Below are 50,235 nucleotides of genomic sequence, written 5' to 3'. Positions count from 1 at the left end.
TTTCTCCAGCGGATCGCCTAATTCTGTTAATTTCTTGTATCGGTTCTCCTCATCAAAGAACCCTATCTGTCTTATTTTCATATCTCTATTTTACCACTTTTTTTCTTTTTTGTACAGGGGTTTTTAGATGTTACCTTATGTGAATTTCGGATATACCGTTCTTTCCTTCGGCGGCAGCGGAGATATGTTCGACCGTGTTTTCGGCAAGTGGATGAGATACGTTACCTGCGGTCTGGAAAAGCAGCGCAGACACACGATATACTGCGATGATACATTGAACGCTCAGATACGTGACCCTCTTACGGGTCTGCTCAATATGCGTGGCTTCAAGCGTATGATGACCGAGGAATTCAGCAGGAACAAGGGCGGTATTCTCAGGATAATTTCCGCAGACGTGGATAACCTCAACGGAATAAACAAAGCATACGGTTACAAAGAGGGCGACAGAGTCCTTCAGAAGGTGGGCGTTATACTTAATAACTGTGCCGGTGAAGGCGATATCTGTGTAAGGGTGAGCGGCGACGAATTTATTATCGCAGGCATACTTGACCCCCATGACCCTGCGGACGAGGTGCCTCTCAAGCTTGAAAGGAACCTGGAGTCCTACAACAGCTCCTGCTCGAACGAATACGGCATACATATTTTCACATCAAGGGTAACGGCTGTGTTCGACTCTCTGGAGCTTCTGGATAAGCTGCCATATGACGCCGCATATCAGCGCAATATGACAAAGGATAACCAGAACAAAAAGAGACTTCTCCACGCTCCCGTTTCGGAAGAAGAAAAATTTGACCCCGAGGAGCGCAGCTATGTTGGCAGAATGCTCAACGATAATCTGCTCAGATATCAGTTCCAGCCGATCGTTGACGCTCACACAGGCGAGATATTTGCCTACGAGGCTTTAATGCGCTCGGGCGGAGAGATGAAAATATCTCCCGTGGCAATATTGAACCACGCTTCGGCTCTTGGCAGGCTTGCAGATGTGGAGCGGCTCACACTTTCAAACACTTTTGATTTTCTCTACAATAATCCCGATAAGTTTGAAAACAAAATGCTCTTTGTTAACTGTATCCCGTCTTGTATGCTGTCCGATGAGGATTTTGACGAGCTTTATTCCAAGTATGGCAGCGTTATGAATAAGATCGTCATTGAATTTACCGAACAGACCGAAGCAAGCTCGGAGCAGCTCAAGGTGATAGTTGAACGAAGCCGCAGAATGGATTTTAAGATCGCCATTGACGATTACGGCACGGGATATTCAAACATAAGCAATCTGCTCACATTTATGCCCCATTGCGTGAAGGTAGACAGAAGCCTGATAATGAATATACAGGCGGACAAGCGCAAGCAGCATTTTACACGAAACATAATCGAGTATGCTCACGACAATAATTTCAAGGTGCTTGCCGAGGGTGTTGAGACATCAGAGGAGCTGGCGACGGTCATTTCTATGGGCGTGGATCTCATTCAGGGCTATTATACCGCAAAGCCCTCCTTTGAGCTGATAGACGCCATTGTTCCCGAGGTGTCCGAGGAGATCGTAAGGATATACAGCCGCAGCAGAAATGTGATGTGCCAGAAAACCTATTTTACAAGCGATGAAAAGGAAAGCGAGCTTAAATCTCTGGAACTTGAGGGCTACACGGATATTTTCATAAGCAGCGGCGAATACACTCTCCACGGCAGCAGCGATTATACATCGGAGCTTGCCGTTACCATCAAGGACGGCATTGAATGTACTTTAAATCTTGATAACGTCAGTCTCAGGAATGAGCGTGGGGAGCCTTGCATAAAGCTGGGAAGAGGCTGCCGGCTGACCCTTAATGTTTTAGGCGAGGTCAATATTTTAGGGTCCATACTTGTGCCCGAGACCGCCGATCTGAAGATCGTGGGCAGCGGAACTCTTTCAGTCGTTCAGAAATCAGACCGCAAATTCGCTATCGGAAACGACCTGAGCCATTCCTACGGCAATATCGGCATATATCTTGAAAACCGTCTTGACATCAAAGCGGGAGCGGAGCAATGCGTTGCCATCGGCGGCGGAGTTAACAACAGCGGTTCGGTCATTGATATACGGGTCAAGGAATTATCAATTGACGTAAGCGGCAAGCAGGTCCTCGGAATTGGCTGCTTCTTTGCTGACAGCAACGTGAATATAAACAGCTCGGTGGTTTCAGTTCGTCTCCAATGTGCTGCAGGAATTGCCATTGGCGGATACGGCAGGGGAATTAACGCTCTGATATCCGAGACCGACCTTGATATCAAGGCGGAAGGACAGAATATCTCGGGTATTTATTCCGCTTATGCCGAGGACGGAAGTATTCTGCTCTCAGGCTGTGCTATGAATATGAAATACAACGGCGAGCTGATACACGCTGTGGGATTTGAAAACGGCTTCGGAAAAATAACCGCAGAAAACAGCTCATGCGATATCAGGATAGAGGGCTGCAGCTGTTTTGCCATAGGAAGCTGTGACAAAAATGCAGAGATAGTTCTGGACAGATGCAAAGGCTCTGTTTACATTGCTTCTGAGGATCCCCATATGCTTTCTGCAGAAAAGGATAAGGTAACGATCACCGAATGTAATTTTTCCCGTTATGAGGGAGCATAATAGTTTTCAAAAAATGGCTGCCGCAGAAATTTGCGGCAGCCATTTATATATGGAAATATGAACATAAAAAGAGCCTCCGCATATGCGGAAGCTCTTTTTATGTATTAGTAAAGTGTGGAAATAAGCTTCTTCTTTTCGGCAGCGTATTCCTCGGGGGAGAGCTCGCCGCTGTCACGCCTTTCTTTAAGCTTAATAACGGCAGTCTCAAACTCTGAAAGCTCAGCTGCTTTTCCATTTGGATTTATTTTGAGCGGAGCGGGTGCAGGCTTAGGTGCAGGTGCAGGCTCCGGAACAGGAACGGGTTCTGCTTCTGTAACTGTTTCCGCAGCTATTGGCGCAGGCTGAGGAGCAGGTTCGGGAATTATCTCAGGCTCCGGTGCAGGAGCAGGTTCTTCTTTGATAACGGGAGCAGGCTTTTCAGCTTTTTTCTCGGGCTTGGGCAGGGGAACAACAGCGTCGGCAATCTCATCGAGGTCAAGAACAGGCTTCTTAGGCTTAGGCTCCGGAGCAGGCTTTACGGGAGCGGCATCGGGAATGCTGCCAAGGTCGAGCTCGGGCTTTTTGGGAGCATCTGCCTTAGGCTTGGGCTTCTGAGGATACATAGGCTTTGCATTAAATGCTTCTTCCAGATTATCCAGATCGAAAACAGGCTTTTTGGGGAGAGGCTTAATGTCTGTTTTTGCAGAATCGAAGGACTCAAGAGCCTTAAATGAATCCTCAAGCTCGTTTGTGAGCGCTTTAACGGATCTGATATCAGACACAGGCGCTGCCTTGGGCTTTGCTTCGTGTACAGGAGCAGCTTCAGCCTTAATGGGCGCAGGCGCTTCGGGAACTGGGTCGGGAAGCTTTTCAACGGTGGGCAGGGGAGGAAGAGTGCTTTTGGCTTCCTTTTCAATCTGCTCCTTCATACGGGCATTTTCAAGCTCCGCACGCTTTTTCTGATTTTCACGCTCCAAAGCAGCTTCAAACTTCTGCATATGTATCGCCTTGACTTCGTTTATCTGTTCGGCAATGGCGGTAGGGTCGTTAAGGCAGGGGATAACTATCCTCTTGCGGTGGATAACGCCCTTGACGTTTGTGTCGCACTGGATAAAAAGAGGCCAGGGTTTCTTTATTTTGTCGTTTACATAGACCTTTGTTATTTCTTCAAGCGGGCAAACAAAACGTGAATAAACAGGATCGCCTTCCTTTGTGCCTTCCTGCTCGAGGATATACGCCTGTCCGAATACGTGAGCCACCGTTATAGTAAGATATACCTCCTGCGGCTTTGCAAAGTTTGATTCCTTGAACAAAGACTCGTATGCTGCAATCTTCTTTTCGCTGTAAACACTTGACTGGCTGCTCATATTCATTACTCCATTCTGAAAAAATTGTAGGAACTGCAAATTTTTTTGGCTGAAAATGCCTTGACTTTATGAATGCAGTATTATCAATATAAATTATAACATATTTTGCCTATGCTGTCAAATGGTTTTTAAAAATTAAATTACAAAATGGTTACAGCTTTTTGTGAGGTTTGCACAAAACTAAACAGCTTATATATTGCTTTAGAGTTATAATCGACAATCAGACCAGCTTTCCGTCCTTAATGGTAACAATTCTGTCGGCTTCTGCTGCCACGGAGCTGTCGTGGGTGATAAGGATAAGGGTCTGGTTATATTTCTTTATGGTGCTCTTGAGAAGAGAAAGAATTTCCTTTCCCGAAGCGGAGTCCAGATTTCCCGTAGGCTCGTCCGCAAGAATGACCGAGGGCTTGGTTATCATTGCTCTTGCAATTGCCACACGCTGCTGCTGACCGCCCGAAAGCTGATGGGGATAATGACCCAGTCTGTCGGAAATGCCCATAGTTTCTGCCAGCTCGTTCAGATAATCATTGTCGGGCTTTTTTCCGTCAAGAGACAGAGGGATTATTATATTTTCCTTTGCCGTCATAACAGGCAGGAGATTGAAAAACTGGAAAACAAAGCCCACCTTTCTGCGGCGGTACTCTGCAAGAGCTTCGCCTTTAAGAGAGAAAACGTCTTCGCCGTCCACAGTCAGCTTTCCCGAAGTGGGGGAGTCCATTGCACCTAAGAGATGAAGCAGGGTGGATTTTCCGCTTCCGCTCTGTCCCACTACAGCAACAAATTCGCCTTTTTTCACCTCAAGGCTAACATCGTTCAGCGCATTTACCGCTGTTTCTCCGCTGCCGTAGGTCTTTACAAGATTTTCTGCTTTGAGTATGATATCATCTGCCATAAAAATGCTCCTCCCGGGTAATTTAACTTTATTATAACATAGTATCAAATAAAATGCAATAGTACGGCAACAAAAAAGAACGCAGGAAATTACTCCTGCGTTCAATAAAAATTTACTTTTCGTTCTTGTCGCAGTAGGCAATTCCGAGACCTACGGTGGCTATGTAGCATCTGCCGTAAACATTCATATCGCCCGAAACAAATTCTCCGTTGCCTATTCCGCCGAACTGATGAAGGTCGTCATTTATTCTTACCCAGCTCTCGCCGTTGTCCTCGCTCATATAAAATCCCTTGACTGCGCCTTCCTCCTTAGGGATTCCGCTTACATAGATAACGTATGGGCCGCCGTCATTTTTAGGCTTTCCGAGGCCTACAGCGTCGCAGAATTTAAGTCCCGGAACAAGTGAGAAATTCTCGCCGTGGTCGGTGGAAACCAGAAGTCCGCTGCCGCCGCCGGGAACGTAGAAAGTTCCCTCGATACCGGGTGCTATGGCAAGGCGCTTGTATTTTGATGATGTGTCGTATTTTTTCTTAAAGCTCTTGCCGCTGTCAGAGCTTACATAAACCGTACCATTGCTGCTGCCGTAAACATAGTCCTTGTTTACGGGGTCACCGATAAGATAAACGCCCTGGTTTCCTGCAATACCTTCAACCTTTTCCCAGGTGCTTCCCCAGTCCTCGGTGCGGTATGCAAAGAGTGAGTTGGAGGGACTCCAGATAAGTGCGGAGCCGTCGGCTGTAAGTGCGACCTTGCCCTTATAAAGCACCTTTCCGGGGTCGGGAGAATTGGTGATATCGCTCCAGGTCTTGCCGCCGTCGGTGGTGTATGTGAGCAGCATATTGGACTCGTCTCCGCCGACCTTTGCCCATATATCATTATTGAGTGCGGCAACTGCAATGCTTGTGCAGGAGCCTATCTGCTTTGAATGGCGTTCTGCAGATGTGAAGATATCCTCGTGGATAAAGCCGTCAAAGTCGCCGATGGCGGTGATAAGGGGATAATCTGCATAGGAAACTATATCCTCGGGAACAACTTCCTCAATGCCGTTTGCTTCAAAATAGAACTCGGGAGCATCGTCCCAGATATTGTCACAGGCGAATATGCCGTTGCCCGAGTTTACAAGTATCCTGTCGGAATTTCCGCTGTCCATTGCAAGGGAACTGCACCAATGGATAGCCGCATTGGATATCCAGTCCATTCCGTTTGTGGACATTGTGTATTTGCCGTCCAGGTCTTCCCAGGTCTTGCCGCCGTCGGTGGTGCGGAAGAATTTGTCTCCAAATGCACCGTTGGGCTGCTCTTTCCATACTTCCGAGGTTACGAGGACCATATTGTCATCGTTTTTGGGGTCGATAACTATATCACCCACCGTCCAGCTTACGACCTGTATCTCCTCGGCGGTGCCATTGTCGGGGCTGTACTTGTAAAGTGTGCCCTGAACGGAATTCCAGGGGCCTTCCTTGTTGCCGTAGGAAACGAAAAGCTCACCTTTGGAGTTAAGGTCAAAACGCTGGGGCATATATCTCTGAGAAGCTTCTTCCGAACCGGGGAGAACGCTCCAGCTTTCGCCCGAGTCATCTGAATAGTAGATATTTTCAGCCTTTGACTGGGAAACACCCACATATATCCTTGATCTTTCCTTGTCAAAGAGAATGATGTTTATGCCGTTTTCGTTGGCGGTGGCGTTTACGGGGAAGGACTCCACCTTCTGCCAGGTCTCGCCTGCGTCAAGGCTGCGTATCATTCCGCCTGTTCTGCCGCCGCAGTAGATAATGTCGCTGTTATTCGGGTCAACTGCGATCCTTTCGCCGTTTCCTCTGCCCATACCGTTTCCGTGTACCTTGATAAGGTCGGAAACATCTACTTGTTTGAAATGCTCGCCGTAATCGTGGGACACCAGGATACAGGTCTTGGCATTGCTGAAATATGATGTGCCGGCGGCAAGATATACATTAGCCGCATTATTCGGGTCTACCGCAATTCCGTCAATGCCCAGAAGTCCTTTGTCGTCCTCGGAAATGTCGTAGTTCAGGGCTATCCACTTCTGCGCCTCGTTATCCCATCTGTAGGCTCCGCCTACGTCCGTTCTTGCATAGAAAAGACCCGCTTCGCAGGTGCTTACTATTCCCGTCACAAATCCGCCGCCGCCGATAGCTACCTGACCGTATGACCAGTCGGGATTTTCATAGACTTCTGCAAGCTGTTCTGTCTGTGCCTGCTCGGTCGGAGCTGTTTCAGAGCCGTCTGTCGGAGCATCGGTCTTGCCGCAGCCGGCGAGTATTGAAAAACTCATTGCCGCAGCGGTGAGAAGTCCTGCGGCTTTCATATAAGAACGCATTTGATTCATCCTTTCGTTTAAGCTGAAATGAAGTTTTACGCTTTTGCATATTATACCATAATGTTTCACAAATGTCAATCGTTTACACATACTAAAAAATATCTGTTTTTTATAAACCTCGACTGTAATAAAATCTTTTGGCACAGAATATATTGTGGGGAGGACAAATCGTAATATGCCGAGGAAGTTCGGCTGAGAAAGGATGGTTCATATGAATTTAAAAGTCAACAAAGAGTCTGTGAGAGCCTGCGAAAAAATATGCAGCAGTACGCAGGAGCAGTCTATAGAGCTTGACTATGTTCTTCCCGATTATTACCCCGAGATCTTCAGAATAATCAAGTGCTGCGCCGAGCCTGAGATAACCGCCTGTGCCGTTAACGGCGACAGGGTAAATTACGAGCTTACCGTGTGTCTCAGAGTGGTCTACTGCTCCGAGGGCAGCACGTCCCCCGAGGCGGTGGAGCAGAAGCTTGTCTACAGCCGTACCGTAAATCTTGACCGTCCTGCCGAACAGGCTTCGGTTTATATCACAGCCTTTCCCGACCATATAAACTGTCGGGCGGTGAACAGGCGGAGGATAGACGTGAGAGGCGCTGTTACGGTGAATATATGCGTGATGGGGGAGACAGTCACCGAGGCGGTGTGCGAGGCTTTCGGGGAAAATATCCAGCTGCGTAAGAAATGCTGTATGTGTCCCGCACAGGTGATAAAGGCGCAGAAAAGGACTGTGGTATCGGACGATTTTACCCTGTCGGAAACCGCTCCTCCCATTGGCACCATACTCAGAGCCTCGGCAGAGATAGTTTCTGCCGACAAGAAAATAATTGCAGGAAAGGCGGCGGCAAAAGGCGAGCTGAAAATTTCCGCAGTCTACACCTCTCACGGGGAGGACAGCGAAGACCCCGTAACGTCAATGCAGTTTTCCCTGCCTTTTTCACAGCTTGTGGAGCTTGAGGGACTTGACGACGATTTCCTGTGCTTTATAAATTCATCTGTTATCTCCTGCACATTAACGCCCCGTTCCGAGGGAGACGGAAATTCGAGACAGCTTGAATGTGAGGTGCTGCTCCTCATTGACTGCTACGCTGTGAAAATGGCGGAGTATGAGCTTGCCTGCGATGAATATTCCACTTCCTATGCTTCATCACATACCGCTGTGCAGGTGAGATGCGAAAAGGCTCCCGCTCCTCTTGACAGCAGCTTTTCGGTAAGGGGAATTTGCGAAAACAAGGACAGCCCCATTTCTTCGGTTTATGATGTTTGGTGCAGTTCCTCGGGACTGAGACTTTCCGTAAGCGAGGGAAAGCTTATCGCCGCAGGAAATGTTACATTAACGGTAATGGGTCAGACGGAAAGCGGAGATTTTGTTATCTGCGAGACAGATGTCCCCGTTGAAGAGGAAATATCCCCTGATATGCGTGACATAAGCCCCGATGCGGATATACGTGTGACCTTCCCCGTTACCTCCTGCACATATACTTTGACCGCCGACAATACCGCCGAGGTCAAGGCGGAGATAGCCGTAAGAGGCTGGCTCACCGACCATATCCTTACCGAGGCCATAACCGACATATCCGTTGACGAGACCGTTCCGAGAGAGCAGAGCGGAGACTATGCCCTGCGGCTGTATTTTGCCGAAAGCGGCGAGGAGCTTTGGAACGTTGCCAAGCGGTACGGCGCTTCAATGCTTCGTATAATCGAGGAAAACGAGCTTGACGGGGACGTTGTTAAGGAAGCGAAAATGCTCCTTATTCCCGTAGCATAATACAGAAAGGAACTTGCCGTTATGGTTAAAAATGACATTTACACCGATATCGCCAAGCGCACGGACGGCGATATCTACATAGGAATAGTAGGCCCTGTCCGCACAGGAAAATCCACCTTTATCAAGCGTTTTATGGAACAGCTTGTTATCCCAAATATCGAAAGCGATTTCAGGCGGGAGCGGGCTGTTGACGAATTGCCCCAGTCTGCGGCAGGCAAGACCATTATGACCACCGAGCCGAAATTTATCCCCGAGGAGGCTGTGGAGATAGTCGTGGGGGAAAATGCACGGTTTAACGTCCGCCTTATCGACTGTGTTGGATATATCGTTCCCAGCTCGATCGGATACATTGAGAATGAAGCGCCCAGAATGGTGATGACCCCCTGGTTTTCCGAGGAAGTGCCTTTCAATATGGCAGCTGAGGTGGGCACACGAAAGGTAATTACCGAGCACAGCACCATCGGTCTTGTGATTACCACCGACGGCAGCATTTCGGATATCCCCCGAAGCGAATATGAGGAGTCCGAGCAGAGGGTAATAGGGGAGCTTAAAGCCATAAACAAGCCATTTGTGGTGCTCCTTAACTGCACCGACCCCAAAAGCGGCAAGGCTGTTCAGATGAGTGCAGAGCTGGAAGAGAAATACGGCACTCCCGTTATCCCCGTAAACTGCCTGGAGCTGAGCGGCGATGATATCGACAACATTTTAAGGCAGGTGCTTTTCAGCTTCCCCGTCAAGGAGATAAACATCTCGATGCCCAGGTGGATAACAGGTCTGGGCAAGGGACACTGGCTGAGAACGGAGATATTCGACTCGGTGCGTGAGGCTGCAAAGGACGTAAAGACCGTAAGAGACGCTCAGAATGTGGTAAAACGCCTGCGTGACTGCGAGGACATAACCTATTCGGATATCCGTACCATTGACCTTGGAAAGGGCAGCGCAGATATCTCCGTTACCCTTAAAAGCGAGCTTTTCTACCGTATCCTCGGTGAAACAACGGGCATTGAGATAAACAGCGAAAGCGATCTTCTTCCTCTGCTCAAAAATCTTACGGATATCAGAAAGAAGTACGAGAAGATAGAGAATGCTCTCAAGGAAGTGGAGGCAACGGGCTATGGCATTGTTATGCCTACCATTGACGAGCTTACCCTTGAAGAGCCCGAGATAGTCCGTCAGGGCGGAAAATACGGCGTTAAGCTCAAGGCTTCCGCTCCCTCTATCCATATGATGAAAGCGGACATCATCACAGAGGTAAGCCCCATAGTGGGCAGCGAAAAGCAGTCCGAGGAGCTTGTAATGTATCTTCTCCGTGATTTTGAGGAAAATCCCGGAAAGATATGGGAGTCCAACATCTTCGGCAAATCCCTTCACGAGCTGGTTAATGAGGGGCTTCACAACAAGCTTTACCGTATGCCTGTGGACGCACGTCTCAAGCTTCAGGAGACCCTTGAACGGATAATTAACGAGGGCTGCGGAGGGCTTATCTGCTTTATTCTGTGATTATTTTTGGAGACCGTTTTGTATGAGCGGTCTCCTTTTTGTATGTCAAAATGGATTTTTTTGCGAAAAATCTTGCAATTTTGCCTCGGGTGTGGTAAAATAATTCTATAATGTAATTCATTGTAATTCGGAGGAGTTCAACGTGGCTGATAAAAATGAAAATATGTATAAAAAGAAAAATGCCGTAAGCAGGGACAACCGTCCCGAATTTCCCAAAAGAGCCGTTATCACAGGCGGTATGCCCTACGGCAACAAAACGCTTCACTTCGGACACGTGGGCGGAGTGTTCGTTTTTGCTGACGTGTACGCTCGTTTTTTAAGAGACAGGATAGGCAAGGATAACGTTATATTCGTTTCGGGCACCGACTGCTACGGCTCTCCCATTGCAGAGGGCTACAGAAAGGCAAGCGAGCAGGGCTTTGAGGGTACTATACGTGACTACGTTCAGCGAAATCACGACGCTCAGAAAAAAACTCTCGAGGATTATGACATCAGCCTTGACCTTTTCGGCGCTTCGGGACTGGGTGAGACCGCAGAGTGGCACAACAAGGTCTCCGACGCATTTATAAGAAAGCTTTACGAGATGGGTCATCTCAAGAAGATATCCACCGCTCAGTTTTACGATGAAAAGGCAGAGATGTTTTTGAACGGCAGACAGGTAGTGGGCAAATGTCCCGTTCAGGGCTGCCAGTCGGAAAAGGGCTATGCGGACGAGTGCGACCTGGGTCATCAGTACAATCCCGTTAATCTTATCGACCCCAAGAGCACCATTACCGGGGAAACTCCCGTTATGAGAGACGTTGTGAACTGGTATTTCAAACTGCCCGACTACAACTCCCTCCTCAAGGAAATGGTTGCGGATATGGAAAAGCAGGACAATGTCCGTCCCGTTGTTACAAAGACAATCAAGGAATTCCTTGAGACTCCCGTTATCTATATAATGAACGACTTTATGGACGTTTACAAGGAGCTTGCTCCCCAAATGGCTGAGCATCAGCTTATCGAGGAGCCGAAAAAGACCTCCTTCACCATTGCCTTCAAGGAGCTTTCCGAGCGTGACGAGGCTTGCAGACTTTTAAACGAGCGTCACGTCCGTTTCAGAGAGGGAAAGACTCTTGTTCCTTTCAGACTTACGGGTAATATCGAGTGGGGCGTTCCCGCACCCGAGCTTGAGGACGAAAAGGGACTTACCGTATGGGTATGGCCCGAGTCATTGTGGGCGCCTATCTCATTCACTATAGCTTACCTTGCTTCAAAGGGCAGGGACACCGAGGAATGGAGAAAATTCTGGTGCGACCCCGAAGCAAAGGTATATCAGTTCATCGGACAGGATAACATCTATTTCTACGGCATTGCCGAGCCTGCAATGTGGATGGCTTTCCAGAATGAGGAGCTTGACAAAATGTCTCCTTCCGAAACGGGCGAGCATCTTACAATGCCCGTTCTTGTGGCAAATCACCACATTCTTTTCCTTGACAAAAAGGCTTCCTCAAGCGGCTCCGTAAAGCCTCCTATGGCGGCAGAGCTTCTTGACTACTACACCGCCGAGCAGCTGAGAATGCATTGGCTGGGTCTTGGTCTTGGAATGAGAAGTGTAAGCTTCCAGCCTAAGCCATTAAATCCCGCTGCAAAGGAAGAGGACAGCGATCCCGTTACAAAGGAAGGCTTCCTGCTTTCAAACGTGTTCAACCGTGTTATCCGCACCTGCTTCTACGATGTGCAGAAGTATTATGACAGCGTAATGCCCCTTGGCAGCGTTTCCGAGGACATTATGGCAGAGTCTGAGAAGGCTGTTCTCGAGTATGAGAGATTTATGTACAAGACCGAGTTCCACCAGGTGACATACGTGCTTGACTCCTACATCAGAAAGGCAAGCAAGTATATGGCAAAGGCAAAGAATGAGGCTGACAAGTCCGATGATGACAGCGCACGCAGACAGTACCTTATCGACACCTTCCATATGATAAAGACTGCCGCTGTGCTGCTCCACCCCCTTGCTCCCCGTGGCACGGAGATGATAAGGGATTATATGAACCTTGACGAAAGTCTCTGGAGCTGGGACAACATTTTCAGCACACTTTCGGAGATACTCGGCACGGACGGTCACAAGCTCAAATTCTTAGAGCCAAAGGTGGATTTCTTTAAGAGACACCCTTCACAGTTCAAGTCCGAATAAAGTTTTCAGTACGGCGGAACATTGCTTCGCTCACAGCGAATCATTGTTCCGCCGTATTTTGTTAGCTTTTGCCAAAAATTGATGAGTATGGCTTCATTAAATATACATTAAAAAATGGTAAAGCCATTGCAATTCTTTCATAAATGTGATAAAATAAAAATTGATATGTAAAGCTCAGGGGCTTTTTCATAAATTTTTATGTCTTGAAAGGACGGGGTATATTTTATGTGGAGCATTTCAATGCTTAAAGAAAACGCTAAAAGAATGCTCAGCGGCTATTATTGGGTCGCTCTGGGTGCTTCTCTTATCGTTATGATACTTACGGGGGGGCTGCTTTCCCAGTACAAATCCGAAAGCGTAGATATGAACGAGGTCATGGAGGATTATATGAAAAGCTCGGGCAGCAGCTTCAGCTCTGATTATGACTTCGGAACAGATGATGATATTGAAGATTTTATCAACGAGTACGGCAGCGCAGAAGCAGATGCGGAAGATGAAATGACCGAGGAATTCGAGAAGATTTTCGGTGATGCCTTTGGTGATATCAGCAGCGCTGATGTCGATACTGTGGTCTCAACTATTATGGGAACGGTAATTGTTATCGTTCTGCTGTCCATACTGTTTTCATTCCTTTACAGCCTGCTTTTTGCAAATCCTCTTACTGTAGGTCACAACCGCTTTTATCTTGACGCAAGAATGGGCAATGCTCAGGTCGGCAACATTTTCAGCCAGTTCGGCAGCGGAAAATACGGCAACACGATCAAAACAATGTTTCTCTACGACCTGAAGATCTGGCTCTGGGGACTGCTGGGAATTATTCCCTTTATCTTCTTTGGTGTTTCAATGGTAAATACTTTTTCAAATTCGGGCGATCTGGATCCAGCCTCGTTTGATGATATGATGTCTGTAAGTATGCAGATACTGGGCAGCTTCCTGCTTGCAATGCTGGGCTACTGCGTGTTTATGATACCTCAGCTTATCAAGAGACTGTCTTACGCCCTTGTTCCCTACATCTTAGCCGAAAATCCTCAGATGCCTCAGAAGAGAGCTTTTGAGATAAGCGTTCAGACTATGAAGGGCGAAAAGGCTCATTATTTCGGACTGCAGCTGTCCTTTATCGGCTGGTATTTCCTTGCAGCTCTCGCAGGCTCTACTATCGGCGGCTTTGTTGGTGTTTCCCTCGGAAGCATTATTACAATGGCAGGACTTGTATTCCTCTATCCTTATGTTTACGCTACATATGCAGAGTTCTACTGCTGCATGAGAGAAAAGGCTATGGCTACGGGCATTGCTACCTCCGACGAGCTTTGCGGCGTATTCGGCAGGGCTGCGCAGGGCGTTCCCTTCCCCGAGCAGGATTCGGCAAACTCTATGCCCTATCAGCGTGTGGATAACAGCGCAGGTACAAGCGGCAGCTATCCCGCATATCCTCAGAACAATGGTCAGAACAATTCTCAGCCTACCGTTCCTCCTTATGGCGGAACGGAGGAGATAAGCACCATTCCTACCGAAGAGCAGAGCACTTCGGACAGCAGGATCTCTCTTGAGAAAAAAGACTCGTCAGACGATGATTACACGGGTCCCGAAATAAAGTAAATTGCTTCCGCCCCGATGAGATGTTCTCGTCGGGGCGGGTATTTTTGTGTTGTGATTAAATTTATTCCCCGAGTATCCTCAAAAAGTGGTCAGCCTCTCTGAGAACGTGGTCGGCAAGCAGCGGAAGGATAAGGGAGCGGATCTGACAGCTTTCAATGCCCTTTGTGCCTGCGGTCTTGAAGTCTCTGAATTTAAGCGTCTCGGCTCTCGACTGTGCGGCAAGAGCCATATCCTGCGCATTATTACAGCTTTGCAGGAGAGCGGCATAGTCCTTTGCAAAGCCGTCGGCAGACTTTATAAGCTCTGTTTCGGAGGGGTCAAGCAGTCCTCGGATAAACATTGCGTGCTCCATCATAATTTGGTTCCAGAAACATTCCACTTCCTTCATTGACTGCACGCCAACCGTTCCGCTTTCCTCTAAATTACGGAGGTATTGCCTGTAAAGCTTTGCCTCCCTGATGATATGCTCAATAAGCAGGGGATAGTTCATCGTGAACATCCGACAGCTTTTTACCTGTTCAAGGGTTTCCTCTTTCAGCGAGATAAGCCCGTTAAGAAGCCGCAGGGCTATTATGTTAAGGCTCTTGACACGTATGTAGAGATCGGGTCTGATAATCGGGCTGCAGCAGGTGAGCATTAGCTCTCTGTCGGTTATGCTGCTGTCAATGGGGATACCCGTAAGCTTTTCCGTCTGACGCTCGGCGGCTTTGGTAAACTCGGTCACTATCTCCCCCGAAGCAAGGACATTTTCCCCGATGATACCGTCGGCAAGGGACACCGCTTTGTGTAACAGACGTTCAAATTCGTTTTTGTAATGCTCCGCCCTTGCCCCGAAGTCTGAATTAACGGGTGTGTAGCCTGCTTCAAGGAACAGGGAATGCTCCTTCATTATGCGCCCGAAAAACAGGTGCAGCTCTAAGGATTTGGTAATGTAATCGCTTGTATGCATAGCTTCCTCCTATAAAAAAAGTCATACTGATATTATATTCGGAGAAACGCTGATTGTTGTCGGGAAAGCCTGATTTTTTAAAATAAAGGGTATTGACAAAGCTTCATTCGGGTGATATAATAAGAAATGCCGACAGTTCATTAGTACCTTCCTGTCGTTAAACAAAACCGGGACATCTGAATTTAAACAGATATGCGGACAGGTACATTTCCTGCCCGCTTTTTATTTTGAAAGGAAATCTAAGATGTATATTCTTAAAACCGAAGCCGCCTTTGACTCTGCTCATTTTCTCTACGGATATGAGGGCAAGTGCCGCAATATCCACGGTCACCGCTGGAAAATAGAAGCGGAAATTTGCGCCGAGGAGCTTATAAGCGAGGGTCAGACCCGTGGAATGATAGTGGATTTCGGGGACTTCAAAAGGGATTTAAAGGAAATTGCCGACAGCTTCGACCACCGTCTTATCTATGAGAGCGGAACGCTGAAAGCCGCCACCGAGCAGGCGCTTGCCGACGAGGGTTTTGCGGTCATAAAGGTGGATTTTCGTCCTACGGCTGAAAATTTTTCTAAGCACATTTTCGGGCTTCTTAAAGATAAGGGCTACTCCGTAAAAAGGGTGACGGTTTATGAAACTCCGTCAAACTGTGCGGTTTACGAGGAGGGGTGAGCTGTGGTTTTTAAGGTTGCCGAGAAATTTGTGAGCATAAACGGCGAGGGAACAAAGGCAGGACAGCCTGCGGTGTTCATTCGTCTTGCAGGCTGCAACCTCCGCTGCTCCTACTGCGATACGATGTGGGCAAACAGCTTTGACGCTCCTCACGAGAAAATGACAGAGGAGGAAATTGCCGGATATGTCCGCAGTACGGGCATAAAAAACGTTACTCTTACAGGGGGTGAGCCGCTTCTGGCGGATAATGTTCAGACTTTGCTTGACGCTCTTTCGGAAACGGGAGCGGAGGTGGAGATAGAGACTAACGGCAGTACGGATATTTCCGTCTGCGACAGTATTTCTCCCCGTCCCACCGTCACAATGGACTATAAGCTCCCTTCAAGCGGAATGGAAAGTCATATGCTCCTGTCAAATTTTTCTCTGCTTCAAAGCACAGATACGGTGAAATTCGTTGCAGGCAGCGATGATGACCTTGAGCGTGCATTGGAGATAATAAAACACTACGATATTACAAACAGGTGCAGGGTATTTTTCAGCCCCGTTTTCGGGAAGATAGAGCCTGCAAAGATAGTTGACTTTATTCTGAAAAATAAGCTGAACGGTGTGAATTTCCAGCTGCAGCTTCACAAATTCATATGGGACCCCGACAAAAGGGGAGTATAATGAGGACTGATAAATATGAAAAAAATTGACACACAGGCTATAGAAGAGCATATCAGAGGTATTCTTACCGCTCTGGGCGATGACCCCGACAGAGAGGGGCTTAAAGAGACACCTCACAGGGTGGCGATGATGTATGCCGAGGTTTTCGATGGAATGAACTACTCCAACGAGGAAATTGCGGAGATGTTCAACAAGTCCTTTGAGGAGGAGAGCGGCTCCGAGGACTTCGTGCTTGTAAAGGATATCGAGACCTTTTCCTACTGCGAGCATCATATTGCCCTTATGTACGATATGAAAATTTCCGTTGCGTACATACCGAGAGGACGTGTTCTCGGGCTTTCAAAAATCGCCCGCATTGCGGATATGGCTTGCCGCCGCCTGCAGCTCCAGGAGCGTATCGGAGCGGACATTGCGGAGATAATGGAAATGGCAAGCGGCAGCCCCGATGTGGCTGTTATGATAGAAGCGTGCCACAGCTGTATGACTGCAAGGGGAATAAAAAAGCCCTCCGCAAAGACCTCCACAATGACCCTGAGAGGGCGTTTCAAGGACGATGTGGCTTTGCAGAACAGGCTTATGTTACAGATGAATATGGGATAGAATTTTTGAATATACCAATACAAAAAACGCTTTTGACAATTCAGCCAAAAGCGTTTTTTTATATGTGGTATGATTTAAGTTACTGAGCAGCCTCAACAGTAGTGATATCGCTGCCGAACCACTTTGTGGATATCTCGCCAAGCTTGCCGTCAGCCTTCATCTCGCAGAGAATTTTCTGTACCTCGTCACGGAGAGCCTGATCCTCCTTGCGGAAGCCGATAGCGTATTCCTCTTCCTCAAGACCGTCGGGGAGTACTTTGTAATCCTTGCCTGCGGAGGTTATCTGATAATTTGCAACGACGCTGTCAAGGAAAACTGCGTCAACAAGACCCAGCTCAAGCTGCTGGAGAGCTTCAACATTTGTTGCCATAGCGGTCACGGTAACGGGAGTTTCCGATGTGCAAAGCTCGGAAGCCTCAAGTATCTCCTGAGCGGAGGAGCCGTTCTGAACGGCAATGTTCTTGCCTGTCAGATCGCTCATAGAAGCTACCTCGGAGGAAGCGGGAACAACGAATACCATTGCATTCTTCATATAGGGGTCGGAAAGATTCATCTGCTCGGCTCTGGAGGGGTTTATGCTCATACCGTTCCAGATACAGTCAATTCTGCCAACAGCCAGATCCTGTTCCTTTGTGTCCCAGTCGATAGGCTCCTTAACAAGCTCAACGCCCATTCTTGCACATACTTCTTCAGCAACGTCAATATCAAAGCCTACGATCTCGTCGTTTTCGTTTGTGTAGCCCATAGGTTCAAATGTAGCGTCAAGACCGAGGATAAGCTTGCCGCTGTCCTTGACCTTCTGCAGGGAGTCATCGGTACCTTCGGCAGCGCTTTCACCGACTGTCTCGGCGCCTTCTGCGGGAGCCGCAGTATCCTCGGGAGCAGTCTGCTCGGAAGCTCCGCCGCAAGCTGCAAATGTCATAGCCATAGCGGCAGCTGCTGCAGCCGCCATAAATCTTATTTTTTTCATACTCTCTTCTCCTTAAATATCATTCGGGCATTGCCCCACGCTTTAATATACCACAGTCGGAAGATTTTGTAAAGCGAATGTAATGCTTTTCGGAAATTTGTCTATATTTCACGATTTGAAAGGGGATAATATGGTGTTTTCAACAAAAAGGAACCGACTGCCGGTTCTGACGGTCGGTTCCTTTTGTATTAGTTCTGAGTTGTTTTCGCTTTATTCGATTTGACAATTGAGTTGTTCATCAATAGAATTGTAAGATATTCTTACCTCTATTCCGTCAGCATTTGTTGCTCTTAGCTGTGTGCTTCTTTCAAAAGAAATGTCGGTAAATCCTTTTTCCTTTACTGCTTCGGCATAAGCTGCATAATCTTCGTTCGAAACACCGTAAGCGGAGAAAGAAAAATAATCCTCCCTATCACTGCGTACAGTTACAGCAGGGGCTTCGAGCTTCGGAAGAAGGCGGCATAACTCGTTGTCTGACCACTGGTGCAGATCACTGCCGCCTTGTGATGCTTCACTATAGGTTTGTGAGCTGAAATCATAATACAATGTGTAACCCTTGCCGTTCTTGCCCACAAAGGCAATGGACACCATATCAGGCTCCATAATTTCATATTGTGCAATATTTTCGACATAAGTATACGTACCGTTGATGCAGCAGGGGGAATCGGAAACGGTTTCCCCCGGGTCGGCGCATTTTCTGTTGTATCCGAGAATGTAAATATCCGCTATTTCTTCATCTGTCCAATCACGCTTTTCTTTCAGTTCATCAAAAACCGACAGCTGTTCGGGGGTAATATCAGCTTTCTGTCGGAATTTCATTTCAACATCGAGAATGGTATATTTGCTGTTATTTGTGTAATTAAATGAAACGATCCGATCTCCGTCGAGAATGCTTTCGGTAACGTTCCAGTCAATATCCTCTATTTTTATAGCGTCTTTGGCGGAAAATGTACTGTCAAACACAGAGCCTTCATTGCCGCTGCAGCCTGTCAGACCGAACAGCATTGTTATGGATAAGCATAATGCTGTAACTGTTTTTTTCATATTGATTTCCTCCCATTATTCATTACTAAAGCTCTCGCAGAATATCCGTATAGCTTCCGAAATAAAACGAACAAGCTCTCTTTCAGCATCATCAAGCTGTTCGCCAAACCCGCTGCGTTCAAATGCGTCAGCCAGATCATTAAGCAGTTTAAGCCGGGTATCGGGCGTGATAGCAGCGATATTCTCATAAAATTGGTAAAGCTTTCGCACCTCATTTCGGACCTCTTCGGAACCGGGGGCATAGTTTTTCCGTTCGAGATCTTCAATGCTTTTCAAAGCGTTTTTTATCAGCCTGTCGGCAGGATTATCGGCACATACGATACAATAATTTCTTACAGCGGAAAATAAATATTCCGAAAAGCCCTTTCCGAACAGCCCGTCAAATTCCTCCGAAAGCTCGGTTTCGGGAGACAGAAAGAGATTACATATTGAAAAAAATATTATGGACTCGGATAACGCTTTTGAAGCAATATGGTGTAACCCTTCCACGTTATCCTGAACCGTTTTATCCACGTAAGGGATCCCCTGACCGAAGCTTTCGGAAATTTTTTCTATGCATCCGAATAATGCGTCATAGTCCTCCTCGGCAAGTATCTCTGTAAAGCTGTCGAACCCATTGTCAGCGGAAACTGCGCATATTGTGCCAAGCATTGAAAATAACATATCATAGGACATAGCTTTTGTAAACGGCAGACTTGACCTAACATTTAATGGTGTCAGTCCCAGCTTATCCGATACTTTGGCAACTGCAATAGCTGCTTCTATTTTTTCTTTTTTTCTTTCCAGTACATCTATCTGTGATGTAACGGCATTACGGCTGTCATTGTCGGTAAGGATGGCTTTTATCTGTTCTTTATTGTATCCCAGGTCACGATAAAAACGTATCTTACATAACCGTTCAATTGTTTTGTCATCATAAAGAAGATGACCGTATTTATTTTTCGTGTTGGGTTTTGGTGATATCTCGTCTTTCTCGTATTCCTGAATGATACGTCTTGACATACCAACGATCTCCACGACCTCGCTGAGTGGTTTCCCGGTCATAATTCTGCACCTCCTGTGATTTAAGCTTAAAGCTGCACGGACCGTGCTGTCAATAGGTATATATAAATTTTATGTTTTGTACAATTTTGCTTGCTTCTAATTGGGCGAGTTGTCGGTTTGCAGTAAATCAAACTGTGCTCAAAAAATTCCGGCCCAAAAAATGATGTTTTGACAGTCATAACGTTTAATAATTCCTTAATATTCTCAAACGTTTAAGGTGCAATATCTCATAACATTTCGCCAAATGTTTTGTATACGTTTACATACTAAACGTTTGAAAAATCCTGAAGTGTCATCATTTTACCGATTTATCATAAACTAATTATTAAATTTTCTAAACCCCTTGCCAAAACTATATAAAAATGCTATAATGTTACTTGAAATGTATATGCATTATACATAAAATAAAGTCAAAAAAATAAAAGGAGTGTTTATCCTATGAATTACGGACATTTTGACCTTGAGAACAAGGAATACGTGATCACCCGTCCCGATACCCCTATGCCTTGGGCAAACTATCTGGGCGACCCCGAGTACGGCGCTATCATCTCCAACAACGCAGGCGGCTACAGCTTCGTTAAGTCAGGCGCAAACGGAAGAATTATCCGTTACCGCTTCAATTCTGTTGCTATGGATCAGCCCGGCCGTTACATTTATCTGAAGGACGGCGAAACAGGGGACTACTGGTCTGCTTCCTGGTCTCCCGTCTGCAAGCCCCTTGACGAGTATAAGAGCGAGTGCCGCCACGGTACAGCTTACACCGTTATCACTTCCGAGTACAAGAAGATCAAGACAGAGACTACATATTACGTTCCCAGAAACGCTCTTTATGAGGTATGGGCTGCTAAGATCACCAACACCGACTCCAAGCCCAGAAAGCTTTCCGTAACAGGCTACTGCGAATTTGTTAACGATAACAATTACGAGCAGGATCAGGTAAACCTCCAGTATACACTGTTCATCACACGCACCTATTTCAAGGGCAATTTCATTCTCCAGAAGCAGAATGAGGTGTTCAAGAACCCCGATAACGAGCGCTTCCTCGGCGTTGCAAAGGCTGACGTTACCGCATACTGCGGCGACAGAGACGCATTTGTCGGCTCATACAGAAGCTATGCTAATCCCAAGGGCATTGAAGAAGGCCTTAACGGTCAGCTCAACTACAACACCAACTCCTGCGGCGCACTCCAGAGCGATATCGTTCTCCAGCCCGGCGAGACTAAGGAGATCATCTACATTCTCGGTCAGAGACCCGAGGCTGTTGCTGCCGAGATAATTGAGAAGTATCAGAAGGACGGCGTTGTTGAGGCTGAAATCGCCGAGCTGAAGGAATTCTGGCACTCCAAGCTGGGCAACTTCCAGGTAGATACTCCCGATGCTGACTTCAACAATATGATAAACGTTTGGAACGCATATAACTGCTTCATCACCTTTATCTGGTCCAGAGCGGCTTCCTTCCAGTACTGCGGTCTTAGAAACGGCTACGGCTACAGAGATACCGTTCAGGATATCCAGGGTATTATCCACCTTGCTCCCGAAATGGCAAAGAAGCAGATCGAATTTATGCTTTCCGCACAGGTAACAAACGGTGCAGGTCTGCCTCTTGTTAAGTACACTCACAAGGCAGGACAGGAAAATCACCCCGACGAGAACGATCCCAACACAGCATATGCAAAGGAGACAGGACATCCCTCCTACCGTGCAGATGACGCTCTCTGGCTCTTCCCAACAATTTACAAGTACATCTCCGAGAGCGGCGATGTTGCATTCCTCGATGAAGAAATTCTCTATGCTAACGACGGCGAAAAGGGTACTGTTTATGACCATCTCAAGAGAGCTATTATGTTCTCTATGAATAACCTCGGAAACCACGGTATGCCTGCAGGTCTCCACGCTGACTGGAACGACTGTCTCCGCCTCGGCAAAAAGGGCGAGTCCACATTCGTTGCATTCCAGCTTGTTTATGCTATCAAGATTCTCAGAGGCTATGCTGAACTCAAGAACGACACCGAATATGTGAAGTATCTCGATGAAGTAAAGGCTAAGCTTGACGATATCCTCAGCGCTTGCTGGAACGAGGACAGATGGATCAGAGGCTACAAAGAGGACGGCACAGTTATCGGTCAGAGGACCGATCCCGAGGCAAATATGTGGCTCAATCCTCAGTCCTGGTCTGTTATCTCCGGTTTTGCAAGCAAGGAGCAGGCTGAAAAGGCTATGGACAGCGTTGAGGGAGAGCTTAACACTCCCTACGGCGCAATGGTTATGTATCCTCCCTATGTTGACCACGGCTTTGACGGCGCACTTATGCAGTGCTTTAACAAGTGCACAAAGGAAAATGCAGGTATATTCTCTCAGCCTCAGGGCTGGCTGATACTTGCCGAGTCCCTTATGGGTCACGGCAACCGTGCATACAAGTACTGGAAGGAAGCAGCTCCCGCAACCTACAACGACAATGCAGAGCACCGCTGCCTCGAGCCTTACGTTTACGGACAGTTTGTTGAGGGCAAGGACAGCCCCTATGCAGGACGTGCACACGTTCATTGGCTCACAGGTACAGCTTCCACCGTTATGGTAGGAACAGTTGAGGGTATCCTCGGTATGAGACCTGACGCTGCAGGACTCAAGGTTGATCCCTCCATTCCTTCCGAGTGGGGCAGCTACACCATCACCAAGACCTTCAGAGGCAAGAAGCTGAATATGTCCTTCAACAACCCCGATCACGTTGAGAGCGGAGTTAAGGAGATCATCCTCAACGGTGAGAAGCTTCCCTCTAACCACATTCCTGCTGACAAGCTGAAGGATGTTAACGAGGTTATCGTAACTCTGGGCAAGTAAAAGTAAAACACATATAATTATAAAAAATTCCGTCCTCGTATGAGGGCGGAATTTTTAGTATATTCTATTTCCAAAGAAGCAGTCGGGGGACTGCCCTTTTTTGACGCATATGGATAGGATATATTCGTTTTGCTCGTAAACAAAAAAGTCAAGTAAGGCTTTGTCGCTTTTCAGAATGCCGTTTCCAAAGGTAAATGAAACATTCTTCATATCGGCAATGCCATTGCCTGTGAATTTTCCGTAGGCTTCTTTTAAAGTCCATAAAATGAAAAAAAAGCGGTTTTTCCTTTTTGTGTCAAGGCTGTCAAACCACATAATTTCATCACTTGTAAATATTCGGCTGATAACATTGGGACGGAAATCTCTTATGCTTTCGCAGTCGATTCCGCATTCACAGGGGCTGACAATGCAGCAGCACAGCCCGTCACAATGGGAAATACTGAAAAAGCAGTTTTTATTTCCAAGTAAATAAGGCTTTCCTTTTTCGGCAGTAATAATATCGCTCTCGTAGATATCTAAGCCAAATTCCCTGCGCAGCCCAATCTTTAAAAGCTCAAAGCCCGAATAATGCTGTATCTGCCGTTTATCACGGCTGTCGTCAATAAAGCGATAATAAACCATAATTCACCTATAAAAAAAGGGCGCCGAAGCGCCCGTAAGCTTTATACGACCAATTAAAATACAACAGAAGCAAGAACGATAGCCTTGCCGGCATTTCCCTGCATTTTAATGTCGCCGTCAACAATAGCAGAAGACATTGCCTTTTTGCCTGCGAGAACTGCAGCAAAAGCTTCTGCATCAGCGTCGATCTCGATATCAGCGCCTCTGTAATCGAAAGGCTCTACAACGGCAATGCCGTTAGCAACGAGAACATAAAGAGTACCGTCAACTAAACCGTTAAGCTTTACCTGAGCGGCGATGCGAGCGTCAACAGGTGCCTTAGCCTTAGAAACTCTTGCCTTGAAGCTATCAACGATGGCCTCATATGTAAGAACTTCATCCTTCTCAACAACAGCAGCAGTCTGCACAGCGGGAGCTTTCCTGATATTTTTTGCCATTGGTTTTTCCTCCTAAAAATATATACATAATAACCGAAGCATAATTATTTCATATTATTATTATAATATTTTTGCACGAATATGTCAATACCACTAATTAAAATTCAGCATTTATAACAACATAGCAAAAAAATGATAGCAAAAACAGTCATTTTAACCAAACGGAAATGACAATTTGGTAAACGTTTCCATTTCACAGAAATAAAAAGGCTTCGGTATGCCGAAACATACCGAAGCAGATTTGTAAATTTCTTATTCTTTAACGCCGCCGAGAGCAACGCCCTCAACGATGAACTTGGAGAAGATGAAGTAAACAATAACTACAGGAATGATAGAGAGCATAATTGCGGCATAGTTTGCACCGTAATCGTTAAGCTTATCATTGGAAATGATAGTGTTTACCATCATAGGAAGCGTGAGCTGTTCCTTATTTCTGGAAATGAGTATCATTGAAGGAGTGTAGTAGTTGTTCCAGTTTGCAACGAAAGCGAAGATCGCCTGAACAGCAAAAGCAGGCTTCATCATAGGAATGCCGATTGTGAAGAAGGTCCTATACTCGCCGCAGCCGTCAATTCGTGCAGCTTCGACAATTTCAAGTGGGAACGAGGACTTCATATACTGTCGCATAAAGAATACTACCGCAGGAGCCGCAACAGCAGGAACTATCAGGGGAAGATAGCTGTCTGTAAGACCCAGCTTGCTCATAAACTGATAGAAACCAACGGATGTAACCTGCACGGGTATCATCATAACGGCAAGAATGATCGTGTAAGCGATATTCTTTAACTTGAAGTCATAAACTACAAGACCATAAGCAGTCATACCGGAGAAAAGAACAGTAAGTATCGTTGTTGAGAATGCAATGATAGCACTGTTTCTGTAACCGATGAATGCGTCATACTGGATCTTGTTTGTTGCCGACCAGTCCATCAGAGTTCCGATGTTGTTAAAGAGATTAAGACCGGGGATAAAAGAGATACCTTTACCGGTAATATCAACAGAAGTTCGTGTTGCGTTTACGACCAGGATATAAATAGGCAGCAAGCTGATGATAGCAAGAAGAACCATTACTATCGTTACGAGAGTAGTTCTGATTTTTATCATCTGAGAGTTGCTGTGTGTGCCAGCCATTTGTGTGCTCATTTATTACAGACCTCCCAACTTGTTTTTGAGTGCCTTGGAACCACGCTTTGACTTTGGAGTGGTGTCCTTGTCTCTGTTTACAGCGAAACAGATGGAGCCGAGGATAGCTGTGATAATAAAGAGCACAACCGACGCCGACGCAGAGTATCCGTAGTTAGGCTTGATATTATGGAAGTGATTGTAGATAAATACAGCAATGGTCTCAGTAAACTTGTTCTGAGTTGTACCAACATTGTAGAGGTAGGGGATATCGAACATCTGGAGACCACCGATCATAGATGTTACCATTGTGTAAAGCATAATAGGCTTTAACAGGGGAATGGTGATCTGGAAGAACTGCTGTCTGGGGGTAGCGCCGTCTATGTTGGCAGCCTCAAAGAGTGAGGGGTTGATACCCATAATACCCGACATAAGCATAATTGTGGTATTACCGAACCACATCCAGGTCTGAATGATCATAATAAGCACTCTGGACTGAGTTTTTCCCGATACAAAAGGAACAGTTTCGTGTCCTGCCTTTACAAGCATTGAGTTGATTGCTCCGAACTGTGAGTCGGAGAAAAGCATAACGAACAGAGCTGCAACTGAAGCCGCCGTAATGATATTCGGCATATACATTACGATCTTGAAGAAGCCTTTGCCTTTGACCTTCAGATAAGCGTCTGTGAACCAAGCCGCAAGCAGCAGGGAAATAATGATCTGGGGAATGAAGTTACCGAACCAAAGAATAAGTGTATTGCCCATTACTCTGTAGAAGTCACTCTGGACAGCCTTTGCCTGACGGGTCTCCTTGTAAATAACATTTCCGGCGTCGTCAGTAGTCTTGCCCTCTCCGAACAGAATGGCTCTGAAATTATCGAGACCTACAGATTCAAGGACTACAGAACCTGTATCTGTGGTACTTTTCTGGGTGCTGAGATAAAATGTATTAAATAGTGGGTAAACCTGAAAAAACGCATATACTATAAAGAATGGAAGAATAAAAAGATAACCATACTTAGCATAGCTGATTGAGCGAATTTTCCTGCCTGAGCCTGAAACCATAAAAATTCTCCCCTCAAATATAAGTGCTTTATTATATCTGTGGGGCAGACAAATAATGTCTGCCCCACGACATAAACTAATTAGATTTTAGACCTTGCGATATTAGTCAAAGTTGGAGTAATCGAGGTCGGGGAGCTGGCCGGCAACGTTATTAACGAATGCTTCAATAGTAGCGTCAACGTCAGCATAGTTGCCCTGGCAGTAACCTGTAACAGCGTCGTTGAATGCCTGCTTGATTACAGAGTCATAAGGAGTGATACCGCCAGCCATGTTGATGTTCTCAGCAACAACATTAAGTGTCTCGAACTGGTTCTGTCCGCCGAGAACGCCTACGCCTGTGTAAGAACCGTTAGAAAGAACGCCTTCCATAGCCTTCTGGTTGGAAACGTACTCGCCCTTGGACTCAGAGTAAGCCTGAGCAGTTTCAGCGTTTGTAGTGAAGAAGGAGATGAATTCCTTAGCAAGCTCGGGGTTGTTGCATCTTGTAGCAACAGTTGCCCAAGTACCGCCCCAGTAGAAGGGCTGAGGTCCAACTACGACCTTCCACTTGCCGTATGTAGCGCCGCCTTCGCCGCCTGCAGCCTGAGTGAGGATAGCATCGCCGAAGCCCCAAGTGGATACGAAGTAACCCATTGTGTTGTCGGTCTGACCAGCAGCATACCAGTCAGTATTCCACTGAGCAAGATCCTTGATTACATAGCCGTTGTCATACATTGTCTTAGCGAGGTCAATGTACTTCTTGCACTCGTCATCGAGCTGGAGCTTGTTGTCAGCAACCCAAGGATTGGTTCTTGCTGCGGAGAAGACCTGCCATACTCCAGCGAGTGTGGAAGTAAGAGCAGTCTCGCCGCCGGAAGCTTCCTTAACCTTAGCAGCTGTATCCATAAACTTGTCCCAATCGGAAACGAGAGCCTGGAAATCATCGGGAGTTGTTACGCCGAGGTACTTCTCAGCGAGGTCTTCTCTGTAGCAGAATCCGCCTGCTGCAGCCTGCCAGGAAAGACCCTTCTGAACGCCGCTGGAGGACTTACCGATCTCAACAGTGTAGTCATAAAGATCAGCGTAGTCAGCGTCGGTGAAACCGATGTTGGAGAGTGCCTGTGTAGCGTTGTCGTCGTTGATATACTTGAGAGCCCAGTCAGCCTCAACGAAAATGATATCAGCGTCGTTGTTAGCATCTGCAAGGTAAGCGTCGTAGTTCTCAGCTGCCTCGCCGCCGCCGCATCCGAAGCTCTTTACGTTGAACTCATCAGCGGAGTGACCGGTTTTCTCACAGAAGAGCTTGAGCATAGGATCGATATCATCTGTGTTCCAGCAAAGAACAGTAAGCTTGTCGGTAGCTGCTGCGTCGCCTTCAGCTGCAGGAGCTGCCTCAGTCTCGCCCTCTGCGGGAGCTGCCTCAGTCTCGCCCTCAACTGCTGCTGCGGTTGTCTCGCCGTCAGCTGCGGGAGCCTCAGTAGTAGAATTGGTCTCAGTTGAACCGCCGCAAGCTGCGAATACGGAACCTGCCATAACTACTGATGAGATCATAGCAATAGTCTTCTTTAAATTCTTCATTTGATTTTCCTCCTTAAAGAAATATTATATTTTCCCTTCTGAAAATATAATAGCGTTTGGTTTATCGGTTCAGATCTCTGACCGATGCTCCTTCAAGAAGACTTCCTTTGATCGACACGGGAGCCGTATCATTGGTTATCTCCTTGTTTATCAGTGCGATAAGTCTCTTTGCTGCTTCAGCACCCAGTCTCTCGGTATCCTGCCGGATCGTGGTCAGCCTCGGCTTCAGGACCTGTGACAGCACGATACCGTCGTAACCTGCAATGGAAATGTCCTCCGGAACGGACAGCCCCAGCTCCTCCAATGCGTTTATCGCTCCGATCGCTGCAAAATCGTCCGGGAGGATAATGCACGTAGGCTTGTCGCTGCAAGACAAGACTTGTTTTACGAGAAGCTCGGTACTCTTGGTATCATGGTAGCGTCCCTGCAGAAGAAACTCGCTTCTGATCTTTATATTCAGGCGAACCAGAGTCTCTTTAAAGGTGCGAAGCCTTATAGAAGTTACATCTGACGAATCGCCGTAAATATACGCAATTTTCGTATGACCTTTGCCTGCGATATATTCCACAAGCTGTCTCATACCTGTTTCGTTGTCCGAAACCACAGAAAGATGATTTTCGGAAATGTGGTCGATGCTCACCATAGGAATATTGCTTTTCATCAGCTCTATCGTGCCTTCGTCAACGAAATCGTCCACGCTCACGATGAGCACCCCGTCAACATTCCTGTACATACAATGCTCATAAGGGGTCATTTTTCTTTCGCCGATATTGCCGCTTATAAAGGTGATATCGTATCCCGCAGACTCGACCTGCTTTTTGAAGCTGTCGAGGACGGAGGCGAAATAATTTTGTGTAAGACCGCTGTTTGTCTGCTCGGAAAAAAGAACTCCGATGTTATATGTACGGTTGGTTTTAAGAGCACGGGCCTGGGAATTTGGGAAATATCCCATTTTCTTTGCCGTTTCCTGAACGGTCAGCTTTGTGGTTTCACTCACATCCTTATGATCGTTGAGCGCCTTGCTGACTGTTGCAATCGAAACTCCGCAGGCAGCTGCAATATCTTTGATTGAAACCATTATAAGGATACTCCAAATCTTTCAGTTAAGATATGTACCGTCTGAATTTATAAAAACTGTCAGACGGACCGATGAACCAAAAACCTTTTAAAACGTTTTCGTTTCATTGATACTAATATACAACTGTTTGATGAAAAAGTCAATGGTTTTAGTGCAACGCAGGAAAAAATAGTCTTTTTGCACAATTCACTATATATGATTTTTAGCATTTTAACATACAAATTTCACATTTATAAAACGTTGGTTTCAAATATTGTGTCAATTTATGCTGAAAAACTATCATCAATGCTTATAATTATTATGCAGATTAGAGTATAAAAAACTTAAACGGTTTCTGAAAATCACTCCACGACCCTGTAATTTTCAGATGCATTTTCTTTGGTGGCATATTCCGAAACGTTAAGCACTTCGACCTTGAGTGTCTTGGTGCCCATATTTATCTCGATGATATCGCCCACCTTCACGTCATAGGAGGCTCTTGCAGCCTTGCCGTTCACAATGACCTTATCTGCGTCGCAGGCCTCGTTGGCAACGGTCCTGCGCTTGATGAGCCTTGTGACCTTGAGATATTTGTCAAGTCTCATAAAAAAACTCCTTTCAAAAAAATGCGCCGCTGCGGGATACCCGAAGCGGCGCAATGGGATATCATTACTGTTACCCCTTATGTTCTGACTAAATTACTTAGCGTCAACAGCGTCCTTGAGAGCCTTGCCTGCCTTGAATGCGGGAGACTTTCTTGCGGGAACGGTGATCTTTTCCTTGGTTCTGGGGTTGATAGCTTCCTTTTCCTTCTTGTCTCTTACCTCAAAGGTGCCGAAGCCTGTGAGCTGAACCTTGTCGCCCTCGGTGAGAGCGTCTGTGATAGCAGCGATCACTGCGTTAAGAGCCTTCTCGGAATCCTTCTTGGAAAGCTCGCTCTTCTCTGCGATTTTTGTGATGAGATCTGCCTTTGTCATTTTTTCATTACCTCCGTAATTTTTTAGCGGCGCTGCCGCAGATCATTGTTTTTTCGCTCTCTGCCAGTAAGCGTCAAGCGTATCTATGTCAAGGGAACGCATATCCTTCCCTTCACAGCGTATGAGATCTTCCGTCCTTTCAAATCTGTCGGTGAATTTTTCTGTGGCTCTTGTGAGCAGCTCCTCGGCGTCATATCCTTCAAGACGGACCGCATTTACGGCTGCAAAGAGCATATCTCCCAGCTCCTCGGCTTCGCTTTCGGGGCTGTCTGCAGCTCTTACCTCGGCGATCTCGCTCTCAAGCGATCTTAAAGCCGCTTCCGCATCGGGAAAATCCATTCCTGCTCTCTGTGCACGTTTGCCGATCTTCTGCGCTCTCATTAGTGCGGGAAGTGCGGTGCATACGCTCCTGAGAGTCTCGGTATATGTCTCCTGACCTTTGGTCTGCTGCTTGATGTCGTTCCAGTTTTTTAGCACCTCGCCGCTGTCCTTGACGGTAACGTCTCCGAAAACGTGAGGGTGACGGACAATAAGCTTTTTGCACACATCGTTTACCGAGTCGTCAAACCGGAAATTGCCTTTTTCCTCCTCGATACGTGCGTGGAAAACTACCTGCAGGAGAACGTCTCCCAATTCTTCCCTGAGAAGTTCGCTGTCATCAAGGTCAATTGCCTCGCAGACCTCGTATACCTCCTCAAGAAAATCCTTGCGGATAGATTTGTGATCCTGCTCCCTGTCCCAGGGGCAGCCGTTTTCCGAGCGGAGTATCTCCATTATCCGCAGAAGGTCGTTTATATCATACCTGTCCTTAAACTGAAAATCCATCAGAAATTTACCTCTTGCCCGCAGGGGAGAATTTTTCGGCTTTATTCGTTCTGCAAAAGCCGTCATTTAATATATTAACCGATAAATCCAAATAATTCAAGTAGGTTTTTAAATTTTTTTAAGAAATCAGCATTTTTAACGTACTTTTCGTGATTATACCGGAAAAATATGTACTTATTATGTAAATAACTGCTCCCAAAAGGCAGGATACAGCGGTTGAAATTACGGCATTTCCATAATCTGACAGGAAAGAGTTAACGAAAAATGCCCCTGCCGCACACAGCAGACCGCAGGATAAAATCTTTAAATTTGTGTGCAGAAATTCTTTTGCTCCGAAAGCGGCATATTTTTTCAGCATATAAAGGGACATTACGCATATGAAAATATAGCACAGAAGTGTTGATATCGCCGCACCCGTCACCCCGAGCTTCGGCACGGGTGTGAGGATAATGTTTCCGGCAAGCTTTATCGCTGCACCCACAGCCATCAGCTTAACGGGGATATCTGCTCTGTCTGCCGCCTGAAGAACCGCAAATGCCGCCGATGATATGCACACAAAGGGCACAGCCGCACCGAGAACTCTCATTGCATTTACGCAAACGGATATCTCAAGCTCCCTGCCGCCGAAAAGGGTCATAAGCACCGGCTCTGCAAGTACGGCTATCCCAAGCCCTGCGGGAACCGAAGCAAGAGCCGCCGCAAGTACCGCTCCCCCCGAACATTCACCCAGACGCTTCATATCTCCCGAAGCCTTTGCCGCCGCAGCCGCAGGGAGCATACTTTTCCCGAACATATTAGTTACCGAGGGAACAAGGTTAAATACCGTTACCGCCAGTCCCGTAAAGCTGCCGTAAATGAAGTTAGGCATTTCATCATAGGGTATGCCCGAGCCGAGAAGCTCCGAGAATATCCAGGGGGCAGACTTAATAAGTGTTCTCAGGGAACGCATTACCGTCACAAGGTCGATAAGTGAAGTGAGATTTATCACAAGCGCTCCTACCGCCGCAGGAATTGCCGTCCTTAGAAGCTCTTTCCTTATTACGGCAGTTTCTTTCGGTGAGAGCCTGTCCGTTCTGCGGCTTTTTTCACGCCTGTCTCTCAGTATCATATATAAAAGTCCCGCAAAGGAGGAAAGGGTTATACCGAACACCGCCGCCGCACTTGCATAGGGGAGTGCGGCGTCTTTGGCGGATATCCCGAACCGTTCGCAGCCTGTGAGCCTTAAAAACAGCAGGGGAGCGTTATTTGCGATGTACAGACAGCCATAGCAAAGGGACAGCCCGAAAACAAGCTTTGCGGCGCCTTCTATGACCTGCGAAACGGCGGTGGGGTACATATCCCTCATACCCTCCGCACAGCCTCTGTACACCGATACAAGGCACCCTGCAAGCACCGAGGGCGCAATGGCTATGACCGCAGGAACTGCAGAAATATTTCCCGAGACAAATCTGCACAGGGGATATGCTCCGAGAATTATAATAAGTGTGCCCATAAGTCCAACTACGCCGAAAAGTGAGAGGGCTGTCCGCTTAACGGCTTCTGCCTTGTCTGCCCGTCCTTTTGCGGCGGCTGCGGATACTGCACGTGCTGCGGCGACAGGCAGTCCCGTTACCGATATGGCATACACGGGCATAAATATGCCGTAAGCCGCCGAAAAATAGCCCATTCCCGTTCCCCCCAGCATATTTGCCAGAGGTATGCGGAAAAGTGCGCCTATGACCTTCACGATAAGCGCAGAGATTATCAGCACCGCCGAGCCGTAAAGAAAGCCCTGCTTTTTCACATGACCAACTCCTGTATCCCAATGATTTTTTTATAAAAATATATGTTGCCTTTTCGGAAAATATGTGGTATAATTACTTTAAATGCTCAATGCAAAAATATTTAATAGGAGTCTGAATGGTTATGAATTACGTTTTTTCAGATAAGATATCGGGTCTCAAGCCTTCGGCTATCAGAGAGATACTTAAAGCCACCTCCGACCCGAGCATAATTGCTTTTGCTGCAGGAAATCCGGCTCCCGATGCATTCCCCGTTGAGGAGATAAAGAAGATAACAATGGATATCCTTGAGGAAAATCCCATTGCTGCACTCCAGTACGGCGCAACCGAGGGCTACACTCCTCTGAGAGACGCCGTCAAGAAGCGCCTTGCTTCTCAGGGCAGCTTTTCCGACAGAGACGAGCTTATCATCACCTCTGGCGGTCAGCAGGCTTCCGAGCTTTCCTGCAAGATTTTCCTTAATGAGGGCGACACTCTTATCTGCGAAAGTCCCAGCTTTATCGGCTGTCTGAATGCATTCCGCTCATATAACGCAAATCTTGCGGGAGTTGAGATGGACGATGAGGGCATCAGCCTTGAGGGGCTTGAGGAGGCTGTGAAGAATAACAAGAACTGCAAGCTTCTTTACATAATCCCCAATTTCCAGAACCCCTCGGGAAGATGTATGTCCGCAGCACGCAGAAAGGCTGTTTATGAATTTGCCTGCCGTCACGACCTTATTATTATAGAGGATAATCCCTACGGCGAGCTGAGATTTGCAGGAGAGGATATTCCTTCCGTAAAGTCTCTTGATACAGAGGGCAGGGTCATCTATGCGGGCAGCTTCTCCAAGGTTGTATCTCCCGGTATGAGAGTTGGCTTTATTGCCGCAGCTCCCGAGATAATCTCAAAAATCGTTGTCTGCAAGCAGGTTTCCGATGTACATTCAAATATCCTTGCTCAGATGATATGCCACAGAATACTTACCGAGTATGATTTTGAGGCGCATATCGCAGATCTCAAGAAGATATACAAGAGAAAATACACTATTATGGCGGAGGAAATAAAGAAGTATTTCTCCTCAAAGGTAACAGTTACCGAGCCTCAGGGCGGTCTGTTCATCTGGGGAACTCTTCCCGAGGGCAGCGATATGATAGATTTCTGTCAGAAGGCTATCGCACGCAAGGTTGCGGTCGTTCCCGGCACAGCCTTCCTCACAGATGAAAACGCAAAGACCACAAGCTTCAGAATGAATTTCTCCACTCCCACCGATGAACAGCTCACCGAGGGCTGCAAAATTCTGGGACAGCTCACCAAGGAGCTTTACGGAGAATAATGTTTTATAATCGAAAGGAATGTCTGAAAATCAAAGATTTTCAGACCGAGTTTTGTTTTTCTGACTAAAGTCAGAAATTTTCTGACGAAAAACACAAAACTCTCAAGAAAGGAATGTTAAAAAATGGCAGATACACAGGAAAAGAAAATTATATTCAGCGGCATACAGCCCACAGGCACATTTACTTTAGGCAACTATATCGGCGCTATCCGCAACTGGAGCAAGCTGCAGGACGAGTATAACTGCATCTACTCCATTGTTGATATGCACGCAATAACCGTTCGTCAGGAGCCTGCAAAGCTCCGTCAGCACACCATTGAGGCGTATGCTCTTATTATGGCGTGCGGCGTTGACCCCGAAAAGTCCATCGCATTTATTCAAAGTCACAACAAATGCCACGCAGAGATGAACTGGATTCTTTCCTGCTCCACTCAGTTCGGCGAGCTTTCAAGAATGACCCAGTTCAAGGCAAAGTCCGAAAAGCACCCCGATGATATCAACGCAGGTCTGTTCACATATCCCGTGCTTATGGCAGGTGATATCCTGCTTTATCAGACAGACCTTGTTCCCATCGGTGCAGACCAGAAGCAGCACCTTGAGCTGTCAAGAAATGTGGCACAGCGCTTCAATCAGAAGTATGGCGAGCTTTTCAAGATACCCGAGCCTTACATTCCCGAGGTGGGCGCAAGGGTAATGAGCCTGCAGGACCCCACAAAGAAGATGTCCAAGTCCGATGAAAATCAGAACTCCTGCATTTACATTCTCGATGACAAGGATACCATTATAAGGAAATTCAAGAAGGCTGTTACCGACTCCGAAGCAAAGGTAAGATACGCAGAGGGCAAGGACGGTATCAACAATCTTATGGCTATCTACTCTGTTGTTACGGGCAAGAGCTATGACGATATCGAGAAGGAATTTGACGGCAAGGGCTACGGCGATTTCAAGACTGCTGTAGGCGAGGCTGTGGCAGACCATCTTGAGCCTGTCCGCACAAAATTTGCTGAACTTATGGCTGACAAGGCGTACATCAAGGAGTGCTACACAAAGGGCGCAGAGCAGGCTATCCGCATTTCTCAGAAAACAATGTCAAAGGCATACCGCAAGGTAGGATTTGTGGATTTCAGATAAAAAAATTTCGGGAAATACCAAAGCGGTATTTCCCGATTTTTGAAATCATAGACATTATTATCACTTTGAAAATACAAAAAACCGCCCGAAACTCGGACGGTTTTAAATGTTAAATTGGTGCGCTGCAAGGGACTCGAACCCCTGACCTACTGGTTCGTAGCCAGTCACTCTATCCAGCTGAGCTAGCAACGCATCTTCAATCAACTATTATATTATATCACTTTGATTTGGATTTGTCAAGCTTTTTTTTCAAAAAAATTTCCTCGGTGCGAAAATGGCTTTGATGGAGCGGTCATACAGGAAAATAGAAAATTTGTTTGATTTGACTATTGACTTTTTGGAATAAATGTGCTATAATAAATTATCTGAAAATCATTATTGGGAGGTACTGTGGAATGAGCGGGACAGAGGACAAGTACAGCAGATTTAATGACGACGGTTACGGTATCCGTCCGATATGCACACAGAACGCAACAGAGCCACAGAAGGCTGTCGTGCTAAAAACTATGTCGGGAACTTTGGTATCATACGGTGAGAAAACCGAAACACTTTTTCAGCTGTTCGGTACTGATGAAAATGCGATAACTAAGAGTATTGCCTGGGCGCTGTCACGTTGTCCGGATTTTTGCAGACGTATTGTGGAGGCGGTTTTCGGAAGTATTGATATGTCTGACGAGTATGTTGTTTTTTATCAGAAGTATTCAAATGATAATGGCATTACGGATATCGAGATCACCGATAATGCGAATTATCATATTATTTTTGAAGCCAAGAAGGGCTGGAAACTGCCCTCATACAGTCAGCTTGAAAATTATACGGGTAGAAAAGAATTCAGGAGTGTATGTACAAGATATAAAAAAATAGTTTCAATGTCCGAATGCAGCATTGAGTATGCGGAAAATTATCTGCCCAAGGCGATAGACGGTATAGAAATTATGCATTTGTCTTGGAAAGACGTTTTTAACTGTGCCCGTAAAGCAAGAGAAAATTCAAACAATGCAGGCAGGAAAATCCTTGATGAGCTGTGCAGATATCTGGAGGGAGTTGTAGGAATGCAGAATTATTTATCAAATGAGGTTTATTGCGTTGCGCTGAGCGATGATTTTGTCAGCGAGGGCTGCTCTCTGAGATGGAGCGATATTGTTCTGAAATATAACAGATATACCTGTCCTCAGGGACGGGGCTGGCCTGTTGAACCGCCTAACTATATCGCTTTCAGATATAAAGGAAAACTTCTGTCTGTTCATCACATCGAAGGCTATGCTCTTACCCAAAATATTAAAGGCTATATTTCCGAATATCCCGATATTACGGAAGAATATCCTTGTTTTGTATTTGAACTGGGCGAGGCGGTGAAACCCTTTAAGGAGGTCAGAAGCGGTAAAAATATGCGGGCAATACGGGCGTGGGTAATGTTCGACCTGCTCCTGACCTGTGATACTGTTGAGGAGGCTGTGAGAAAATCAAAGGAACGTAAAAATCAGGCGGCTAACATTATCTTCTGATGAGTTACTTAAGGAACACTCGGAAATGAAGGATTTTTTGCAATATTATGCACGTATTTATACATAGAATATGAAAGTAAAAATATATAAATTGTTACTTGCTTTTTTGGAGGAAATGTATTATAATATTATGTGTAACCGTGCTTTTTTTTACGCATTGCCCGTCCAATGCAAATGGGGTATTATCGCACGGGTGTGCAGCAGACTCATTTTCGGAATGAAGCTTCTGTGAATTTGGTCTGCAAAATACCTATTAAGGATGGCGTTTGATTATGAGTAATGAAACTTCAAGGTTGGCTCCGCTCGAGCTGCCTATGCTTTTGCTGAGGGGACTTGTGGTATTCCCCAAGGTGATGATACATTTTGATGTGGCGAGGGACAAGTCCACCAAGGCACTTACTGCTGCCGCAAAGGGAAACAAGCTCATTTTCCTTACGGCTCAGAGCGATTATTCCGATGAGACCGAGCCTGACAAGATATACAAGGTGGGCGTGGTCGCTGAGGTAAAGCAGCTTCTCAAAACTCCCGGGGGAGTTACACGTGTTATGGCGGAGGGGCTTTACAGGGCAAAGCTTGTGAATATTATTTCCGATGAGCCTTTCTATACCGCTTCGGTGAAAAAATATCCCGAGAGAAACGCTAAGATAGACCCTATGGAAATGGAGGCTCTGGTTCGGGCGGTAAAGGACGAATTTAAGGCATACTGCGAAAATATGCCCCGTATGCCAAAGGACTACATAGATTCCATTATCGGAAGCGACGACCCCAAAAGCATTTTTGACAACATTGCCGTTAGTATGCCCCTGCCTGTGAACGAAAAGCAGCAGCTCCTTGAGGCTAATGGGCTTCACATAAAGCTGGGTATGCTCCTTGCTATGCTTTCCCGTGAGGCAGAGGTAATGGGCATTGAAAAGGATATCCAGGACAAGCTGAGACAGCAGGTAGACGAAAGTCAGAGAGAATATTATCTCAGGGAGCAGATGAAAGTTATTGCCCGTGAACTTGGGGAGGATGATTCCGTTCAGGACGAGGCTTTCGATTATCTTGACAGGATAAATGAGCTTTCGCTTCCCGAAGAAATTTCCGAAAAGCTTTCTAAAGAAGCTGACAGGCTTGCACGAACTTCGTCCTCGTCTCAGGAGGCATATGTTATCAGAAATTACCTTGACACCTGCCTTGAGCTGCCCTGGAACAAATTCACAAAGGATAAGATAGACCTTAAAAAGGTGAAGGCTCAGCTTGACAAGGATCACTACGGTATGGACAAGGTAAAGGAGAGAATTCTCGAGACCATTGCCGTTAAAAAGCTGGCTCCCGACGGCAGCGGTCAGATAATCTGCCTTTACGGTCCTCCGGGCGTGGGCAAGACCTCGGTGGCAAAGTCCATTGCAAAGTCTCTTGGCAGGAAATATGTGCGCATTTCCCTTGGCGGCGTAAGGGACGAGTCGGACATAAGAGGTCACAGGAAAACCTATGTTGGAGCTATGCCCGGAAGGATAATAGACGGTCTTATCAAGGCTGGAAGCAGCAATCCTCTCATTCTCCTTGACGAGATCGACAAGATCTCCGGCGACTACAAGGGCGACCCATCTTCCGCCCTTCTTGAGGTCCTTGACAGCGAACAGAACAGCACATTCAGAGACCATTACATTGAGCTGCCCTTTGACCTCAGCAAAGCGATGTTCATCACTACGGCAAACGATCTGAGCACTATTGACCCGCCTCTCAAGGACAGAATGGAAATTATCGAGCTTACAAGCTACACCCGTGAGGAAAAGTTCCACATTGTAAAGGAGCATCTTATTTCAAAGCAGCTCAAAAAGCACGGCTTGAAGGCTTCTCAGCTTAAAATTGCCGACAAGGCTGTATATATGCTCATCGACTTCTACACCCGTGAGGCAGGCGTGAGAGAGCTTGAGAGACAGATCGCATCGCTGTGCCGGAAGGCTGCAAAGGAACTTTGTGACGGTGAAAAGACAAAGGTATCCGTTACCACTTCAAATCTTGAGGATTATCTCGGTCACCGCAAGTACATCGAGGACGTTGTCTCCCATACAGACGAAGTGGGAATTGTGAACGGTCTTGCCTGGACTTCCGTAGGCGGCGTTATTATGCCCCTTGAAGTGCTTGTTATGGACGGAAAGGGTAATGTGGAGGCTACAGGTTCTCTGGGCGATGTTATGAAGGAAAGCTCAAAGATAGCTGTGAGCTATGTCCGCTCTGTAGCTGACAGATATGGTATTGACCGCAATTTCTACAAGGAAAAGGACATTCACATTCACGCTCCCGAGGGCGCAACTCCCAAGGACGGTCCTTCCGCAGGCGTTACTATGACAACGGCGCTTGTTTCCGCTCTTTCCGGAATCCCCGTAAGGGGAGATGTGGCTATGACGGGCGAGATAACACTTCGTGGCAGGGTGCTTCCCATCGGCGGTCTCAGGGAAAAAACTATGGCGGCTTACAAGGAAGGACTTAAAGCAGTTATTATCCCCGCAGGCAACAAGGGCGACCTTGACGAGGTGGACAAGGCGGTAAAGGACAATATGGAATTTATCTTCGCTGAGAGGATAACCGATGTTCTTGACGCCGCTCTTACGAAAAAGCCCGATACTTCCCGAAACGAGGAGGCACGCTCCGCTGCGGTGCTGACTGCACGTGAGGAGGACAGGAGAGTTCCCGTTCATTCAAGGAAGCGGAGCTGATATCCCTCTTAAAAGGAGTGCATTATGAACTTTAACAAAGCAGAATTTTTCAGGTCTTACGGCGAATATTCCCAGCTCCCGCCCTCGGACAGGGTGGAGATAGCCTTTGCAGGGCGTTCCAATGTGGGAAAATCTTCTCTTATAAACAAGGTTTTCAACAGGAAGAATTTAGCGAGAGTGTCCGCCGTTCCCGGAAAAACAGCGACTATAAATTTTTACAGCTTAGAAAATATCTTCCTCGTTGACCTCCCCGGCTACGGCTATGCAAAGGTGGCAAAATCAGACAAGGTGCGCTGGTCGGGGCTTATCGAGGGGTATTTGCACGACGACAGACAGCTCAGCCTCATTTTTCAGCTCATTGATATGCGCCACCCGCCCACAAAGGACGATCTGCAGATGATAGATTTTCTTATTGAGAGCGAAATTCCCTTTGCTATAGTATTTACAAAGGCGGACAAGCTTTCAAAGCGTGAGCGTGAGGAGCGTATGGCAGGATTTGCCGCGGAGATCCCATATTTTGAGGATATCGAAAAGGTGGAATTTTCTGCTCAGACGGGCGAGGGCGCTGAGAAGATAAGACAGATAATCGAGGAACTTGCCGACGATATAGATATTGACGCAGAAAAGTGAAAGGATATGAGAATATGTTAGTATCAAAGAATTTAGCGGTAAATGAGCAGGGGCATCTTACTGCGGGGGGAGTTGACATCGTAGAGCTTGCAAAGCAGTACGGCACTCCTCTTTACGTTATGGACGAGGGACTTATCAGAGAGCATTGCCGCAGCTTCAAGGAGTCTATGGACAGGTATTACGGCGGAGAGGGACTTGTGTGCTATGCAAGCAAGGCATTCTGCTGCAAGGCTATGTGCAGGATAATGCTTGAAGAGGGACTGGGTCTTGACGTGGTTTCCGAGGGTGAGCTTTATACGGCTCTGAGCGTTGGTTTTCCTCCCGAAAAGCTTTGCTTCCACGGAAACAACAAGACCGACAGCGAGCTTTCCTTTGCTCTTGAAAAGGGCGTGGGCAGGATAATTGTGGATAATATTTACGAGCTTGAGCGTCTTAACCGCCTTGCGGAGCAGACAGGCAGGAGCGCAAATATTATGTACAGGATCAAGCCCGGAATTGACGCTCACACCCATAATTTCATTATGACCGGTCAGATAGACAGCAAATTCGGATTTGCTCTTGAAACGGGCGAGGCATATGAAGCTGTTAAGAAGGCTATCGAGTGCAGTCATATCAACCTTGTGGGACTTCATTGCCATATCGGAAGTCAGATATTTGACATTGATCCCTTTGTAAGAGCGGCGGAAGTTATGCTCACATTCATCGCAAAGATAAAGGACGAGCTTGGCTTTGAGGTAAAGGAGCTTAATCTTGGCGGCGGCTTCGGCATCAAGTACACCGAGGAGGACGCTCCCGTGGCTTATGATAAGTATATGGAGAAGGTTTCCGAAAAGGTAAAGGAGGTCTGCGCCGAGAAGAATATTAAGCTTCCCTTTATCCTTATCGAGCCGGGACGCTCCATTGCTGCTCCTGCGGGAATTACCCTTTACACCGTTGGCGGAAGAAAGGAGATCCCAAATATCCGTACTTATGTGTCAATTGACGGCGGTATGTGCGATAATCCCAGATATGCGCTGTATCAGTCAAAGTATGATGTTGAGGTGGCTAACAAGGCAAACCTTCCCAAGAGCGAGACTGTTACCGTTGCAGGAAAGTGCTGCGAAACGGGCGATCTTATCGGCGAGGGTATGCCCATTCAGCCTGTGGAGCCGGGAGATATTCTTGCGGTGCTTGCTACAGGCGCATACAATTACTCAATGTCCTCCAATTACAACCGTATCCCTAAGCCTGCTGTGGTTATGCTCAGAGACGGAAAGAGCAGGGTAGTTGTTAAAAGAGAGACCCTTGAAGATATCGTAAGAAACGATCTGGACTGATATTTATCAGCTTAAATCCTGAGCCATACATACGTTACCGAGCTACAAAACAAGAAATCTTTTTCTATCTTTCTAAGCGTGGTGGGTTCAGCGACACGCTGACGCCGTAATGTGCGAAATGTACATTACGGCGTTTTTTCTTTGTGCAAGATGATGTTTTGATGTAAATTACATTAAAATTTGCCTTTTCCCCTTGATTTTTTTGTGATTTGTGTTATAATTTTATATGATGAAAATGATAATTTGTACAGCTCTCTTTCGGAGAGCTTTTTAAGGGGGTACTATTGTGAGTATTATTATGGATCTGTTTATGAAAAGTCAGACTACCAGCAAAACTGTCACCGACAAGGATTTCTGGGAGATCATTGACAGCATAGATCACGAATACGGCGGCGACAGCGAGGCTGTGGTATCATCTATCGTCCGTCATCTCAAGCATTGCGAGGACAGCTATATTTTCTCCTTTGACGACAAGCTCTGCGAGCTTATTTATTCTCTTGACGGAAAAAAATGGGCGCAGGATATCTTCGGAGACGAGGAATTTTCCGAGGATAAATTCCTGAGTGCAAGATGCCTTGCCGTAGCTTCGGGTATGGAAACATATACCAAAGTACTGGGCCACCGTGAGAAGATAAATATGGACAATATACATTTTGACGACGGAAAATGGTACGGTTCTACCGACGGTCTTGTAACCGCTGCGGCGGAGGCGTGGTCTGCAAAGCACCTTATGAGTGCTTCAAAATATCCTCATAAGCCGCCTTTTTCCATCAAGTCCCACAGCAATGAAGAAATGTGGAAATAACATTCAGAGCGTTTTCCGTGAAGCTGCGGAAAACGCTTTTTTATTCCCTATAGGCTGATAGGATATGCTGTTACTTAATCAAAAATTAACGGGTATTTCAGCAATATTACAACTTTGACAGAGGGTAAATGTGGTATAATGAATATGGCAAAAGATATGACTTCGTTTGAGACTAAAATGTACTGACAGAAAAATCTTTTTCGGCGAGGTTATAATGTTTAATAAGCTTTTTGATCAGTCCATAGATATAAAAAAGAGAATGTTTGCGGTCCTTGCCGCAGCAGGTCTTGTTTCAAATAACCTTGGTTTTGCGGTGAATATTGCGGTTTACGGAGTAAATGCAATTACCGCTGCCTGCGGACTTTGCACTTTAATTATCGGTGCGGCAGGCTTTTTCGGGCTGAAAACCGGGAAGGTAAGGCTGCCGCTGGGTATAATTCTCGGCCTTATCATTGCTTTTGAGTTCCCTATGCTGTTTCTGGCTTACGGTGCGTCGACCTTTCCCTATATGCTGCTGGGGCTTTTTACCATTATCGCTTTCTGCGATGAAAAAAGGAGAGGTGTGCTGTTTTCGGCAGCTATGGTTTATGACGGGGTAATTATTGGTTTGCGATATGCTTTATGCGATAATATCCCCCGATATGACTCTTCGGCATATTTCGGCACGGGACTGAGTGCATTTCTCATATCAGCGGCGGCAATGTTTTACTGTCTGAGCATTATCATAAGGCAGTATGAGGAGAAAAACAAGGAGCTGAAAAAGCTTGCAGACGAGCTTGGAGAGATAAACAAGCTTGACGCTCAGACGGGAATATATAACCGTTCCTATCTGACCGAATACTTAAATGAGCTTGTCAGGGGCGAGAAAAAATTCTGCGCCGCCCTTATTGACCTTGATAATTTCAGCAGCATAAACGAAAAATACGGTCTGCCCTTCGGCGATATGGTCATAACAGAGTTTGCAGGGATAATAAACAACGCTGCAGGCAGCTCGGGCATTGCGGCACGCTATGGCGGTCAGAAATTTATGATAGTGTGTCTTGGAGATGTTATGAGAACCGAGGATATGCTTGAAAATGTCAGCAAGGAATACGCCGCATTTTCCGTCAGCGAAAAGCAGGAGGAATTTACTTTCAGCGCAGGAATTGAGGAATATTCTCACGGTGTGGAAATATCCCGTATATTCCGAAACGCCGAGGAAAAGCTGGCAAGGGCAAAGGTCAAGGGAAAAAATCGGGTGGTTTCAAAATAAAACAGCAAAAGCTGCTTTTGACGTGGTGTCAGAAGCAGCTTTTTTGTATCGTGAAACTTATTCACCGAGGAGCTTTTCGATTGCCGTCCTCTCCTCATTGGAAAAATCTATCTTCTCGATGCACTTCACATTCTCCTCTATCTGCTCAGGGCGGCTTGCTCCGATAAGCACCGTTGCCACAGCCTTGTTTGACAGCACCCAGGAAAGAGCCATCTGAGAAAGCTTCTGACCTCTCTTTGCGGCAATATCGTTAAGACCGTTCAGACGGGATATCATCTTTTCGTCAAGCTGTTCTCCTATCCAGGTGTCTCCCTTGCCCACTCTCGAATCGGAAGGAACGCCCTTTAAATATCTGTCGGTGAGAAAGCCCTGATAAAGAGGGGAGAACACCGCAAGGCCTATGCCCTTTTCCTCTGCAAATTTATCAAGTCCGTCACTTTCCACCCATCTGTTCAGCATAGAATAGGAAGGCTGATTTACAATAAATGGAGTGTGAAGCTCCTTGAAAATTTTCATTATTTCCTCGGTCTGAGCCTTGTTGTAATTAGAAATGCCCACATAAAGAGCCTTGCCCTGCCTTACCGCATTGTCAAGAGCGAGAGCGGTCTCTTCAAGGGGAGTGTTCGGGTCAAATACGTGATGATAGAAAATATCCACATAATCGAGCTTCATACGTTTAAGGCTCTGATCCAAGGAAGCGGTGAGGTATTTGCGGGAACCGTTTCTGTCGCCGTAGGGACCATCCCACATTTCATAGCCTGCTTTTGTGGAAATGCACATCTCGTCACGGTAGCCCTTCATACCCTCAAGAATCCTGCCGAAATTCTCCTCGGCGCTGCCGTTATATGGATTTCCGTAGTTATTTGCAAGGTCGAAATGGGTAATGCCCAGGTCGAAAGCGGTGTGCACCATTTTCTCCATATTTTCAAAGCATCCCGTGCTGCCGAAATTCTTCCAGAAGCCGAGAGAGACTGCTGAAAGCTTGAGACCGCTTTTTCCGCAGCGGTTGTATATCATCTTGTCATATCTTTTATCGCTTGCAATGTACATATTGAAAAACTCCTTTTCAGTTTACCGTCGAATGACTGTAAATATAAAATTCTTCCTGGCTTGTGCGGTATTCCTTTGTTTTTTCGGGGAAAAGGCTGTCGAATTTTTCCGCCTCCGAGCTGTCAAAATGAAAAGCGCTGCTTTCGGAAAAAAATCATCTTCCGTCCGTCAAGAACGCCTTCTTTCAGCTCCTTAACAAGCATAGCTGTGGGGAAAATATCCCCCTCCGGGCAGATGTTAAATTTTCTGCAGCTTTTAAATCCTCTGGTAATATAATTCGCAGGAGACCCGAAAATAATAACATCATATCCCATATTACGGGCAATTTCAAAGGAGCGCTCAAGCAAAGCCCTGCCCACGCCCATTCTCTGATATCCGGGAAGAACAGCTAAAGGACCAAAAGTAAGTATCTCCTTTTCCTTTCCCGTTTCGTACGTAAGATGAGATCTTGTGTACATAACATTCCCGATAATTCTCCCGTCCTGCTCTGCCACAAGGTCAAGCTCGGGGATAAAATCCTTGTGACTTCTAAGGATATGAGCCAGATAATGCTCATCGCAGCCGGGAACGTTTAAATTCCAGAAAGCCTATCTGATAAGCGTTTCAACTTCTCTGCGGTCGCTTTCCGTTTCATTTCTTATAATAAGTCTGTCCACTTGAATTTCTCCTTTTTTTAAGGAACAAAAGTACCTGCGAAAAAGTCCGTATCAACATATTCTGAAGTTTCGGAAGTTGTTTCGGAGGAAGTCTCCTGAGAAGTTTCCGTTTCCGAAACGGCTTCCGAAACGGTCTCGGAAACTGTTTCGGAGGACAGTGTTTCAGCCGTCTGTTCGGTAACGCTCTCACTTTCTGAAACGGGCGGCTCTGTCACCGCCTGAGTCGTTATCTCCTCACCGCCCTCGGGGATAAGCACAATAGCCTGAGAATGCATCTGCTTGAAACGAACCTCAAATCTGTCAATATTGTAGTCAATGATACCCTTCATCGGGTCGTTGAGCGTCACAGTAGAATTAGCGATATTAAAGCCTGCCAGAACGAAGCAGTGCTCGTTCAAATACCAGTCAAGCTGTTCGCCCGTAGCATTGTCATACCAGGTCTCGTAATATTCAGGCTCTATCATACCGTCAGTCGCCCAGCAAAGCACGGGAGTTCCTGCAATAAGATATTCATACAGAGTATCGGGGTGACAGCCCGAGATGTTTTTGACCGTATAGCCGCCGCCGTGAGAAGATATGTAAGAGTTTGCCGCCTTTTCAATGGCAGGGGAGAAGCAGCCGTATCCTCTTGAAAACGGGTCGCCGATGAAATAATCGTAAAAGCTGTCCTTGTAAAGCTTGCCGTCAACGGTGCGGGGATTGCCCCAGGTGGTGGGAAGATAATTTCTTGCCATATCCGTTTTCTCTGCGTCAAAGCCGTAGTAATTCAGAAGTATGGTAAGAGCGGTTATCTCGCAGCCTACAGGCAGTTCCGGGTTTTGCAGGATATTTGTCATATCAATATAAACGCTGTTGCTGTCGTAATCCTTCCGCTGTCTGCTGGTGATGACCGTCCTGGAGGTAGTGACTTCGGTTTCCTCCGCATCGGTCTCGGCTTCGGGAATATCCGAATATTCGGGATCGTCGGGAGATGGAGATGTGGCGGCAGTTTCCGTCTCAAAAAATTCCTCAGGAGGCAGTTCCTGCTCAATATCGTGACCGTAGCTTCGGGAAACGGTTTCCTCGGGAATGACGTCTGTCTCCGCCTGACTGACAGGCAGGGTGTTGTCGGCGTCTATGACTTCAATGTCACTTTCTTTATGCACAAGCAGAAATATGCTCACAGCGATAACAGCAGCGAAAAAAACTGTTACGCCGATACGTGATATTTTTTGTTTTGCAGATTTCTTGTTCATTTTACAATGCTTCCTTTTCAGGGTACTTTTGTTTTATTATACCATATTTACTTTGATTTGTAAACAACAATTTTTATTATTATCAAAAAATGTTATGAGTTAAATATGTTTATACTTTTCTCCCGAAATATAAAAAATATCATATTGACAAAACTGGGATAAAACGTTATAATCAAAGTAATGTAAACGTTATGCAGAATAATGCCGATGTTTAATAAATTCGGCTGACGCATAATAATGAAAGGCGGTATGAAAATGGATCATATCAAATCCTCTCCCGAAATTTCCGAAATTCTTTTCTGCAATGGCTGGGAATTTTCCAAAAATCCTCTGGGAACAGAATATTCAGATATTCTTAACTGGCAGAAAGTGGATATTCCCCACGACTGGCTGATATACGATACCAAGAATCTCTATGAGACATCTACCGGCTGGTACAGAAAGACCTTCACTTATAATGTTAAAGAGGGCATACATACGGCTCTCCGTTTCGAGGGCGTTTATATGGACAGCCGTGTCTACGTAAACGGCGAGCTTGCAGGGGAGTGGAAATACGGTTATTCCACCTTTGAATTTGACATAACCGACCTTCTCAAAGAGGGCGAAAACCTCATAACAGTCCGTGTCGATCACCAAAGCCCCAATTCAAGATGGTATTCCGGCGCAGGAATTTACCGCAAGGTGTGGCTGAAAACCTATCCCGACTGCCACATTCTCAGCGACGGAGTTTACATAAGCGCCGACACAGAGGGAAATGTCACAGTTACCGCCGAGACCGCACGTCCAAAGGGAACGGCAGTCGCAGGACTTCAGATAAGAGAAACGATATTTGACGGCGATCAGGTTGTCTGCACAAGCACATATCCCTGCAATGCCGCTGACGATATGGCATTTCCCGAGCCTGTCCGCATAAAGGGTGCAAGCCTCGGCTCAAATACCGTAACAATGCATATACCCGACCCCGTCCTCTGGGACATAGACGCACCTCATCTTTATTCTCTCACAACAGAGCTTATAAAGGACGGCGAGGTCGTTCATACCGTTTATAACAAGTTCGGACTCCGCAAGGCAGAGTTCACCTGCGATAATGGCTTTTTCCTCAACGGCAGACACGTAAAGCTTCACGGCTGCTGCGAGCATCACGACTTAGGAGCACTTGGAGCCGCCGTAAATCGTTCCGCTATAAGAAGAAAGCTTGTAAAGCTTCGTGAAATGGGCATAAATGCTATCCGCACAAGCCACAATATGCCTGCTGTGGAGCTTATGGAGCTTTGCGACGAAATGGGCTTCCTTGTGCTTGCCGAGGGCTTCGATATGTGGGAGAGAAGCAAGACGGATTATGACTATGCCCGTTTCTTCCCCGAATGGATCGAAAAGGACGTGGCTTCATGGGTAAGACGTGACAGAAACCACCCCTGCCTTATCGGCTGGAGCCTGGGAAATGAGATATACGACACCCACGCCGACGATCACGGACAGGAGATAGCTTCAAAGCTTATGTATCTTGTCCGCCTCCACGACCCAAGGGCAAACGGCTATGTGACCATCGGCTCCAACTATATGCAGTGGGACGGCGCACAGCGCTGTGCGGATATAGTAAAGCTTGCAGGCTATAATTATGCGGAGCGTCTTTATGACGAGCATCACAAGGCTCACCCCGACTGGATGATATACGGCTCCGAGACCTCTTCCGTAGTACAGAGCCGTGGAATTTATCATTTTCCTCTCTCCGAGCAGATACTCTGCGAGGACGACGAGCAATGCTCCTCTCTGGGAAATTCCACACCCGGCTGGGCGGCAAAGAAAACCGAAGCCTGCATTATCCCCGACCGAGACGCCGAGTTCTGCGCAGGACAGTTTATCTGGACAGGCTTTGACTACATAGGCGAACCCACTCCCTACAGCACCAAAAACAGCTATTTCGGACAGTACGATACCGCAGGCTATGCAAAAGACAGCGCATATATTTTCAGAGCCGAGTGGACAGACTATAAAAAATCTCCTTTCGTTCATATCTTCCCCTACTGGGATTTCAGCGAGGGACAGCTTATAGATGTCCGTGTCACCTCAAACGCTCCCAAGGTCGCTCTCTTCCTTAACGGTGAAAAGGTGGGCGAAAAGGATATCGACCATCTTCACGGCACCGAGCTTACCCTTGATACCACCCTTGAATACGTAAAGGGCGAGCTTCTTGCCATTGCTTATGACGAGCTTGGCAACGAGATAGCAAGGGACATTCAGCGTTCCTTCGGAGATACCGCAGAGCTTCGTCTTACTGCCGAAAATGATAACGTAAAAGCAGGCGGCGAGGAGCTTATCTTCCTTGATATCGCAGCCTTTGACGCCGACGGCAATTTTGTTGCCAATGCCAATAACAGAGCATTCGTGACCGTAGAGGGCGCAGGACGTCTTGTGGGACTTGACAACGGCGACTCCACCGATTATGAGCAGTATAAAGGCACATCACGCCGCCTTTTTTCTGGCAGACTTCTTGCGATCATTGCCCCGAAGGAGGAGTCGGGAGAAATAACCGTCACCGTAAGATCTCCCTCACTTCCCGACAGCCGCATAACGCTCACAACCGTTTCGGCAGATGTAAGAGACGGCACATCTTCTATTTCCGAAAATACCCCTCGTGAATTTGACTGCACTGCAGGGGAGAATGACATTCCCGTCAGAAAGATAGAGCTTGAGAGCGACAGCCGCACCTTCACACCCGACAGGCAGGAGATAACCTTCAGAACTGTGGTATATCCCGCAAATTCGACCTATGCAGGGGATATCGAGTACAAAGTGACCACCGCTCTCGGAATACCCTCCAACATTGCTGAGATAGTTTCTTCCGAAAAGGGCAGCGTCACCGTAAAATGCATAGGCGACGGAGAATTTTACATCAGAGCACTCTGCAAAAACGGCACTGAAAAATACCATATCCTCAACCAGTTCAGACTTACAGGCGAGGGATTGGGAGCAGCCTTTTTCGACCCCTATGAGTATGTCACCGCAGGACTTTACTCCGTATCGGGCGGCAGCGTTGCCAACGGAATTGAGAGGGGAGCGGCGTTTGCCTCCGAAAATAGCTGGTTCGGTTTTGAGAATGTGGACTTTGGAAAGCTGGGCAGCGACACGATAACCATTTCTTTCTTTGCAAACTGCACCACACCCGTAAATATCCGTTTCTATGACGGCAGACCCGATGAAGGCGGCGAGCTTATCGGCGATTTCTCCTACTGGAAGCCTCCCATCTGGCTCACATATCAGAACGAGACCTTCAAGCTCACAAAGAAGCTCACAGGCGTACACACTCTCGTTATGGAGTCCGATGATAAATACGATGTAGGCGGATTTGTATTTGAAAAGCCCGTAAAGGAATTTGCGGAGATAAACGCAGTAGACCACGATGAGATATACGGCGATAAATTCACCGTTGAGCCTGATGCAGTAACCGGTATCGGCAACAACGTAATGCTGAATTTCGGCGAGTTTGACTTTACGGAAAGAACACCTGCAAGAGTGGTAATAACAGGAAAGTCCGCACTTCCCGTCAACAGTATCCACGTTATCGTTACAGGAGCTACCGAAAAGAGAGTTCTTGCGGAATTCAAGGGCGCTGACGAATACACCCCCGAGAGCTTTGAACTTTCGGGAATAAGCGGAAAATGCAAGGTGTCCTTTGCCTTCCTCCCGGGCAGCGACTTTGATTTCAGATCATTCAGATTTGAGGCATAAGTTATGGATTTTCTAACCGAAGAAATGCTCAAATTTATCCCCGCCGTGATGTGCATAATAGTGCTGCTTATCGGCGGCGGAATATACCTGCTGGTCAGGTGGATAAAAAAGAAATGAATGTGCGATAAATATATTATAGCACACACGTTCCTAAATGTCAAGAGCTTTTGAAAATTTTGTTCGATATGCCCATAAAAAATTTTCTCCCTGCCGCAGACAGGGAGAAACAAACATTAACAAGCCCCGGGAAACTTTCTTCCCGGGGCTTCAGTCTGTCGAAAAAGAAACGACAATTATATAATATGCACAAACCCATACAGAAATTGCTTTGTCAAAAACGTTCCACCGGAACGTTTTTGAGGGTAAGGGTGTTTGAGCGCTCTACAAGGGGAGGCGGTCGTGTACGCCTCCCCTCGAAATGCTGTCGCATTTCTCACCCCTTGCTCCGTTTTTGAAGGATAAAGG

At 46.7% G+C, this 50,235-nt stretch carries 38 protein-coding genes and 1 tRNA gene; 18 read left to right on the top strand and 21 right to left on the bottom strand.

The features are described from left to right. Positions 1-127: 127 nt before the first annotated feature. The gene (locus tag ACR0QN_RS08050) at positions 128-2,611 is read left to right on the top strand and encodes an EAL domain-containing protein (RefSeq protein ID WP_432650688.1); all 2,484 of its coding nucleotides are present in this window, start codon (positions 128-130) and stop codon (positions 2,609-2,611) included. Positions 2,612-2,715: 104 nt separating this feature from the next. Here ACR0QN_RS08050 and ACR0QN_RS08045 read toward each other — a convergent pair whose 3' ends face one another. From ACR0QN_RS08045 to ACR0QN_RS08035, 3 genes are all read right to left on the bottom strand, one after another. Further along, on the bottom strand, positions 2,716-3,957 hold the full coding sequence (locus tag ACR0QN_RS08045; protein WP_432650687.1) for an SHOCT domain-containing protein: 1,242 nt from the start codon (positions 3,955-3,957) through the stop codon (positions 2,716-2,718). 220 nt (positions 3,958-4,177) lie between these two features. After that, a complete protein-coding gene (locus tag ACR0QN_RS08040) occupies positions 4,178-4,849 on the bottom strand; it encodes an ABC transporter ATP-binding protein (RefSeq protein ID WP_432650686.1) in 672 nt (223 codons plus the stop codon). Positions 4,850-4,961: 112 nt separating this feature from the next. Further along, positions 4,962-7,187, bottom strand: coding sequence for a WD40/YVTN/BNR-like repeat-containing protein (locus tag ACR0QN_RS08035; RefSeq protein WP_432650685.1), 2,226 nt, complete (start codon positions 7,185-7,187; stop codon positions 4,962-4,964). Between the two features lie 211 nt (positions 7,188-7,398). Between ACR0QN_RS08035 and ACR0QN_RS08030 the strand changes: the two genes are divergently transcribed. From ACR0QN_RS08030 to ACR0QN_RS08015, 4 genes are all read left to right on the top strand, one after another. Further along, positions 7,399-8,952, top strand: coding sequence for an SPOCS domain-containing protein (locus ACR0QN_RS08030; RefSeq protein WP_432650684.1), 1,554 nt, complete (start codon positions 7,399-7,401; stop codon positions 8,950-8,952). A gap of 21 nt (positions 8,953-8,973) precedes the next feature. Further along, positions 8,974-10,452 (top strand): stage IV sporulation protein A, encoded by a 1,479-nt coding sequence (gene spoIVA, locus ACR0QN_RS08025; protein ID WP_432650683.1) that lies wholly within the window; start codon positions 8,974-8,976, stop codon positions 10,450-10,452. Positions 10,453-10,615: 163 nt separating this feature from the next. Continuing rightward, on the top strand, positions 10,616-12,628 hold the full coding sequence (locus tag ACR0QN_RS08020) for a methionine--tRNA ligase (RefSeq protein ID WP_432650689.1): 2,013 nt from the start codon (positions 10,616-10,618) through the stop codon (positions 12,626-12,628). A 225-nt stretch (positions 12,629-12,853) separates the two neighbouring features. Further along, positions 12,854-14,224: a DUF975 family protein gene (locus ACR0QN_RS08015; protein ID WP_432650682.1), complete on the top strand. Its 1,371-nt coding sequence runs from the start codon at positions 12,854-12,856 to the stop codon at positions 14,222-14,224. A gap of 61 nt (positions 14,225-14,285) precedes the next feature. Here ACR0QN_RS08015 and ACR0QN_RS08010 read toward each other — a convergent pair whose 3' ends face one another. Then, complete coding sequence (locus ACR0QN_RS08010) at positions 14,286-15,173, bottom strand: DUF2935 domain-containing protein (protein ID WP_432650681.1); 888 nt, start codon at positions 15,171-15,173, stop codon at positions 14,286-14,288. Between the two features lie 244 nt (positions 15,174-15,417). Between ACR0QN_RS08010 and queD the strand changes: the two genes are divergently transcribed. The 3 genes from queD to folE are packed head-to-tail and all read left to right on the top strand — an operon-like array spanning position 15,418 to position 17,106. Next, positions 15,418-15,840, top strand: coding sequence for a 6-carboxytetrahydropterin synthase QueD (queD, locus tag ACR0QN_RS08005; RefSeq protein WP_432650680.1), 423 nt, complete (start codon positions 15,418-15,420; stop codon positions 15,838-15,840). Between the two features lie 3 nt (positions 15,841-15,843). After that, positions 15,844-16,506 carry a putative 7-carboxy-7-deazaguanine synthase QueE gene (gene queE / locus ACR0QN_RS08000; protein WP_432650679.1) on the top strand — a complete coding sequence of 221 codons (663 nt, stop codon included), beginning with the start codon at positions 15,844-15,846 and terminating at the stop codon, positions 16,504-16,506. Between the two features lie 15 nt (positions 16,507-16,521). Further along, positions 16,522-17,106 (top strand): GTP cyclohydrolase I FolE, encoded by a 585-nt coding sequence (gene folE / locus ACR0QN_RS07995; RefSeq protein ID WP_432650678.1) that lies wholly within the window; start codon positions 16,522-16,524, stop codon positions 17,104-17,106. 79 nt (positions 17,107-17,185) lie between these two features. Here the strand turns inward: folE and ACR0QN_RS07990 are convergent, their stop codons facing one another. From ACR0QN_RS07990 to ACR0QN_RS07980, 3 genes are all read right to left on the bottom strand, one after another. Further along, positions 17,186-18,076 carry an amino acid ABC transporter substrate-binding protein gene (locus ACR0QN_RS07990; RefSeq protein ID WP_432650677.1) on the bottom strand — a complete coding sequence of 297 codons (891 nt, stop codon included), beginning with the start codon at positions 18,074-18,076 and terminating at the stop codon, positions 17,186-17,188. 210 nt (positions 18,077-18,286) lie between these two features. Further along, positions 18,287-19,120, bottom strand: coding sequence for a DUF6591 domain-containing protein (locus ACR0QN_RS07985; RefSeq protein ID WP_432650676.1), 834 nt, complete (start codon positions 19,118-19,120; stop codon positions 18,287-18,289). A gap of 15 nt (positions 19,121-19,135) precedes the next feature. Then, positions 19,136-20,164, bottom strand: coding sequence for a MerR family transcriptional regulator (locus ACR0QN_RS07980; protein WP_432650675.1), 1,029 nt, complete (start codon positions 20,162-20,164; stop codon positions 19,136-19,138). A 438-nt stretch (positions 20,165-20,602) separates the two neighbouring features. On the opposite strand from ACR0QN_RS07980, the gene ACR0QN_RS07975 reads away from it, so the two are divergent. Beyond that, the gene (locus ACR0QN_RS07975; protein ID WP_432650674.1) at positions 20,603-23,002 is read left to right on the top strand and encodes a GH36-type glycosyl hydrolase domain-containing protein; all 2,400 of its coding nucleotides are present in this window, start codon (positions 20,603-20,605) and stop codon (positions 23,000-23,002) included. A gap of 54 nt (positions 23,003-23,056) precedes the next feature. Here ACR0QN_RS07975 and ACR0QN_RS07970 read toward each other — a convergent pair whose 3' ends face one another. The 10 genes from ACR0QN_RS07970 to ACR0QN_RS07925 all read right to left on the bottom strand — a co-directional run bounded on the left by ACR0QN_RS07970 (position 23,057) and on the right by ACR0QN_RS07925 (position 32,446). Then, positions 23,057-23,623, bottom strand: coding sequence for a 4'-phosphopantetheinyl transferase family protein (locus ACR0QN_RS07970; protein WP_432650673.1), 567 nt, complete (start codon positions 23,621-23,623; stop codon positions 23,057-23,059). A gap of 53 nt (positions 23,624-23,676) precedes the next feature. Then, positions 23,677-24,060: an SCP2 sterol-binding domain-containing protein gene (locus ACR0QN_RS07965; RefSeq protein WP_432650672.1), complete on the bottom strand. Its 384-nt coding sequence runs from the start codon at positions 24,058-24,060 to the stop codon at positions 23,677-23,679. A gap of 252 nt (positions 24,061-24,312) precedes the next feature. Further along, on the bottom strand, positions 24,313-25,203 hold the full coding sequence (locus ACR0QN_RS07960) for a carbohydrate ABC transporter permease (protein ID WP_432650671.1): 891 nt from the start codon (positions 25,201-25,203) through the stop codon (positions 24,313-24,315). 3 nt (positions 25,204-25,206) lie between these two features. After that, positions 25,207-26,247, bottom strand: coding sequence for a carbohydrate ABC transporter permease (locus ACR0QN_RS07955; protein ID WP_432650670.1), 1,041 nt, complete (start codon positions 26,245-26,247; stop codon positions 25,207-25,209). Between the two features lie 102 nt (positions 26,248-26,349). Beyond that, positions 26,350-27,804 carry an ABC transporter substrate-binding protein gene (locus tag ACR0QN_RS07950; protein WP_432650669.1) on the bottom strand — a complete coding sequence of 485 codons (1,455 nt, stop codon included), beginning with the start codon at positions 27,802-27,804 and terminating at the stop codon, positions 26,350-26,352. Positions 27,805-27,865: 61 nt separating this feature from the next. Next, a complete protein-coding gene (locus ACR0QN_RS07945) occupies positions 27,866-28,882 on the bottom strand; it encodes a LacI family DNA-binding transcriptional regulator (protein WP_432650668.1) in 1,017 nt (338 codons plus the stop codon). A 341-nt stretch (positions 28,883-29,223) separates the two neighbouring features. Further along, positions 29,224-29,466, bottom strand: coding sequence for an RNA-binding S4 domain-containing protein (locus ACR0QN_RS07940; protein ID WP_432650667.1), 243 nt, complete (start codon positions 29,464-29,466; stop codon positions 29,224-29,226). A gap of 93 nt (positions 29,467-29,559) precedes the next feature. Continuing rightward, positions 29,560-29,838, bottom strand: coding sequence for an HU family DNA-binding protein (locus ACR0QN_RS07935; RefSeq protein ID WP_432650666.1), 279 nt, complete (start codon positions 29,836-29,838; stop codon positions 29,560-29,562). A gap of 42 nt (positions 29,839-29,880) precedes the next feature. Next, the gene (gene mazG, locus ACR0QN_RS07930; RefSeq protein WP_432650665.1) at positions 29,881-30,663 is read right to left on the bottom strand and encodes a nucleoside triphosphate pyrophosphohydrolase; all 783 of its coding nucleotides are present in this window, start codon (positions 30,661-30,663) and stop codon (positions 29,881-29,883) included. 118 nt (positions 30,664-30,781) lie between these two features. Continuing rightward, positions 30,782-32,446 carry a polysaccharide biosynthesis C-terminal domain-containing protein gene (locus ACR0QN_RS07925; RefSeq protein ID WP_432650664.1) on the bottom strand — a complete coding sequence of 555 codons (1,665 nt, stop codon included), beginning with the start codon at positions 32,444-32,446 and terminating at the stop codon, positions 30,782-30,784. Positions 32,447-32,568: 122 nt separating this feature from the next. Here ACR0QN_RS07925 and ACR0QN_RS07920 point away from each other — a divergent pair, with 122 nt between their 5' ends. Then, positions 32,569-33,759, top strand: coding sequence for a PLP-dependent aminotransferase family protein (locus ACR0QN_RS07920; protein WP_432650663.1), 1,191 nt, complete (start codon positions 32,569-32,571; stop codon positions 33,757-33,759). Between the two features lie 123 nt (positions 33,760-33,882). Further along, positions 33,883-34,890, top strand: a complete 1,008-nt coding sequence (gene trpS / locus ACR0QN_RS07915; protein ID WP_432650662.1) for a tryptophan--tRNA ligase — start codon at positions 33,883-33,885, stop codon at positions 34,888-34,890. Between the two features lie 115 nt (positions 34,891-35,005). On the opposite strand, the gene ACR0QN_RS07910 is transcribed toward trpS, so the two are convergent. Beyond that, a tRNA-Arg gene (locus ACR0QN_RS07910) sits at positions 35,006-35,082 on the bottom strand. 203 nt (positions 35,083-35,285) lie between these two features. Here ACR0QN_RS07910 and ACR0QN_RS07905 point away from each other — a divergent pair. The 6 genes from ACR0QN_RS07905 (at position 35,286) to ACR0QN_RS07880 (ending at position 43,100) form a co-directional block, all read left to right on the top strand. Continuing rightward, complete coding sequence (locus ACR0QN_RS07905; RefSeq protein WP_432650661.1) at positions 35,286-36,395, top strand: hypothetical protein; 1,110 nt, start codon at positions 35,286-35,288, stop codon at positions 36,393-36,395. Between the two features lie 272 nt (positions 36,396-36,667). Further along, positions 36,668-39,097 carry an endopeptidase La gene (gene lon, locus ACR0QN_RS07900; protein WP_432650660.1) on the top strand — a complete coding sequence of 810 codons (2,430 nt, stop codon included), beginning with the start codon at positions 36,668-36,670 and terminating at the stop codon, positions 39,095-39,097. Between the two features lie 24 nt (positions 39,098-39,121). Further along, positions 39,122-39,727: a ribosome biogenesis GTP-binding protein YihA/YsxC gene (gene yihA, locus ACR0QN_RS07895; RefSeq protein WP_432650659.1), complete on the top strand. Its 606-nt coding sequence runs from the start codon at positions 39,122-39,124 to the stop codon at positions 39,725-39,727. A gap of 14 nt (positions 39,728-39,741) precedes the next feature. Then, positions 39,742-41,043: a diaminopimelate decarboxylase gene (lysA, locus tag ACR0QN_RS07890; RefSeq protein ID WP_432650658.1), complete on the top strand. Its 1,302-nt coding sequence runs from the start codon at positions 39,742-39,744 to the stop codon at positions 41,041-41,043. A gap of 286 nt (positions 41,044-41,329) precedes the next feature. Beyond that, the gene (locus tag ACR0QN_RS07885; RefSeq protein WP_432650657.1) at positions 41,330-41,848 is read left to right on the top strand and encodes a DUF4240 domain-containing protein; all 519 of its coding nucleotides are present in this window, start codon (positions 41,330-41,332) and stop codon (positions 41,846-41,848) included. Positions 41,849-42,062: 214 nt separating this feature from the next. Then, positions 42,063-43,100: a GGDEF domain-containing protein gene (locus tag ACR0QN_RS07880; RefSeq protein WP_432650656.1), complete on the top strand. Its 1,038-nt coding sequence runs from the start codon at positions 42,063-42,065 to the stop codon at positions 43,098-43,100. Positions 43,101-43,157: 57 nt separating this feature from the next. Here ACR0QN_RS07880 and ACR0QN_RS07875 read toward each other — a convergent pair whose 3' ends face one another. From ACR0QN_RS07875 to ACR0QN_RS07865, 3 genes are all read right to left on the bottom strand, one after another. Further along, a complete protein-coding gene (locus ACR0QN_RS07875; protein WP_432650655.1) occupies positions 43,158-44,150 on the bottom strand; it encodes an aldo/keto reductase in 993 nt (330 codons plus the stop codon). A 122-nt stretch (positions 44,151-44,272) separates the two neighbouring features. After that, positions 44,273-44,644, bottom strand: a complete 372-nt coding sequence (locus ACR0QN_RS07870; RefSeq protein ID WP_432650654.1) for a GNAT family N-acetyltransferase — start codon at positions 44,642-44,644, stop codon at positions 44,273-44,275. Positions 44,645-44,823: 179 nt separating this feature from the next. Further along, a complete protein-coding gene (locus ACR0QN_RS07865) occupies positions 44,824-46,041 on the bottom strand; it encodes a C39 family peptidase (RefSeq protein ID WP_432650653.1) in 1,218 nt (405 codons plus the stop codon). 255 nt (positions 46,042-46,296) lie between these two features. Between ACR0QN_RS07865 and ACR0QN_RS07860 the strand changes: the two genes are divergently transcribed. Next, positions 46,297-49,770 carry a glycoside hydrolase family 2 TIM barrel-domain containing protein gene (locus ACR0QN_RS07860; RefSeq protein ID WP_432650652.1) on the top strand — a complete coding sequence of 1,158 codons (3,474 nt, stop codon included), beginning with the start codon at positions 46,297-46,299 and terminating at the stop codon, positions 49,768-49,770. Positions 49,771-50,235: the final 465 nt, after the last annotated feature.

The sequence above is a fragment of the Huintestinicola sp. genome (assembly GCF_050874005.1).
Lineage (GTDB): Bacteria > Bacillota > Clostridia > Oscillospirales > Ruminococcaceae > Huintestinicola.
The sequence above is the reverse complement of the archived record's forward strand: the minus strand, read 5'-3'. Positions and strand labels throughout refer to the sequence as shown.

Coding starts and splice junctions, on each gene's coding strand:
- folE (WP_432650678.1), top strand. CDS start 16,522: ATGAAAAAAATTGACACACAGGCTATAGAAGAGCATATCAGAGGTATT.
- ACR0QN_RS08035 (WP_432650685.1), bottom strand. CDS start 7,187: ATGCGTTCTTATATGAAAGCCGCAGGACTTCTCACCGCTGCGGCAATG.
- ACR0QN_RS08020 (WP_432650689.1), top strand. CDS start 10,616: ATGTATAAAAAGAAAAATGCCGTAAGCAGGGACAACCGTCCCGAATTT.
- ACR0QN_RS07970 (WP_432650673.1), bottom strand. CDS start 23,623: ATGGTTTATTATCGCTTTATTGACGACAGCCGTGATAAACGGCAGATA.
- yihA (WP_432650659.1), top strand. CDS start 39,122: ATGAACTTTAACAAAGCAGAATTTTTCAGGTCTTACGGCGAATATTCC.
- ACR0QN_RS07980 (WP_432650675.1), bottom strand. CDS start 20,164: ATGACCGGGAAACCACTCAGCGAGGTCGTGGAGATCGTTGGTATGTCA.
- ACR0QN_RS08045 (WP_432650687.1), bottom strand. CDS start 3,957: ATGAGCAGCCAGTCAAGTGTTTACAGCGAAAAGAAGATTGCAGCATAC.
- ACR0QN_RS07920 (WP_432650663.1), top strand. CDS start 32,569: ATGAATTACGTTTTTTCAGATAAGATATCGGGTCTCAAGCCTTCGGCT.
- ACR0QN_RS07985 (WP_432650676.1), bottom strand. CDS start 19,120: ATGAAAAAAACAGTTACAGCATTATGCTTATCCATAACAATGCTGTTC.
- queD (WP_432650680.1), top strand. CDS start 15,418: ATGTATATTCTTAAAACCGAAGCCGCCTTTGACTCTGCTCATTTTCTC.
- ACR0QN_RS08050 (WP_432650688.1), top strand. CDS start 128: ATGTTACCTTATGTGAATTTCGGATATACCGTTCTTTCCTTCGGCGGC.
- ACR0QN_RS07940 (WP_432650667.1), bottom strand. CDS start 29,466: ATGAGACTTGACAAATATCTCAAGGTCACAAGGCTCATCAAGCGCAGG.
- ACR0QN_RS08040 (WP_432650686.1), bottom strand. CDS start 4,849: ATGGCAGATGATATCATACTCAAAGCAGAAAATCTTGTAAAGACCTAC.
- ACR0QN_RS08030 (WP_432650684.1), top strand. CDS start 7,399: ATGAATTTAAAAGTCAACAAAGAGTCTGTGAGAGCCTGCGAAAAAATA.
- trpS (WP_432650662.1), top strand. CDS start 33,883: ATGGCAGATACACAGGAAAAGAAAATTATATTCAGCGGCATACAGCCC.
- ACR0QN_RS07935 (WP_432650666.1), bottom strand. CDS start 29,838: ATGACAAAGGCAGATCTCATCACAAAAATCGCAGAGAAGAGCGAGCTT.
- ACR0QN_RS07905 (WP_432650661.1), top strand. CDS start 35,286: ATGAGCGGGACAGAGGACAAGTACAGCAGATTTAATGACGACGGTTAC.
- ACR0QN_RS08010 (WP_432650681.1), bottom strand. CDS start 15,173: ATGCATACAAGCGATTACATTACCAAATCCTTAGAGCTGCACCTGTTT.
- lon (WP_432650660.1), top strand. CDS start 36,668: ATGAGTAATGAAACTTCAAGGTTGGCTCCGCTCGAGCTGCCTATGCTT.
- ACR0QN_RS07960 (WP_432650671.1), bottom strand. CDS start 25,203: ATGAGCACACAAATGGCTGGCACACACAGCAACTCTCAGATGATAAAA.
- ACR0QN_RS08015 (WP_432650682.1), top strand. CDS start 12,854: ATGTGGAGCATTTCAATGCTTAAAGAAAACGCTAAAAGAATGCTCAGC.
- ACR0QN_RS07880 (WP_432650656.1), top strand. CDS start 42,063: ATGTTTAATAAGCTTTTTGATCAGTCCATAGATATAAAAAAGAGAATG.
- ACR0QN_RS07945 (WP_432650668.1), bottom strand. CDS start 28,882: ATGGTTTCAATCAAAGATATTGCAGCTGCCTGCGGAGTTTCGATTGCA.
- mazG (WP_432650665.1), bottom strand. CDS start 30,663: ATGGATTTTCAGTTTAAGGACAGGTATGATATAAACGACCTTCTGCGG.
- ACR0QN_RS07865 (WP_432650653.1), bottom strand. CDS start 46,041: ATGAACAAGAAATCTGCAAAACAAAAAATATCACGTATCGGCGTAACA.
- ACR0QN_RS07975 (WP_432650674.1), top strand. CDS start 20,603: ATGAATTACGGACATTTTGACCTTGAGAACAAGGAATACGTGATCACC.
- spoIVA (WP_432650683.1), top strand. CDS start 8,974: ATGGTTAAAAATGACATTTACACCGATATCGCCAAGCGCACGGACGGC.
- ACR0QN_RS07860 (WP_432650652.1), top strand. CDS start 46,297: ATGGATCATATCAAATCCTCTCCCGAAATTTCCGAAATTCTTTTCTGC.
- ACR0QN_RS07875 (WP_432650655.1), bottom strand. CDS start 44,150: ATGTACATTGCAAGCGATAAAAGATATGACAAGATGATATACAACCGC.
- ACR0QN_RS07990 (WP_432650677.1), bottom strand. CDS start 18,076: ATGAAAAAAATAAGATTTATGGCGGCTGCAGCAGCTGCCGCTATGGCT.
- ACR0QN_RS07950 (WP_432650669.1), bottom strand. CDS start 27,804: ATGAAGAATTTAAAGAAGACTATTGCTATGATCTCATCAGTAGTTATG.
- lysA (WP_432650658.1), top strand. CDS start 39,742: ATGTTAGTATCAAAGAATTTAGCGGTAAATGAGCAGGGGCATCTTACT.
- ACR0QN_RS07965 (WP_432650672.1), bottom strand. CDS start 24,060: ATGGCAAAAAATATCAGGAAAGCTCCCGCTGTGCAGACTGCTGCTGTT.
- ACR0QN_RS07955 (WP_432650670.1), bottom strand. CDS start 26,247: ATGGTTTCAGGCTCAGGCAGGAAAATTCGCTCAATCAGCTATGCTAAG.